This window comes from Acinetobacter calcoaceticus (assembly GCF_016508255.1).
In the GTDB taxonomy this organism is placed as follows: domain Bacteria; phylum Pseudomonadota; class Gammaproteobacteria; order Pseudomonadales; family Moraxellaceae; genus Acinetobacter; species Acinetobacter calcoaceticus_E.
On the sequence record NZ_JADVKT010000002.1, the window covers coordinates 1 to 57,671 of the forward strand.

A 57,671-nucleotide genomic window follows, 5' to 3' on the forward strand; every position below is an offset into this window, starting at 1 on the left:
GTTTGAATTTATTAATACACCTGATGTACTTAACGGCGTTAAAGAACGCCATGATTACTATAAAAAAGCTTTAAATAAATTAAATGAAAAATATGAAATCTTTGAGACGATTCGCGGTGAAGGTTTACTCATAGGCTGTGCCTTAAAAGATAAATTTGCAGGTAAAGCAAAAGATATTAATAACCTTGCAGGTGAAGAAGGTTTACTGAGTTTGATTGCTGGTCCAAATGTTCTACGTTTCACACCATCTTTGATTATTCCATTTGCTGATATTGATGAAGGTTTAAAAAGATTTGACCGTGCACTTGCTCGCTTTGTCGAAATTCAAAAGGATGAACGAGCAGCATGATGATTATTCGCTACATTCAACCTAAAGATGTTAACGACCTTTACCTCTTAGCTCAAAAAGCAGGTTTTGGCTTGACATCTTTACAGCCAAATATGGAAAAACTTGCTGCACGTATTGAACGAGCTTGTAAAACAGTGGCAGGCGAATTACCAAAGGCGGATCAGGTTTATTTATTTGTTCTAGAAGATACTGAACTCAATAAAGTGGTGGGTGTCTGCGGCATTGAAGTGGCGCTTGGTTTAAAAGAGCCTTGGTACAACTTCCATGTAGGGACACAAGTTCATGCATCGGAACCGCTAAGTGTTTATAAAGCTTTACCAACACTATATTTGAGTAATGACCACACTAACTGTAGTGAGCTTTGCACTTTATTTTTAGATCCAGACTATCGCTTAAATAAAAATGGCAAATTTTTATCTAAGGTTCGTTTCTTATTTTTGTCTGCATTTCGCCAATATTTTGAAGAAACTATTGTGGCCGAAATGCGTGGATATTCAGATGCAAATGGACAATCACCATTTTGGAATGCGGTAGGTCATAAGTTTTTTGATATCGAATTTACCAAAGCAGATTATTTAAGTGGGGTCGGGCAAAAGGCCTTTATTGCCGAGCTCATGCCAAGACATCCACTCTATGTCGATATGTTGCCAGATGATGCTAAAGCAGCGATTGGCATTGTTCACCCAAATACCAGACCAGCCTACAATCTCTTACTTGAAGAAGGACTGCGCTATAAAGGCTATGTCGATATTTTTGATGGTGGAGCGACGTTGCAGGCAGATATTGAAAATTTACGTGCCATTAAAGAAAGCCAGATTTTAACTGTACAAGTTGTAGAGCCTACTCATCTAAGTTCAGGTGACGAGGCCTATATTGTCGCGAATGATGATTATGAAAATTATCGGGCGATTGTGGTGTATAGCAAACCTCATCAAAACATATTGCAGTTAACAAAAGAGCAAGCAAAACAATTGAATGCTGAAAATGGTTGTTCAGTACGTGTGCTCAGCGTTCAAGCTAAACATGTTTCGAATCCAAAAGCAGTAAGCCAACTCAAAGAGACTAATCATTTTCGAATGGCTGTTAATTAAGCGGTAATACTACACATTTCACCAAATTTAAGAAGGAATACTATATTATCGCTATCACAAGATTTGTACATGGATAAACACAATCTTGCTTGCTGAGCTGGAATTAATTAGCTTACTTCTATTCTATAAAAGAGAAAGAATTAAAATATTTAATTAAGTTATATATTTTAATTCTCTGCTGAAATTATATTGATAGAGGTCAGATTAATATAATAATGAAGGAAAGGATTTATGATGGATTTTTATTGTTGTAGGTAATAGCTTTTGAAAAGGAATTTATAAGGTTTTAAGTGATTTAATAATATTATTAACATGATTTAATGGATTAAATTAATAATCATATAATTTATTTATTATTAAAGCATTTACGACGATTGCTATAAATTGGAGTAAATATGACATGAGTAAGAATAACGGAAAGCAGTTCCTGGAAGGAGATCTTCTTGGTAGTCAACATATGACTGAGCAAGAAGAAGAGAAATTGCAGCGCTCATTAACCAATCGTCATATTCAGATGATTGCGATTGGTGGCGCAATAGGTACTGGATTATTTATGGGTTCCGGAAAAACATTAAGTGTTTCAGGTACTTCAATTGTTTTAACCTATTTAATCATTGGTTTCTTCTTTTTCTTTGTGATGCGGGCAATGGGTGAATTGTTGCTTGCAAATACCAATTTTAAAACTTTCGCCGATTTTGCAACGGCTTATTTAGGTCCGTGGGCTGGTTTTTTCCTTGGTTGGTCCTATTGGTGTAATTGGATTATTACTGCTATTGCAGATGTGATTGTAATCGGAGGGTACATGCAGTTTTGGTATCCCGATTTACCCGTCTGGATCCCCGCATTTACTTCTTTAGCCATCTTAACCATACTCAACTTTGTAGCAGTTCGAATGTTTGGTGAGCTCGAATTTTGGTTTTCACTGATAAAAATTACAGCAATTATTCTATTTATTCTTGCTGGTATTTATCTCATTAGTACCGGATTTACTTCTCCAGATGGTGTTAAGGCATCCATGAGCCATTTGTTTGAAACAAAAGCTATGTTTCCTTATGGTGTAACAGGTTTCTTGGCTGGCTTCCAAATTGCCATATTTGCATTTGTGGGAATTGAACTTGTCGGTACAACTGCCGCAGAAACCAAAGATCCACATACTTCACTTCCAAAAGCAATTAACTCTATTCCTTTACGTATTTTATTGTTCTATGTTGGAGCATTGGTCTGTATTATCGCCGTGACTTCATGGGCAAAAGTTTCACCAGAAAAAAGCCCATTCGTGGAAATGTTTACTTTGGTTGGCTTACCCATTGCGGCGGGTTTAATCAACTTCGTTGTAGCAACTTCAGCGCTTTCTTCGGCAAATAGTGGCATTTTTGCGACCAGTCGTATGTTGTACGGCTTAGCGTTAGAAAATGATGCACCAAAAAGTTTTAGTAAGTTGTCTAAAAGAAAAGTTCCAATTCAAGGACTCGTATTTTCAATGGCTTGTGTAACGCTTGGAACCTCTATTTTATTTATTGTTCCAAATGTTATGACTGCATTTACGATTATTTCAGCACTTACTTCAATTTTATGTATTTTCACATTTATGCTGATTGTACTTTCATATATTTATTATCGTAAGAAAAGTCCTGAATTACATATCCAGTCAAAATATAAAATGCCGGGTGGTTTGTTTATGGCATGGTTAACCATGTTGTTTTTAGTTTTCACCATCGTCATTTTAGCTTTAGACCATGACACGCTGATTGCTTTAGAATTTTCACCAGTATGGTTTGTGGGTTTATTTATTGCCTATAAATATAAAAAGAAAAAGATGTTGCAACTTGATATTTTAAAAGCTCAAAAGATTGATTATATTTAAAGTGAATTTATAAATTTTTATATTAAAGCTAGGGTGACCTAGCTTTTCTATTTTAGATGGTTTTTATAAATTATCTCTAGGCTAATGATTAATTTAAATCTATATAAAAAAGCCTCATTACGAGGCTTTTTTATAATCTTTATTTAATATTTGGATCACCTTTTTTCAAGAAAAAGCGAATTGCTAATTTTTGCAGAAATGTTCCATAAGGAGGATGGAAAAGCTGAGTTGGGAAAAACCGATGGCGTGTAAATACAGTTTTTGCATGAGAAAGTTCACGGAAACCTTCTTCACCATGATATGACCCCATGCCTGAGTTACCGATACCGCCGAAAGGAGCATCATGGTTAACTACATGCCAACCCCAATCGTTGATGGTTACACCACCTGAGTGAGTTTCACGTAAAATACGGTCGCGTTCCACTGAGCTATGCGTAAAACAATAAAGTGCCAATGGTCGTTCATCTGATTTCACATAGGTAATTGCATCATCTAAAGAGTCGTATGCCACTACAGGTAAAATAGGGCCAAAGAGTTCCTCTTTCATAATGCGCATGTCTGGTGTGCAATTCAGCACAATCTGTACAGGCATTCTACGGCCTTGTTGGTCAAAGCTGTAAGTGTCGCAAGAGATAATACGTGCACCTTTTGTTTGTGCATCGGTCAAAATATCTTGAATACGTTTTAAATGACGATCATTTACAATGGATGTGTAATTCTCATTAGTTTCAATATTTTGACCAAACATTTTTATAAAGCTTGCTTTAGATGCTTCCACAAATTCATCAATACTTTCTTTTGGAACCAACGCATAGTCTGGTGCAACACAGATTTGACCACTATTTGTAGCCTTACCATGTGTAATACGTTTTGCAGCATCGGCAAGCGGGTAGTTACGGCCCACAATTGCAGGTGATTTACCACCTAGCTCGAGTGTAACAGGAGTTAAGTTTTCAGCAGCTGCTCGCATGACGACTTTGCCAATCGCAGGAGAGCCAGTAAATACAATGTGGTTAAAGGGTAAAGAAGTAAATCTTGCTGGATCTGTAATTTCCTCACCAAAAACTGCTACTTCATCTTCATTAAAGACTTCAGCCAACATGCGTCGAAGCATTGCATTCGTGTTTGGGGTAATTTCAGATAGCTTAATCATGACTCTATTGCCAGCAGCTAAAGCGGCAATCAGGGGGCCAAGCGCTAAATAAACAGGGAAATTCCAAGGCACAATGACACCAACTACGCCTTTAGGCTGATACTGTACACTTAATCGGTTTGATAAAAATAAAAGTTCAGTACGACGTTTACTTGGACGCATCCAGCGGCGTAAATGATGAATTGCGTGATCTGCCTCTAAAACTGAGCCAAGCAGATCAAGTAACTTAGATTCATCAAGTGATCTAGAACTAAAGTCAGCATTAATCGCGGCAGCTAAGGCATCTTGATAACGAATAATTTGTTTTTTAAGTTGATGCAGCTTTGTTCGGCGCTCTTCAAGACTTGGGTAGGGGTCTGCCTCAAAATTGGCACGTTGTTTGGAAAAGATAAGTTCCATATGTTCAGTGGCAGAGCCGCTATATTCTTTTAAAGTGGAGCTTTCCATTATTGTTCCTTGCATACTTTTGCTTATCATACTTTATGCTTGAAGCGCTGTATGGTCGATGTTAAATTGAGACAACAAGAGGTAGTTTAGTGCCATTATGCACGTCACTCTAGGGATGATGTGAGTTAAATGCCTAAAAATACAAATACTGTTATCGATAGAAATTATGATAATACATCTCTAGCTTCCAATACATATTTCAAAGCTTACCTTACATCGGCGATTGGCAGGTTTTAATTTAACTTATCAAGAGCTGTTAGAGGAAAATCGATGACACCTTGCTGATGAATATTTACGTGAAACAACTTTAACCATAGATGAAATTGCCGAGAGAATTGGCTTTTCAGATACTTCTAATTTTAGAAAAGCCTATCGCCACTGGACAGGCATTTCACCGAATGAATATCGTGAGAAATTAGTTTTATAAATAGTGATGAGTTGAATTGTATGTATGAAAAGAATAGTGATTTAAATTTTGAAAGTTTTAAAAATATAAATAAACCAAACTTCTTTGGGGATATTGAGTATATTTACTCAATTTTTAAAATTAAAGAACTACCCATAGATTTACTTTTTAAGATTCTAAATTGGGTTTTTCCTGATTTCCTTATAATTGAAAATCATATTTTTTTAGCGAGTGAGTTTGATCAAGACAAATTTAATGATTTGCAAAAGGTAGAAGAGACAAATAGATCTCAGTTTTGGATGAATCTCATAGAGCTGACAAGTCTACATGATGAGATGACAGCGGAGCAGGCTTTATTAATCGCGAAGAAAATCGTTGATTCTTGTAATGCAAAAATTAAATATGAGGGGTTAAATGCACACGGCAGAGCTAGAGTTTTTGAAGAGATTGAATATGGTGAGATTTTTATAACAATTGATTAATTTTCAATTGTTATAAAACTAATATTAGAATGAGTTATATCTGGACCTTAAATCGAGAGAGTAACTTTTTCTGCAAAAATGGATTACAGAGCAAAATGGCAAATAAAATAATAAATATGCCGACCATGCTGAATAGATCCGGTAATTCATGCCAAAAAATAAACCCCCAAACTCCTGCAAAAATAATGGCAATGTAGTTCATTGGGCCAATTTGTCCTGCTGGGGCTAGACTATAAGCATAAGACATAAAAAGTTGGCTTATATTTGCTAAAAGTCCTGCGGCAACGAGTAGGCTTAATTCGTGCCAAGTGAAAATGCGCCAATGCCAGAACATTGGAATAGAGGAAATTAAACTACCAAAAATACAGAAGTAAAAAACGATACGCTCAGGCGGCTCTGTACTGGTTAAAGCTCTTACAGTCACAAAGGCCATTGCTGATAAAAAGCATGCGCCCAAGCCAATAAAAGATAGAGAGTTAAATAGCCCTTGGTCGGGTTTAGCGACAAATAAAACCCCAGCGAGACCAATAACGGCGGCAAAAATCATCGATTTAGTGATTTTTTCTTTTAAGAAAAGCCATGCAATGAGTGGAATAAAAATAGGAGATGAATAACTAAAAACCATAGCATTCGAGAGTTTTAAGTTCGCAATGGCATAGAAAAAACCATACATGGCAGCAAGCCCCACTAGGCTTCGCCACGTGTGCATCCAGAGCTTATCGGTTTTAACGAAGTCTAAGCCTTGCTTTAAAAGCATCGGAATAAAAATAAATAAACCTACTGCATTTCTAAAAAATACGACGGTCGCATTGTCCACCGTTTGTGAAGCAAAACGAATGCACACTCCCATGATGGAAAATAATAATGCTGATGTCATAAGACAAAGCAATGCTTTTCCAAGTTGAGTCGAGGGGAGATTTGAAGCAGTCTGATTTTGCATAGAGAAATAAGTTTTTAGTTTTCGATGTTATCTTAACAGTGATGTAGAGTTTGAATGAAATATCATTTAATAATGATTCAATAGTGATACTTAGCAAAATTAAAAAAGAGAGCCTGTTTAGCTCTCTTTTTAATTTTATAGAGTGTTATTTACAGCTAAAGTTTTCAGCTTTTTCGCTATCACCTTGACCATTGTAACGAGCAATGAGCGGGTAAGGACAAAGTGGGCGGGTGCGGTCTGGTGCCCAGTCTTGCGGAAGTTCCGTATTAACCTGACCACCTAGGTTACCTACGCCGCGTGCAGTCGCAATGATTTTGTCTGGTGCTTGCCCATATTCGACCCAGTTGACTAAAGCGGTGAGTGCGTCAAATTGGTCGGTCGCAATGCCATCCCGCGTATGGTTCATGCCCGGAACTCTAAAGAAACGTGCAAATTCAGTTGCTGAACCTTTTGCATCATTTTTATAGTGTTGGAGTAGTTGATCGTACCAGTTTTGGGTGTCATCCACAGAGAAAACGCCGTCTGCTGTTCCTTGTACTACAATCATTTTTCCACCGTGATTACGGAGTTTATCTAGATTGAGTTCATCGGGTGGCATCATAAATGACATAGAGCTTTCGGTGTACACGTTATTGGTTGCCGAGAGTTTTGGATAATCGGTATCAAAATTAAAATTGAACGCAAATTGTCTAGAGTTCTGAGTCACAGTTGGGTCAGGCGGAACCTGAAAAAGAATACCAACAGCGACAGGGTCACGCGCTGTTCCCACCGAAGATTCGAATTTCCAGCTTGCCCAGTTGCTTCCTACTAAACCTGGGTCGAAAGGCTGAGTTGCATAGAGCGCTTGTCCAGCCGAATTTACAGGACCGCGGTAAATGTTGGCTAATACATCAATTTGTTCGGTGCTTAAACAGGTTCCATCTCTTGTGCTTGAGCAAACGGGTACATCTTTGTGAATATCAAAAGCTGTACGGCAAGCTTCGACATCTTGAACCAAGCCATCTGCAACACCGTCTAAAGCATCACATCGGTCTAAAATAGATTGGGCCAATACTTTACGTTCTGAAAGGGTGAGGGCAGTACTCAAGTCATTTTCATCTGTTGCGACACGACGAAGCTGCTGCGCTGTATAGAGTTGAGCCGCGGCTGCACGAGGTAAATGAAAACCCGGTGTGCTTGCTAAAATTCCATCATATTGGTCACCCAAACGGGTTGCGGCAATCATGGCATGGCGGCCGCCGTTCGATGTACCACCTGCGTAGGAACGGTCTGGCAATTTCCCATATGCTGTTTTAATCAGGTTTTTTGCCATAGGCGTGAGTTTGGTAATAGCGCCATATCCATAGTCGATTCTGGCTTGAGGGTCTAAACCAAACATTGGGTTTTGTGAGGCGTTATGTCCAGCATCGGAAGAAATGACCGCAAAACCGTCATGTAGGGCATTGGTGAGCGGGCCGCCGCTACCAACCTGACCTGTTGCAGGCACAAGATTACCATCTGTGCCACCGTTGCCTTGATAGAGAAAACGGCCGTTCCAGTCAACGGGTAAGCGCATTTCAAAACCAATCTGATAGGTTTGTCCATCTACAGGGCTTACACGTTGGTTCATGTAACCTTTGATTAAACAGTGAGCACCAATCGGTTTGTTGGCTACAGTCAATGTACCCGCTTCCTGAAGAGTCGCTGAGCTAATGACAGTATTGTCATAATGAAAACCTGTAAGGTCGGTACAGCTTCCATTTAGTTTTGCACCAACAGCAGGAGTAAGCTTGGGAAGTGTTTGAGGTGATGATGTTGTACTATCATTGTCATTACCACAACCCACCAATACTGCTGCAATGGCAAGCAATAAGGTTGATTGGGTCCAAAAACGTTTTTTGTTGTCATTCATTTATAAATATCCTTATTTTATAAAGGGTGATGGGTTTAATCTAAAACCAGAAAATTTGCTGTACTTCGTGCAATTATTTTGTTGTTTTGCCAAGCTTCGCTTTCGAGATTAAGTACGGTTTTTCCTTGTTTAATGAAGCGGCATTTTGTAATAACTTCGCCTACCGTACAGGGTCTTAAAAAATCCATGGTTAAATTAATAGTTGTGGCTGGTTTACGGTCATTTGCCAGAAATGCAAAAAGCCCCATTACATCATCGAGCATGGCGCAGATCATGCCGCCTTCAACTGTGCCACGCGGGTTAGTAAAGCTTTCTAGTGCTGTGTAGTGGATGATCAGTTCAGTGTGCTTTTCATTCCAATGGATATTGTGTCCACCCAAATGATGATGGATTGGAGGTAAGTGTTCTAAAGTTTTTTGATGCATATTGAAGGGTCCATCCTTAATCATTCATTTTTCGAAATAAAAAAAGAGGCTCTATTCACAGTAGAACCTCTGGTTTTGTACTATTTAAATTTCCATGTGTAATCAATGTTAATACGGGTTTCGTTTACAGGTTTGATATTGGCTGTGGAGAGCATGTTGTTGTCATAAATTGCATAGCGTGCCCGTAACCCTAGATTTTTTAACCAACCACTTTGAATGGTGTAGCCTAAATCAAAGTCAGTTTCACGTTCTTTTAGATTCGTCCCACCTAGGTTAGGTGCATAAATATTATGGCCTGTGGTGTAACGGGTCATGAAGCGTAAACCCGGTACATAATCTCTAAAGTCATATTCATAACGGAAGCTATAGGCTTTCTCTTTTGCGTTTAAAAACTCACCCGGCCATGTATCAATAAGTAGTCCAGTTTCACCTCCGGTTAAATACGGAAATGCGGTGTCGCCGTGATGTTGGAAAGTTCCAAAAATAAATTTATGGTTTTGGTGTTTGAGTTCGAAATGTGCATGATAAAGATCGTTATCGACTAAACCTGCTTTTGCTTGTCCGTCATCGCGGCTGCGATAGTAACGTAATTGCGAACTGAGATTGGTCGTGTCATTAATTTTGTATTGATGTATGGCTCCAACCATGGCTTGGTCATAAAGATCATTAACATCCATGTAAAAAGCGGTGAGCTTGAGTGCAGGATTAAACTGATAGTTTCCACCTAAATAATATAGACCGCTCGTCTCGGCACTTTTGTATCGACCATTTACGCCTGAAATTTTAATTCTTTCATAGTTAGTCGAATCTCGTTGATTCACCTTATCGATATAAGCAGCCTGTAAGTCGAAGTCTTTAATATCTTTACTGGTGAGTGAAATACCTCGATAAGTTTGAGGGAGCAAACGAGCAGGTGAAGCCACTAGAACAGGATTCATTGGCATGAGCGTACCTATGCGTAACTCGGTCTGGCTCATTTTAGCTTTTGCTGTGACACCAATTTCTCCGTAAGAGTCAGCAGGTTCATTGGTGCGTGTGTCTCGGGGTAAATTGCCTGTACCTGCGTATTTGGCGCTGGCATCTAATTTAAAGCCCGCCGTTGCCAGCACATCTAGCCCAAAACCAACTGTCCCTTCGGTATAACCTGAATTGGCTTTGAGAATAAACCCTTGTGTCCAGTCCTTAGCTGCTGGGTAAGTAGATGGCACTTGGTATTCACGATCAAAATAGAAGTTTCGAGTGGTGAGTTCTACTGAACTATTGTCAATGAAACTGCCTGCCCAGACCGAACCTGAGAGCATAAGGCTTGAGTACATCCATAATTTCGACATAGCATTTCTTCCTGAAATATCATTTTTTGTTTTAAACAAGGCATGGTTGTTGTATCTGCCTCGTTTGGTTTTTAAATCGAATTATTTTCCGAGTAGTTCTCGGGCTACGATTTCTTTCATAATTTCATTGGTTCCCCCATAAATTTTTTGTACCCGCGCATCTACAAAAAAGCGTGAAATCGGGTATTCCTGCATGTAACCGTAGCCACCAAAAAGCTGAAGTAATTGATCAATCACCTCACATTGGACATCGGTAATAAAACATTTCAATGCTGCAACTTGAGTGACACTTAAAAGGTCTTGTTGATATAACGCAGCACATTGGTCTACAAAAGCTTGTGCAGCTTTGGCTTTGATTTGTGCATTTGCGAGCACAAAACGAGTGTTTTGCATTTGACTTAAGGGTTGTCCGAAAGCTTTACGTTGCATCACATAGTCTTTGGTGATTTCGATGGCGCCTAAAATTGACCCCAAAGCCATCATGGAAATGCTTAAACGTTCGCGAGGTAGTTCTTGCATTAAATAGGCAAAGCCTTGTCCCTCTTCACCTAAACGTTGGGTAGCAGGAACACAGACATCATCAAAAAACAGTTCAGCTGTATCTTGGGCATGTAGTCCAATTTTTTGTAAGGAGCGTCCTTTTTTAACGCCCTCTAAAGCCGCATCGACTAAAAGAATCGAAATACCTTTTGCTTTGGCTTGAGGGGCGGTTTTTGCTACTAGAACGATCAAGTCGGCATGCAAACCATTTGAAATAAACGTTTTTGAACCATTCACACGATAGTGTTCATTTTCTAAAATGGCTTGAGTACGTATGGCCTGTAAGTCGGAGCCAGCATTGGCCTCTGTCATAGCAATTGCAGTGACGACTTCACCTGTGACCATTTTGGGTAACCAATAGCGTTTTTGCTTTTCGGTTCCAATATTTTGCAGGTAAGGGGAAACCAACTCATTTTGCCCACCAATCGCGACTGCCAAAGATGCAAAACCAGCTTGAGCAGTTTCTTGAACCAGCATGAGCGAGTAATGAACAGGGGCACCATAACCGCCATATTCTTCGGACACATCGACACACAAAAAGCCATTTTCCCCAAGACGAAGCCATAGATCACGTGGGATGAGGCCATCGTGTTCCCACTGTTCATAATAAGGGGCGACCTGTTCTTTTAAGAATCTGCGGTAGCTGTCCCGAAATAGTTCAAATTCTGTATCGTGTGGCATGTTGAACCTTTTTTTAGGCAAAAGTGAGGCTATGGCCCAAACCGAAGTTTGAGCTTCCTTTTCTCTTTCAATTGTTTATTGCTTTAAGGTAGGCACTCGAATAATGAGTGGATTATCGCTCTGCTTTTGATAAAGTTCATCAATTAAAGCTGCACGACGTTTAGTGATATTGCTTTGGTTGAGGTTGCCTTTATCGGTCACTTCGCCTGCATCGAGCTGAGGCGGTTCGGTCATTAAATAAAGCATTGAAACTGTATTTGAACTACCAGTCGCATCTTTATTAAAAGTCGTTAAAAATTGACGGAACCATTGCTGGACTTTAGGGTGCTGTAGTATCTCTGTTGGAGAATGTTCGCCCAGCTTAAGGCCCGCTTGTTGGGCACAAGCATCCATTTTTGGAAAAATTAGAAAGCCAACAGCATTTAGGTTTGAACCTGTAATACAAACATCTTGAACCAGTAAATTACCTTGAATAAGTACTTTGTTGCGTAATGTGCCGACATTAACAAAAGTACCCGTATTGAGTTTAAAGTCTTCTGCAATTCGTCCATCGTACATTAAGCCTTTAGTGGCATCATTTACATCGACTAAACGAACAGCATCGCCCGTGTGGAAAAAGCCTTCATCGTCAAAAACAGTGCTTTGCTGGTCGGCCTTTAAGCGCCAATAGCCTTTCATGACATGTTTGCCACGAACACAAAACTCTAGTTTGTCGCCACATGGAACCAGCTTAATTTCACATCCCGGAGCAGGGTAACCAATAAAACCTGCCATCACGCGTGGACCAGTTGTAAAAGCACAAGATGGTGCAGTTTCAGTCATGCCCAAGCCACTCATAATGCGAATTTTTTCTCCGCAATGTTGCTGAGCAATTTTATCGAGTCTGTTCCATCCTGCTTCTGAAAGCGCAGCACCTGCAAAGAATAAAATTTTAACTTTGGCAAAAAAACGGTCTCTTAATTCCTCATCTTTTTCTAAGGCTTCGGTCAGTTCTTCCCAACCTTTCGGCACATTTAAATAGACGGTTGGAGAAATTTCTTTGAGATTACGAATGGTCTCGTCAAATTTTCCTGCAACGGGTTTACCATCATCAATGTAAATCGTACCGCCGTTATAGAGCGCGATGCCGACATTGTGACTGCCACCAAACGTGTGGTGCCAAGACAGCCAGTCGAGTAGGACAGGTGGCGTTTCTTCAAACTCAGGGAAAGTCTGTAATAGCATTTGCTGATTAACACACAACATTAAATGCGTGGTCGGCACAGCTTTAGGCAATTTGGTTGAACCTGACGTAAATAGGAATTTGGCAATTTGGTTTTCATCAAGGGTTTGGTAAAACTCTTGGACATTTGAAACTGGCGTATCTAACAGTGACTGAAAAGACGTGCAGATATGGTCGCCCACAATTCCTTTATTGGTCACTACTTCAATGCCGGATGTAATACATGTCTGAATCGCTTTGGCAAAGGCCTGACCATCACTGGCATAGACCATACCAGGGGTAAGCACTTCAAACACATGTTTAAGTTTGCCAAAGTCTTGAGAAATCAGAGAGTAGGCGGGTGAAATTGCCGAAAATGGCACACCTGCTAGCATGGCAGCCATAGACAGTGTTAAATGTTCAAGATCATTACCACTTAAAATGACGAGTGGTCTTTCTTGGCTTAAGTTACGTTCATGCAAAGCCTGAGCAATATGCCATGCGCGTTGTAAAACTTCTGCATAAGTCAGTTTGACCCACTCACCTTGAGCATTACGTTTTGCTGCAAAAATATAGTCTGGTTTGGTTTGTGCAAAATGAATTAACCGATCTGTCAGTTTTTGTGGATACGGTTTTAATTGCTCTTTTGGGCTGATATAGAGCGTGTCATCTTTATGGTGATAATGAATATCATGTTGCCCTAATTTTACGAACCGTTCGCGGTCTTGTGATTGAGTGGCATTCATTTGCATTTCTTTCACTCCATGGAAAGCGCATCACTGCGCTTTATCTTTTTGCATCATGCAATTTTTATTTAATATGTTGTTGTCCGCATTAACCCTATTAAATCGGGTAATGACGTGATTGGGTTTGAATGGTAATCCAACGTAGTTCTGTAAATTCAGCAATAGAAGCTTTACTACCAAATCGTCCGTAACCACTCGATTTTGTTCCGCCAAATGGCATTTGAGCTTCGTCATGCACGGTTGCGCCGTTAATGTGACAAATGCCTGAATCAATCTGTTTAGCTACTTCCAATGCCTGCGAAATATTTTGGCTAAACACTGCTGAAGAAAGCCCGAACTCGCTGTCATTTGCCAGAGCTACACCTTCTTCAATGCTTGAAAAACGTTGAATGGTGCATACAGGCCCAAATGATTCTTCGCGGTAAAGCAGCATGTCAGGTTTAATATTGAGCACCAGCGTCGGTTGCATGGTGGTGTCTTCAATATGAATGCCTAAAGGTAAGTCTGCGCCTTTGTTTTGAGCATCTTCAAGTAAATGCTGAATACGGTTTGCAGCGCGGCGACTTTCTAAAACACCGAGTACATTGTCTTTTGAAGTTGGATTACCTGCCTGAATAGAGCGGGTTTTCTCAATGAGCTTTTCAATAAATTGGTCGGCAATATTGTCTTGAACCAAAACACGTTCGGTCGACATACAGATTTGCCCCTGATTGAAGAACGCTCCAAAAGCGACGGCATTTACGGCTTCATTAATGTCTGCTTCATTTAAAACCACGACAGGGGCTTTGCCACCAAGTTCGAGTAAAACGGGTTTTAAATATTTAGCAGCAGTCTCTGCAATAATTTTTCCGACTTTGGTTGAACCAGTAAAATTAATGCGTTTCACGGCTGGATGCGACACTAAACGTTCCACAATTTGAGGCGCATCTTCGGCTGCATGGGTAATCACATTCACCACACCTTCACCAAGACCCGCCTCGTGTAAAACTTCACCAATCAGACGATGCGTTGCCGGACAAGCTTCTGAGGCTTTTAGCACAACTGTGTTACCACAAGCCAAAGGCATGGCAAGCGCACGTGTTGCCAAAATAACAGGCGCATTCCAAGGTGCAATGCCAACAATGACACCGCAAGGAACCCGTACACCCATCGCAAGATTGCCCGGCACATCTGACGGAATCAGGCTTCCGTCAATTTGCGTGGTCATTGCTGCTGCTTCACGTAACATGTTGGCAGCAAGGTGAACGTTAAACCCATACCATGTCGCAGTTGAACCTGTTTCTTGCATTCCAGTTTCAATGAATTGCTCAGTTTTTTGGTCCATTAAATCGGCTGCTTTTAACAAGCGTAAACGGCGTTCGGTAGGCGAGAGCTTCGACCATACTTTAAAAGCTTGCTGCGCCGAATCGATTGCACGATCAATATCATCCAAGGTGGCAGCAGCAGCTTTAGTTGCCACTGATCCATCAATTGGGCTAATACGCTCAAAAGTTGCCTGATTAGATGCATCAACAGATTGACCGTGAATAAGTAACTGTACATTTTGCATGGGCTGTGTCCTTACATTGCCATTAGAGAATCAAAAGTTAACCAGTACGTTTATAGCTCTGTAAACCCGGTTTGATTGATTTTTCATCTAAAAATTGTTTCAAACCTTCTTGGCGACCATTTTCAGTATCGCGATGGATACATTGATCTAGTTTGGCATATAAGTAGTCTTCGTTTTGGTCCCATGTCAGTTCGCGGCAGCGTTTAAAGCCATTTTTAGCTGTACGAAGAACCACAGGGTTTTTCTCAAGCAAGCAATTTGCAAGTTCGGTCACTTCTGCTTTTAGATCAGCAAGTGGTACGCTCTTATTTACAAGTCCCATAGTTTCAGCTTCTTTGCCACTAAAGGTTTTACCCGTCATGATGTAGTACAAAGCTGCACGATGACCAACAGTATCTGCCATTGCTTTGCTTACAAGGTTGCCCGGTGGAATTCCCCAGTTAATTTCAGATAAACCAAAGGTTGCTTCATCTGCTGCAATGGCAAGATCACACGCTACCAATGGTGAGAAACCGCCTCCAAAACACCAGCCGTTGACCATTGCAATGGTTGGTTTTGAATACATACGAAGAAGTTGCCACTGCCAGCGGCATGAGTCACGGCGAATACGTTCTTGATAAATTTCAGGCTGAGTGTCGACTTCGCGGAAATATTCTTTCAAGTCCATGCCTGCTGTCCATGAGTCACCTGCACCAGTCAACACTAAAACACGTGCATCTTGATCAAGTTCTATGGCTTCAAGCACATCAATCATTTCACGATTGAGTGTAGGACTCATGGCATTTTTCTTTTCTGGGCGGTTTAGGGTAACCCATGCAATTCCATCTTCAACTTTAACATCTACTGTTTCCCAGCGGTTTTCATAACTCATCTTCATACTCCTTGAATGATTTTTTGCTGTTCTGGGATTTAATTTAATATCAGTTAAACTTACATTCAAGTCTTTTTTATAAAATTTTATAAATATTTTATAATTCATTGTATTTTAATTAATAATTAAATTTTTAAATAATAAAACATAAAAATATGTTGATTTTTTAGTAAGTTTAACTGATATTTTTGGTGTGTTTAAACAATAATACACAAAGGGCTAAATGGAACGACTAGTCAATAAGGGATAACACAATGGAAAAAATATTAGGACAGCCTTCAAGGGCAAAAATTACGTTGCTACTGTGCTTTGCCATAGCAATTTTTGAGGGCTTTGATCTTCAATCGATGGGGGTAGCCGCTCCACGAATGCGGGCTGAGTTTATGTTAGATAATGCCCAGATGGCATGGGCATTTAGTGCTGCAATTTTAGGAACACTACCGGGTGCCATATTAGGCGGTAGATTTGCAGATATTGTAGGACGTAAGAAAATTCTGATTTTTAGTATTCTGCTTTTTGGAATTATGTCTTTGCTAACAGCATATGCTGCTAACTTCAGTTTGCTGTTACTCATCCGTTTTTGTACCGGTTTGGGAATGGGCGGGGCACTCCCGATGATGATTACACTTGCCTCTGAAGCAGTACCTGACCAGCAAAAAGGTACAGCAGTGAGTGTCATGTATAGCGGTATTCCTTTTGGTGGATTACTCACTTCTATTGTTGCTATGTCGTTGGCTGGTGATGCGGAGTGGCGTCATATTTTCTATATTGGTGGTATAGCGCCTATTTTACTCATTCCATTAATTATGCGCTTTTTACCTGAGTCAAATGATTATCTGCAACGTAGAGGGCAGGCACAAAAAACGACACCATTCTTTGAGGTTTTATTTGCCAAAGAACGTCGTATGTCGACTATTCAGCTTTGGGTGAGTTTCTTCTGTACCTTAGTGGTGCTGTACTTCTTGTTAAACTGGTTGCCGTTACTGATGGGCGCACAAGGTTTATCGAAGTTACAAGCAAACTATGTGCAGATGGGATACAACGTTGGCGGAATTTTAGGTTCAATCTTAATGGGTGTATTGCTTGATAAAGTGCGCATGAGTTTTGTGATTAAACTCATTTATTTAGGTATTTTATTTTCGCTTTGCTGTTTAGCGATTTCTCCAACCGTTGCTTTACTTGCGCTTTCGGCAGTCGGCTGTGGTTTATTTATTGTGGGTGGACAATCGGCATTGTATGGTTTAGCTGCTATGTATTATCCAACTGAAATGCGTGGAACTGGCGTGGGTACAGCGGTTGCAATTGGACGCATCGGTTCTTTTGCAGGTCCTTTAATGGCTGGTTTTTTACTCTCGCTTGGTCAAAGCTCGACCATTGTGATTGGTTCAAGCATTCCAGTGATTTTAATTGCAGCGATCTCTGCATTACTTCTTGTCAAAAAACCTAAACAGCCTGTACATTTAGTACAAAGCTCAGGTGCTCGCTAAGTTTTAACGAAAGTATGGGGTTAGAGCCTCATACTTTCACTACAGATTTTCTTATGATGAATGAAAGGTTATGGTACGTTCGAATTTAGTTCAAAAAAAAGTAGAAGATGAGCCTAAGTTAAGTTACATGATTGCTCGTGTTGACCGAATTATTAGTAAACATTTAACAGAACATTTAAAAGAGCTTGAAATAACCTTACCGCAATTTACTGCACTTTCTGTTTTAGCTTCAAAAAGTAATGTATCCAATGCCAAACTTGCTGAGCGGTCTTTCATTAAGCCGCAATCTGCTAACAAAATCTTGCAAGATTTACTGGTGAATGGCTGGATTGAGAAAAAACCTGACCCTACGCATGGCCGCCGTATTTTAATTACACTGACCGAAAGCGGCGTGGAAAAACTTGATAAATGCAATGAAGTTGTTTTAAAGATTGAAGAGAAAATGCTGGAAGGCATTGATATCAATTTGGCTTATTTAATTCGTAATAACCTCGATATTATGGTGAATAATCTGAAAGGCTTTTAAGCGAACATTGTTGGCAAATTATTTTTTTAAAGTCTACAGTCATGCTTAAGCACTGATTCACACAGAAAATTTATTTCATTTTGCAAATGAACTTGCTAGCATCGAAGTGACGTTTTTGGTGATGTGTGGCAGCAAATGTCTTCAGGACAACAAGTTTTACTTAAACTAAGAAAAATGATTATTTCAGGGGAACTTGAAGGCGGTGCCAGAATTGCCGAAATTCCGACTGCTGAGTTACTTGGTGTTTCAAGGCAGCCTGTTCGTATTGCCTTTCGGTTGCTCGAGCAAGAAGGCCTCCTCATTAAAAAACCAACCCGTGGTTATACGGTTCGTGAAATTTCAGAACAACTGGTGCATGATGCGCTCGAAGTACGAGGTGTGCTGGAAGGTTTGGCTGCAAAAACTTTGGCAGAACAAGGTTTAAGCGAAGAGCAGAAAAAGACGCTACAACATTGCATTCAAGAAACTGAAAAACTCTTTAATGATAAAGACGAGTTTGGCGATGCTGAACTAGAGCGTTATCACCATTTTAATGTCATTTTTCATGACACGATTATTGAAGGTGCTCAAAACGTCGCACTTATACAAGCCTTAGCGAAAAACAATCAATTACCGATGGCTTCTGCTCAAGCGATTACCTATGACCAGAACCAAGCTTTGTCAGAATATCGCCGGTTGCACTATGCACATTTGCAGCATTGTTCGATTTTTGATGCATTGGTACATCGCCAGGCAGGGCGTGCAGAAACCTTAATGCGTGAACACAGTAGTGTAGTGATTTTGGGTGAAACACTAAGAAATGTTCTCAGCGTTTAATGTGAAATGAGTTCCTTTATTTATTGAATAAAGGAACTTGAGAATTAAAGCTCAATCACAAGATTTTTAGTTTTTGCACGAGAACAGCAGGGCGTAAACTGGTCGTTCAAAGCATGTTCTTCATCGGTCATAAATATATCTCGATGATCAGGCGTACCCTCTACAACACGGGTAATACACGTGCCGCAAATACCTTGTTCACATGAAACAGGAATATCAAAACCATTTGCAATTAATGCTTCAGTGGCGGTTTGTTCTGGCAATACTTCAATTCGTCGACCCGTACCTTTAACTTCAATCGTGAAAGCTTCATTGCTTGAAGTATCTGCTTTTTGCGCGACAAAATGTTCTTGATGTAACTGTTCATTGTGCCAGCTCGCTTGTTCGGCTGAGCTCATGACAAACTGCATAAATCCTGTCGGACCGCATACATATAAGTGTCTATCTGGTGAACTCTGACCTAAAACCTCTGCCATATTACATTCGGTATCTGGTTGGTCTTGAATGTGAAAATGGACTTGGTCACCAAAATGCTCGGTTAAATTGCCATAGAAAGCGATCATTTCATGACTACGAACAAAGTAGTGCAATTCGAAAGGAATATTGGCGAACTTAAGTCGATACGCCATCGATAAAATAGGGGTAATACCAATACCACCAGCAAATAAAACAGCCTGTTTGGTTTGTGGGTGAATCTCAAATAAATTACGCGGTTCACCAATCTTTAAATGGTCACCTTCACGATATTCTGTGTGGATGCAACGTGAGCCACCGCGTGAATTGGCATCATGTAAAACACCAATTACATAGCGATGCTTTTCACTGCAGCAGTTTGAAAGGGAATATTGACGGGTTAGGCCATTTTTAAGATGTACATCAATATGTGAGCCTGCTTCAAAACTCGGTAGCTCTGTACCATTTGCCGAGACCAATTCAAAAGCACGAATGGTCGGGGTAAGCTGGTGAATTTTTTGAATAATAACGTCCATGTTTACTCTCCTTTAAATAATCCGAATGTTTGGAAACTTCTGTGCGGACGTTTCAGGAGGCGTTTTATTTTCTTCGGCAAGTAGTCGCTCAATTACCTTACGGGACTGTACACCGCCTGAGTCGATGTTGAGCATTAGTAACTTGCGATGTGGATTGTTTAAAATATTTTGCTGCTGTTGTTCCAACATTTCTAAATCTTCAGTAAAGATTTTGCCTTGGCCTTCACGAATTTGATCGGTAAGTTCGGCATTATCAGGCTGGAAGTTACGCGCCATTCCCCAGAAATACCAGTGTGAGGTTTCAGTTTCTGGTGTAATAAAATCAACCACAATTGAAGAAACTTTTTTGTCATTTGGTGCGTTATAACCACCATGTCTCGCATGTGCGACACCCACTTCAATATGCACATTACTTGGCGCAAAGAAGTGACAACGTTGCCAACGATCCACAGGTACGTCATCTGCCAAGTGATTGCCGCGAAGAGCCATTTGCCAAAATGGAGGTGCGATCACATTTTCCATATAGCGTTCGGTAATGACATGGTCGCCGTCAACTTTAGTGACTGGTAATGATTCATCAATTTCTTTTTGCCCAATGCTACTTGAATGAACATAGGTCTCGTGGGTTAAATCCATCAGGTTATCGACCATCAAGCGATAATCACATTGAATATGAAACAGGCCTCCGCCATAGCTCCATTCTGGGTGATCTGCCCATTCTAAAGTTGGCAGTTTTGCCTCATCTGCTAAAGCTTTTTCGCCCGGCCATATCCAAATAAAACCGAACTTCTCAACAACTGCATATGCTTTGTTGCAAGGGAAACCGTTTACACGTTGAGCTGGCATTGAAACAGTTTTTCCATCACAGCCCATGACTAAACCATGATAACCACAGACAAGATTGCCATCTTCTACATAACCTAATGAAAGTGGTGCACCACGATGGGGACAAAAATCTTCAACGGCTGCAACTTGATTTTCTTTGCCACGATAAAAAACAATTTTTTCACCACAAATAGTGCGACCTAATGGTTTGTCTTGGATTTCTTCTGGGCGGCAGGCAACATACCAAGCATTTTTAATAAACATTGTGACGACTCCTTATCACTTATTGGATCCAATTTATAATAAATAAAAATATTGGTCAATTGATAAGCAGTATATTTTTAAAAAAATATTGTTCTTTAAAATTGGTTGTTTTGTATGTTTTTTAAGTGTTGTTGAAGGTTTTTTTATTTCTTTTATGTTTTAGGGCGAAATCCTTTCTGGTTTTTATTTGGATCTATAGAAATGTAGTTGAAAGCTGAATTGGGGTTAGGATTTGGAATTGCGTAATTGAAAATGGATAATATTTTATGGATCCATATTTTTTTATAAGATAATTTTTAATAAATTATAAATATATTTTTCATAATGTTATTTATTGAATAACTAAAATTTAAAAATATTGTTGATTTTTTGGATCCAAATATTCAGTATAGAAAAAGAGCAGGATGCTCAAAAACAAATATTCCTCTAGGTCATTATGGATACGGATATACATAACCACCCAATTGCTCTTATCAGCAATGTCGTATGTATCTCTTATCCACATTGGGAGATACACAAATGGAAAGAGACGTTCTAGGTGAGATCAATCAAAACAACATGAGCCGTTATCAATGGTTCGTCATTTTGATCTGTATTTGTCTCAATATTATTGATGGCTTTGATGTGATGGTAATGGCGTTTACTACGCCATCAGTGTCGGCAGAATGGTCGCTTTCAGGGGCGCAAATTGGTCTGCTGCTCAGTTCAGGTCTTTTTGGAATGGCTGCCGGTTCCATTTTTCTAGCGCCTTTAGCCGATAAAATTGGTCGCCGTTTACTCATCTTAGTTTGTCTTGTCATTGCAGGCCTGAGCATGTTGGGGTGTGCTTTAGTACAAAGCCAGGGCATGTTGGCTGCACTTCGGTTTATTACTGGAATTGGTGTGGGCGGGATTCTTGCCAGCAGTAATGTATTGGCGAGTGAATATGCAAATGCTCGCTGGCGAAGCCTTGCGGTTAGCTTAATGTCTACAGGCTATGGAATCGGTGCGACACTCGGTGGGGTATTGTCGTTGGCACTTATCGAGCATTTAGGTTGGCGCTCAATCTTTTTAGCAGGTGGGGTTACCACTATTACAATGCTACTGATTAGCGTCTGGTTATTACCTGAATCTTTAGATTACTTATTGGCAAAACGACCACAGCAGGCTCTAGAAAGAGTTAATAAAACTGTCACTCGTATGGGGCTTGAAGTATTACCAACTCTACCTCGTTATGAAAAAATCAACACACAAAATGGCAGTGAACTGAGCAAATTATTTGCAGGGCAATTGGGGTTTCAAACACTTTGTCTTTGGTTTGCATTCTTTTTAGTGATGTTTGGCTTTTACTTTGTCATGAGCTGGACGCCAAAAATTCTTATTTCAATGGGAATGTCACCACACCAAGGCGTAAGTACCGGCATTTTAATTAGTATTGGCGGGATTTTCGGTGCAGCCATTATTGGTCTACTCGCATCACGCATGAAAATCTTCTATGCCTTAAGCCTATTTCTAGGGCTAACATCTGCATGTGTTTTCCTATTTGTTGCAGTTTCTGCTCAAGTGAGTGTCGCACTCATGGTGGGGTTATTACTTGGTACACTCATTAATGGTTGTGTAGCAGGTTTATATTCGATTTCTCCAACAATTTACAATGCTGAAATTCGTAGTCGCGGTGTGGGCTATGCGATCGGCTTTGGTCGGATTGGGGCAATTTTATCGCCAACGGTTGCAGGTATCTTTCTTGATAAAGGCATTGGTCCCGCAACGCTTTATGCCTATTACGGTGTGGTCTTTATTTTGGCTATTTTCCTGATTTTAAGTTTGGGCAACGCTTTTTACCGAAGTAAGAAAGAACCAAGCTATTCACTTAAAACAGCACCTTAAGTTATTAAAAATTAAATAGTTGAGATAAAAAATGAAAAAGACACCATTATGGGTGGGGGTATGCTTGTGCCCATTATTTAGTCAAGTTGTGCATGCCGATTTTATTGCAGACAGTAAAGCTGAGCTGACACTGCGTAATTTTTACTTTGACCGAGACTATAAAAAAGATCCATATCCTTATACCGCTGCCAGAGATTGGGCACAGGGTCTCATTTTTAAAGGACAGTCAGGTTATACCGAAGGTACAGTTGGTTTCGGTGTTGATGTACTGGCAATGGCAGGTTTTAACCTGATGGGAAGCCGCGCCGATGACTATGCGCGTAGTAGCTTATTACCAGTGAATCCTGACAACTCGCGTGATGATTATTATGGGAAAATTGGTATTACAGGAAAGGCTAAATTTAGAAAAAATGAGCTTTTTGTGGGGGATCTGATTCCACAATTACCAACCATTTTTTCATCACCAGCGCGTTTATTTCCCCAGACTTATCGCGGTATCCGCTTTGTGTCAAATGAAATTCCAAATCTTCAATTAGAGGGATTTTATGTCGACGAAGTGCGGCAGCGTGATTCCATTCGTTATACCGACGTTGGAACAGACAATATCAATCATCGTTTTGACAAAGCGGCAACTACCGATTCTTTTTATACATTAGGTGGAAGTTATCAGTTAAAGGACTATCGTCTACGGGCTTATCATGCTGAACTCAAAGACATTTACCAGCAACAATTTTTAGGCTTTAACGGGAAACAACCTTTAAATGATCAGCTTAATTTTTTAAGTGATGTACGTTTTTTTAATAGTAAAGAAACTGGAAGTAAAAAAATAGGAGAGGTCGATAACCGCCATATTGGTGGCTTATTTGGTTTGAACTATCAAAACCATACGGTTTCTTTGGGCTACATGCAGTCGTTTGGGTCAACAGGTCTGCCATTTTTGTCGGGAACAGAAAGTCCGGTGGTGCTTGATTTTATGAGTTCGGACTATTCAAATAAAGATGAAAAAGTCTACTCGATTCGTTACGAATATGATTTCAAAAATGCGCGACTAGGGGATGTTTCATTAAATGGACTGCGCTTTATGACCCGCTATGCAAAAGGGGAAGATATTGATTTATTGCAATATGGCGATCAGCGTTTTAAAGAAGAGTCGATGGAATTTGATTTGGGCTATAAAATTCCAGAAGGTAAGTTAAAAGGTTTGGGAATGCGAGCTCGGTTTTCTCACTATCGTAATGATATGCCTACCAATATGACTTTTCACTCGGCAAATGAAACGCGGTTGAATGTTGATTACACCTTTAAATTTTAATGATCAATATTTAAGTAAATTAAAGACAAGTTAAAACATTGTGAGCAGCAATGTTTTAACTTTAGTTATCAACTTCACAAAATCCCTCTATAATACCGCCAATCTTATTAAAGCCAATTGAGTCGTTCATTAAACACATGGCTTTAATCTCTCATTTTTTTAAGTCAATTTCTTCGCTGTGATTCGGCTTATTTTTCAATATTTAGAATTTTATGTGTCTGTGCTGACACATAAAAATATTTAGGTGCCAGCATGGAAATCAAGGTTAATTATCTCGACAATCTTCGACAGGAAGCTAAGTTCGATGACTTTACGGTAATTGCCGATCAACCAATTCGCTACAAGGGTGACGGTTCGGCACCGGGCCCATTTGACTATTTTTTAGCATCGTCAGCATTGTGCGCAGCGTACTTTGTAAAAGTGTATTGTGCAGCTCGAGATATCCCAACCGATAATATTCGTTTATCACAAAATAATATTGTTGATCCTGAAAACCGCTACAAGCAAACGTTTAAAATTCAGATTGAATTACCAGCTGATATTTCAGAGAAAGATCGCCAAGGGATTTTACGTTCGATTGACCGTTGTACTGTTAAAAAAGTCATTCAAACTGGCCCTGAATTTATTATTGAAGAAGTTGAAAGTATCGATGCAGATGCGCAAGCATTGTTATTGCCAAGCTTAACTTCAGAAAGCCATACCTATATTCAGGGTAAAGATCTGCCATTAGAAGAAACCATTGCCAATATGTCTGCCATTTTGGCGAATTTGGGCATGAAGATTGAAATCGCATCTTGGCGTAATATTGTTCCGAATGTGTGGTCGTTACATATTCGTGATGCACAGTCTCCGATGTGTTTTACCAATGGTAAAGGCGCAACTAAAGAAAGTGCTTTGGCGTCTGCATTGGGCGAGTTTATTGAGCGTTTAAACTGTAACTTCTTCTATAACGACCAGTTCTGGGGTGAAGAAATTGCCAATGCTGAATTTGTGCATTATCCAGATGAAAAATGGTTTAAACCGGGTCCAAATGGTGAATTACCTAAAGAAATTTTAGATGAATATTGTCTAGAGATTTATAACCCTGATGATGAATTACTTGGCACACATTTATATGATACAAACTCAGGCAACGTAGAACGTGGCATTTGTTCACTGCCTTTCGTACGCCAGTCTGACGATGAAGTTGTATATTTCCCATCAAATTTGATTGAAAACTTGTATCTAAGTAATGGTATGAGTGCAGGCAATACTTTGGAAGAAGCCCAAGTTCAATGCTTGTCAGAAATTTTTGAACGTGCTGTGAAACGTGAAATTTTAGAAGGCGAAATTGCACTTCCTGATGTTCCTGATGACGTATTAGCAAAATATCCAAGTATTGTTGCGGGTATTAAAGGTTTAGAAGAACAAGGTTTCCCTGTATTAGTGAAAGATGCATCGTTAGGCGGCCAGTTCCCTGTGATGTGTGTGACTTTAATGAACCCGCGTACGGGTGGAGTGTTTGCATCTTTCGGTGCACACCCAAGTTTTGAAGTTGCATTGGAACGTAGTTTGACTGAATTACTTCAAGGCCGTAGTTTTGAAGGCTTAAATGATTTACCTCAACCAACTTTCCAAAGTAATGCGGTGACTGAACCGAACAACTTTGTTGAGCACTTTATTGACTCAAGTGGTTTGGTATCTTGGCGTTTCTTTAGTTCTAAATCTGACTACGACTTTGTTGAGTGGGATTTTTCTGGCGAAGGCGAAGAGTCGAATGCAGAAGAAGCTGCAACATTGTTCGGTATTCTTGAAGAGATGGGCAAAGAAGTATACATGGCAGTGTACGAACACTTAGGTGCGACTGCTTGCCGTATTTTAGTGCCTGATTATTCGGAAATTTATCTTGTTGAAGATTTGATTTGGGACAACACCAATAAAGCACTTTCATTCCGTGAAGATATTCTAAATCTGCACCGTTTGGATGATGAACAGCTTGAGGCATTGGTTGAGCGCTTAGAAGAATGCGAGTTAGATGACTATACTGAAATCACCACACTCATTGGCATCGAGTTTGATGACAATACAGTTTGGGGACAGCTCACAATTTTAGAGCTGAAATTGCTGATTTATGTGGCTTTACAACAGTTTGAAGAAGCAAAAGACTTAGTCGAAACTTACTTGCAATATAACACCAATACCGTTGAGCGTGGCTTGTTCTATCAGTGCATGAACGTGGTGCTTGAAGTTATATTGGACGATGAACTAGAGCTTGAAGACTACCTGACTAACTTCCGTCGTATGTTTGGTGATACCCGAATGGATGCGGTATTAGGTTCTGTAGAGGGTAGTGTTCGTTTCTATGGTTTAACACCAACCAGTATGAAACTAGAAGGACTTGATCGCCATTTACGTCTGATCGAGAGCTATAAAAAATTGCATGCAGCTCGTGCTAAAGCCGTGGCGATTTAATTTAAAAAGCGAAATAAAAAAAGCCTATTTTTATATAGGCTTTTTTTATAAAACAAATTACTAGATTAAGCAGAGACTTTCGTGATCTCTAAGGTTTCTGCATCAGTTGTATTATCTTGATGTTCGCCTAAAGTGTGTTTAGCTGGAATATAAGACATTGCACGTTCTGCTAGAGCAGTAATGGTTAAACTTGGGTTAACCCCCAAATTAGCACCTAACATTGAACCATCTACGACATATAAATTTTTATAGTTAAACACGCGGTTTTGTCCATCGACTACACCTTGTTCGGGGCTAGAAGCTATGGCACAGCCTCCCATACAGTGGGCGGTAAAAGGCACATTAAACAAAATTTCAGTAATGGTGGTTATGGGGTGCCCATTAAACATTTTGGCAACTTTTTCAGTAAAGGTATTGGCCTGTGGAATATAAACAGGTAGTTTTTTACCTTCGCTCGATAACACCTTGCCAAAAGGCCAGAACCAATTGCGTTTCAAACGCATGTTAATAGAAGCATCAGCGGTTTGCATCACCAAGAAAATTAAGGTTTGGCGTGCAAAACCGACAGGGTTAGTCATGCGAAGAAATATAAAAGGGCGGCTCAAAAATGCCCATAACCAAAAGAAAATACGTGTCCAACCCGGTTTGCCTTTTGCCATATAAGTACACATAAGGCCCATGGCATCTGAGCCACTTTGGTAACGTGTCGCTTCAATATGGGTATCATGGTCAATGTAAATACTTGAACCAATGGCAACACCTTTACTCATATCAACATCTTTACCAAAGAAACGCACGCCTAAAATAGACTCGGCATTGGTACGAACCCGATTACCTAAGTCATCAGAAATATTTGGCAGAGAACCAGACTGTTTTAAACGGAACAACATCTCTTGAGTTCCCAAAGAAGATGCTGAGAAAATCACATTACGAACACGCCATGTACGGCGTTGTTTATTAAACCATGAGCTTGAACATTCGGTTGTTACTTCATAGCCATCGCTGCCATCAGCTTTACCATTGAGTGGTTTAACGTCAACAACTTTGGTTTCTTCATATACCTTGGCGCCATTTTTTTCGGCAAAGTACAAATAGTTTTTATCTAAAGTATTTTTGGCATTGTGCTTACAACCTGTCATGCAGCCGCCACATGCGGTACAAGTTCCGCGGTCTGGACCTTCGCCGTTAAAATAAGGGTCAGGGTAGGTCTTTCCGCCTTGTTCACCTTCAGGTGGAAAGAACGTCGCAACGCGAGTCGGTTTAAATGTATGTCCAACTCCAACAGCATCGCCCATTTGTTTAAGCATATGGTCAGCAGGACCTAAAATTTTATTATCAGTCACCCCAAGCATACGTTCTGCTTCGGCATAGTGCTGTGGCATTTCATTTTTCCAGTCCGCAGCATCTGCCCATGTGCCTTCATCCCAAATATGTTCAGGTGGAACAAGTAGAGTATTGGCATAGGTAATTGAGCCACCGCCTACGGCATTCCCGCAAATAATAGTGACATGGCGGAAAAAACGCATATTAAAATAACCGAAAAGTTTCATGCCTGGACGCCAAATCCAGCGACGGGTATTCCAGTTGTTTTTAGCAAAATCTTCAGCTTTCCAGCGACGTCCCATTTCCATTACAGCCACAGAGTAGCCTTTTTCGGTCAGACGGCAGGCAGAAACACTACCACCAAAACCTGAACCAATAATGAGATAATCATAGTCATAATTGTTTGTTGTCATGACGAAGGCTCCTGTCTAGTGATATTTTTTATATTGACTGTGTATGTTTATTAATGAATTGCCCAATGCGCTCAATTGAGTCATCGGATTCGTTTAGTATACCTGCATGAAATTGAAAAACATGTCCGACTCGGTCATAAATCCTAAGATTTGTCGGAATACCATACTTTTCAGTTTTTTCAGCGAGGCGTTTTGCATCGTCTAATAAAACTTCTTCGGTGCCGACATGAATCAAAACAGGTGGTAATCCAGTTAAGTCAGCATAGAGTGGCGAACAGGTTGGATCGGTTGCCGATTTTTGTCCGCAATAGTTTTTTGCGCACCAAGCTAACCATTCGGGTGAGAGCATCGCATCTTGAGCAGCATGAGTTTTCATAGCGCTGCCAGAGAGACCTAAGTCAACCCAAGGTGAAAGTAAAACCAAGGCAGCTGGTAACGGCAATCCCGCATCCCGAATAGCTATTGCTGTGCTTAAACTCAGTCCACCACCAGCAGAATCCCCAGCAATTACGAGTGTTTTGGGGTCTTGTCCTTGAGCAAGTAGCACTTTATAAACTGCAATAACATCTTTAATAGCAGCAGGGCTTGTGTGCTCTGGAGCTAACCTATACTCAGGTAACCAAACTTGGGCCTGAGCTGCATGTCCGATTTGAGCGGCAAGCTTAGTGTGACTTTTTGAGCTACCCACAACATAGCCACCACCATGTAAATACAAAATACCCAATTCTGATTGAGTCATTTTTGGCTGAATATGAACTATTGGTACTTGAGCAATGGTTTGCTTTTTTGTTCTATATCCACGTGGCCCAAGCACAATAGCACTGGCTGCGTCGCTACAAAAACGTTGTAGCTTCAATGGCGTTCTAGGCGATAAAGCTGGACGTAGCGTAGTACGAATGGTCCATGCGAGAAGCTGCTTCATAATAATGACTCACACTAAGCATGTGATTAAGTCAGCATCTCTCAAAATTAAGAGCATGCTGACCGCTATTGTTATTTTGCTGATTTGTTGAGTAGGCGAGTTTGAAAAGCAGTCGCGGCTCCAAAAATCTTTTGGTAGCCTTGTGGAAGAATACGTTGAATCACATCAACGACTTTCGCATCGGCTCCAATCAGTAAGCGGCGGCGGTTTTTACGAACAGCCTCTAAAATTTGTTGAGCAGCCTCGTCAGCAGGGGTACGCAGTAATTTATCGAAAGCATCTTGGCTTTTTAGAGGGTCCATTCCTAAAGACTGGACACTATTATTCATGCGGGCAGCTTTAGCAATATTGGTACGAATACCACCCGGATGAACACAGGTCGCGCTAACCCCAGCATTTTGCATATCAAGTTCCTGGCGTAGAGACTCGGTAAAGCCACGAACAGCAAATTTACTGGCGTTATAAGCACTTTGGGTTGGTTGAGCTGTTAAACCAAACATGCTGGAAATATTAATAATATGCCCATCACCACTTTGCTTTAAAAATGGCAAGAATTCTTTAGTGCCATAAACTACTCCCCAAAAATTAATACCAATGAGCCATTCAAGATCCTCATAGCTCACACCTTCGGCTGTGCTACCTATTGCGACACCAGCATTATTAAAGATCAGGTTAACTTGGCCATGTTCATTTACAACAGCTTTCGCCCAATTTGCAACCTCATCACGCTTAGCGACATCAACTTTTTGCGTGGTTACTTTGACTGGATAAGCCGATAACTGTTCAACAGTTTTAGCTAAACCCGCTTCACTGATATCGGAAAGCGCCAGATGGCAGCCTTGTTTTGCCAGTGCAATTGCAAGTGCTTGTCCAATACCGGAACCCGCACCTGTCACAGCAGCGACTTTGTTCTTAAATGTTTTCATAAAATTCTCCGTTTATTTTTCTCATTTCCTATGGTGAAGCTTGTTTAAGAGATAGCTGAAACCTGAGTGTAGTTTTCAAGATCGAAGCGACGAGTGCGTTGACGATATTCAAGAGTAAAACCTGGCCAGTTATTGGTATTTTTGCCATCAGCAGTTTGGTACCAACTGGTGCAACCTTGTACCCATACCGTTTTTTTCATTTTTTCTTGAATGCTTTGATTAAACTCATGTTGAACTTCTGCACGAACATTGGTGAACAAAAGTTTGTTTTGTATGGTTGTTTGAATGGCATCTAAAATATAATTCACTTGGCTTTCAATCATATAAACAATTGAGTTGTGCCCAAGATTGGTGTTTGGACCATAGAGCATAAAGAAGTTTGGAAAGCTGCTCACAGTTAAACCGAGATAAGCTTCTGCACCATCTTTCCATGTGTCTTTTAAGGTGCGACCATCAAGACCTGTAATTTGCATTGGTGCCATAAATTCCGTTGCGGCAAAGCCCGTACCATAAATAATGGTATCGACTTCACGCAGATTTCCTTCCGGATCTAAAATACCATTTTCGGTAATTTCTTGAATGCCAGTATTAATCACATCGACATGAGGTTGAGTCAGTGTTTCATACCACTGGTTGGAAATCAAAATACGCTTACAACCAATTGGGTAGTCTGGCATTAAACGATGACGTAATTTGGAGTCTTTAACGACTTTACGGATGTGGCGTTGGAATAAATATTCCACCAAAGGCATTTCATTGAGTGAAGTTGTAAAAGCAAGTAGGCGAATTTCATGGTGTCCATATTGCAAGGCGCGGTCCAGACTTTGCAAAATAGGTAATTTACGGAAAGCCTTTTTCTCTAAAGGTTGGTAAACCCGATCTGGTTTTGGAATCACGTAAGGTGCTGAACGTTGATAAACGTCTAGATGTGCTACTTGTTTTGCAATTTCAGGTACAAACTGAATTGCGCTTGCACCTGTACCAATCACTGCAACACGTTTGCCAGTTAAGTCATAGTCGTGATCCCAACGCGCTGAGTGGAATGCTTTGCCTTTAAAGTTTTCAATACCTTTAAGTTTTGGATAGGCAGGGCGGTTGAGTTGACCTACAGCACCGACTAGAAATTCAGCTTCAAACTGTTCACCAGTCGTACTTTGAATGCGCCATACACCTTGCAGAGCATCAAATTCGGCACTGGCAATTTCAGTATTAAATTGAATATGCGGACGAATGTCATATTTGTCGGCACAGTGGCGTAAATATTGATAAATCTCTTGAGAGGTCCCGTAGCGATTTTTCCAGCCGAGTTCTTGCTCAAAAGAAAAAGAATAAAGATGAGAAGGCACATCACATGCAGCACCCGGATAAGTATTATCACGCCATACACCGCCGACATCGGCAGCTTTTTCAAATAGAGTAAATTGTTCAAAACCTGCTTGTTTGAGTCGAATGGCTAGGCCTAAGCCACCGAAACCAGTGCCTATAATGGCGATACGTACATTTTTATTTGAATTAGACGTCGAATTAAACATAGGCTGCTATAAAATCCTTAAAAACAGTGGGCGAAAAAATCGCAGTTTCCTGTATGCAGCATAATCGTTTATTTACTTGATTTAGAGGATGGATGAGGACAAAATATTGTGATTCGAGGACATTCTGGATAGTACAGTGACGTACGCTTGGGAATTTGAACGTAGCATACATAGTGTTCGCCTCATGGCTGATTTTGCAGTGGAATCGGGGGTTTCTTATCAGGCCATTTTAAAAGGAACTGGAATTAGTCAGCAGCAATTGCTGGACCCTCAAATGGTGGTTGCAGGTCATCAGGAATTACAGCTTATTCATAATCTGGTTGAACTTTTTGCAGATCGACCTGTACTTGGCCTTGAAGTAGGGGCGCGCTATCACTTTACAACATTTGGGCCGTTAGGCATGGCCCTCATGAGTAGTGCCAGCATTCGCGAAGCGCTTGATTTTGCACTGACTTATTTTTCATTAACCTTTGCCTTTACCCGTTTTTTAGTTTCAGATACTGATGAGGGTACTCGTATTGAGATCGAAGATGAGGGCATACCATCTTCAGTTAGGCAGTTTATTATCGAACGCGATTCAGCCGCTCTTATTACGGTACAACGCGACCTTGTACAAGATAATTTTTGCCAATATTTGGCTTTTTCTTTTCAGCCTAAAGGCGATGTACAACCGTATATAGATTTGTTTGGCATCCTACCTGAGTTTGGTACAGCTCAAAACTTTGTTCTACTTGATGCTCACAAAGTAAACCAGAAGTTGCAGATGGCCAATGATCTGGTTTTACATACGGCTGAAGAGCAATGTCGACAAATTTTAGATAAACGCCAATCCCAAAAGAAGTTTACAGTGTTGGTGCAACAACAATTGATGCGAATTCGAGGTGAAATGCCTTCTATGGAAATTGTTGCTGATCGGTTGCATTTAAATGCGCGCACTTTACGCCGCCATTTGGCGCAAGAAGAGATGACATTTATTCAGATTCGTGAAGAAGTCAGGCAAGTTTTAGCAGAGCAATATTTGGTTGTGCCTAAGGCTTCGGTTGAGCAAATTGCAGAGTGGCTGGGTTATGCAGAACCTGCCAGTTTTATTCATGCCTATAAAAGATGGCATGGTAAGACACCTCATGCCATGCGATTAATTGATAAATAATAAATAGATTTTATTTATCCAAACGCAAATGTAATAAACGCGTTGCCGAGGTGTGACGAATTTCATCTGATCGTGCATTAAAATAACGTTCAGTAATGGCTTCACCTGAAAGATCTTCTACCACTTTAAAGCCCATTTCCTCAACAGCACGGTGCAAATCAGAAGGCTTAAATTGCCCCAATAAAGGCTCTTTCAGTAAATGGGTAAACTGTGCAACCCCCATGCTACCAAGTCGCTCAATACCATGTAACTCTTGGAAATCGGTTGAGTAGTCCAGTACAACTTCACTACTGTTTGCGGCAAATTCAGCAATACTTTTTAAAGTTTGTAGGGTCGTTTGAGGGGTTAAGTAATGGGTCGTTCCTAACCAAGAAAAAAATGCAGGAGTGGATGAATCATAAACACTTCTGGTCAAAGCTTCCGAGATAGACTCTTTTTCAAAGTTAATAGCAACAAACTCAACGGTAGCAGGAATATCTCCTAGCTTTTTTAACTTGGCTTGTTTGGCAGCTTGAGTATCAGGATGGTCAACTTCAAAAATTTTTAAAGTTGGATAATGCTGCGACTCGCGTAGTACAAATGAGTCTAGACCAGCACCGACCAAAACATATTGTTGAATATTATGTTGAACTGCTAGATCAAGTAAATCTTCGGCATAACGAGAGCGTCCGACCACTTGCCCAGTAAGTAAACCTAAAGTACGGTTTAAAACTGCTGAATTCATTACTTTAACAATAAGAGAGTTAGAGAGAAGTCTTTTCCAGCTTCTACTGGTTAGCTCAAAAGCATAAGGATCTGAAAATACTGGGTTCTTTGTATTTTGAAAATGATTGGCTCGTAATGCAGCAGCAGCTTCGGCGGTACGACTTGATTGTCCTTCTTTCATCTTTATCCTGTTTTTTTATTTCTTGAAGATATTCAACGAAGAAGGCAGTGTATTTCATGAACATCTAAAATACACTGCCTGTTTCTTACAACTGATTTGATCAAAATTACAAATTAATGAGTTTTCGTCGTTTGATACGTCACTTCATAATCTTTCAAATCTACTTTTTTCAAACGTTGTTTTAGCTTTTTCAATGACCATGGCCATGCAGCAAAATTACGGCCGTTTGCATCGAGGTAGTAACTCTTACAACCGCCGCTATTAAATACAGTCGTTTGCAAGTGCTTTTGTACTAAGTCGTTATGCTTTTTAATCACATCAGGTTTAACATTGAATTTGCTAATACCTTTGTTCTTAATTTTCAACAAACCATCTACGATATAGTCGAGCTGTGCTTCTGCTAGACCAATGAAAGAGTCATACACCAGTACGTTAGGCCCTAAAACTAAAAATGCATTTGGTACATTTTCAATGTTGGTCCCCAAGTAAGCCTCTGGTGAACTACTTTTCCATATATCTTGTAGACATTGACCTTTTTCATTATGGACGCGTTTACCAATTGGTGGGTGAGATACTTCAAAGCCTGTACCCCAAATAATCACATCAACTTCGTGGCGTTCACCATTGGCAGCAACAACAGTATTGCCTTCAACTTTTACTAAGCCATGTGGAATCAGGGACGTGTTTGGTGCTTGTAACGCAGGGTAGTAATTGTTGGCAAACAAAATACGTTTACAGCCAATATCAAAGTTTGGTGTTACATTTTTACGTAACACTGGGTCATTAATTTGCAATTTAAGCAGTTGCTTGCCCAATACATTGACTGGTTTTAGTGCAAGTGGATTACGTAAACCAAAATTAATCGCATTGAGTGTTAATGCTACACTTTTACGCCAGCTCGCCTGAATAGCTGGATATTTAGCAATGACTGATTTACTAAACTCGCCCAAATCCGTATCTGGTTTTGGTAGTACCCAAGGTGCTGTACGTTGGAACACAAAAAGCTCTTTTGCTTTTGGTTGAATTTGTGGCACAAACTGAATAGCAGATGCACCAGTACCGATCACCGCAATGCGTTTACCTGTCAAATCATAATCATGGTTCCATTTAGCTGAATGGAACATCTCGCCTTTAAATGTTTCTAAGCCTTCAAGACGTGGAATTTGAGCTTCGGTAATTGGACCTGTGGCAAAAATAACGGTTTTAGATAAATATTGACCAGTACTGGTATCAAGTACCCACACATGACGTGAGTCATCCCATGCTGCGTTGAGCAGTTCGCTATTAAACTCGATTTTAGACGTAACATTAAACTCGTTACTTACATCTTCCAGATAACTTAAGATTTCTGGTTGGCGCGCAAATAAATGGCTCCATTTTGCACTTGGTGCAAATGAATAAGAGTAAAGAGCAGAAGGTACATCACAACCACAACCTGGATAGGTATTTTCACGCCATGTTCCACCAACACGGCCAGCTTTTTCAATAATCTTATAATTGGTATAACCAACTTGATCTAGGCGAATAGCAGCGGCAATACCTGAAATGCCAGCACCCACAATAAAAGTATCGAAAATATGGTTTGGTGATTTGACAGCTTTTTTTGCTGAAGCATTTGTTTTCATTTGAGCAGTCATATGTGTACTACCTATAAATTTCTTATTTAAATAATTTGTACGATGTGCCAAGGAACTTGTTATACAAGCTTGGAGATGCACGTTTCATGAGCCAGAATAACTTCGCATCAATCTGAGGAATGGTATACAACTCATCCTGATCAAGGCGATTAAGCGTTAATCTTGCGACATCATCACTTGTCGTGAAGGCATAGTTCATCAGCGCATGGTCTGCTAGCTTTGAATAGCGTCCTGGAATTCGACCATTTTTAATGATATTGGTTGGAACCAGCGTCGGGCAGAGTACATTCACTTTAATATTAAACTTATGCAGTTCAGCTGAAAGCGTTTCTGAAAGCGCACGCACGCCCGCTTTAGTCACGTTATAAGCGGTCATTTCTGGTGCAGCCGTATACGATGCTGCAGAAGCGACATTAATAATTGCGCCGTAACCTAACTTTTTAAACTTTGGAACAAATGCATGACAACCATGAATTACACCCCAAAGGTTAATATTCATGACCCAGTTCCAGTCTTCAAGGCTTAGCTCGTCAAACTTACCACCCAAGCCTACACCCGCATTATTAATGAGTAGGGTTACAGGGTGCTGCATTAAAATTTCAGCGGTTTCGGCCAAATGTGTAACTTGTTCAGCATTACCCACATCACAGCGTATAGCAAAAGCTTTTGCACCTTCTTGTTCAAGAAGTTTTACGGTTTCTTCAGCAGCTTCCAAATTAATATCTGCACAGACTACGCTGCCACCACGTTTTGCGAGCTCAATTGCAAAACTTCGACCAATCCCACTGCCTGCACCCGTCACTACGGCATAAGCTTTTTGGCTTGGTTTAACTTTCTTTTTGCCAAATAAAATCATGATTCATCCATAAATAGCTTTGAGAGATACCAGCTATCAGCGCGATAGCTGGAAATACAGGACGATTAAGACACGCGTACTGGTGGGGTAAATTCTTTAACAAAGTAAGGAGCAATTGCGCCGCCTTCGGTGAGTAATTTCTTTTTGTAATACTCAAGATATTCAGTTGTATCATGGTCATTTGGATGGAAGTCTGGACGTAAGTAGTCAAGAATTTGGCCAATGGTACTTCCGAAAACACCATCTTTAGGTCCAAAGATTAAACCCACACCACGGCGCGCATCTTTCCAGAATTTTAAGGTCAGCATTTCTTGCGGCTTTCTTAAAACAGGAACAAATAATGTAGTCGCAGGGATGAGTCCTAAAATGGTAATGAGAGCAAGGATGAAACCAGAAGCTCGTAATGGGTAGCTACCATTTAAGAGTTGATAAACATCATAGGCAATGTCTTTATGCTCAGATTCTTCAAGCATGTGCCACATCCATAAAGCACGGCTTTTTGCATCATCTGAATAATAGAAATTCTTTTCATGCTTCATCATATATTCAGCAAGTACCGCGGTAAAATGCTCAATACCCGCCATCATTGATAATTTAAGTGGCTGGGGAAATTTTAAGAAAACATATTTAAAGAAGTTCGAGCCAAGAAAGCGATATAGCGCGACAGGGTATTCGGCATCTTGAAGCGCATCGTTATATTCATTGTGCAATTTTGAGTGAATTGCCTCTTGGCCAATTAATGAAGTAACTCGCTGCTTCAATATTGGATCTTTAATAAAATCGCGATGGTGGCGAGCGGTTTCAATGACTAGATCTTCGCCATAGGTTAAAAAGACCGAAAGTGTGGCAAAAAACAAGGTAGCAAATTGATTGTCCATATAAAATCTGACATCAATTTCCTTACCATCAAAACCAATATTTAAATGACGGATTGGAATAGTACTTTTGCTAGCAAAATCTGGTAACTCAATTTCGCGGTGAAATTTAAGTTTGTTCAATGATTTTTTAACTGTGGTCGAGATCATGGCGACACCCTGAGACAAAGTAGTGGTGCATTTTGATGAAAATCAATAAACTCAATGATCAACAAAGCACTAAAAATTCCATTTTCAAAAACAGATGATTCTCTGCATTGACTACGGTGTTGTTGCTCCGTTATTTGTTTGATTATTTGGCTGAATAACGGAAAGAAGATTCGATATAGACCAGCGTCGATTAATGACTCTTCTTTAATTTTTTCATATTAATCTGACTTTATGTTCGGATTCAATTCGGGTAAATTTTTAAACATATCAATAGAGGAATTACTTGTTTTTTATAATATGGAAGTTAATTTTTAAAAAAGTATATATTTGAAAAATATTAATTTAATTTACTGTGTAAACAGAAATTTGATGACTGAGATATAGTTTAAATGTTCTTGATGAGTGCTATTTTTTAGCTTTATTTTAATGAAGTTTGACAACTATTCGGATTTTGTTTTTTTATTTCAACCTACCTTGATTACATGCTAATCTGACTTTATGTTCGGATTATTGATTAGATCGTATGACTACGCGTAAACCTCGCCAAACCCGAGCCAAAGTCACTGTCGACACGATTATTGAAGCGGGTTTTATTGCGGTGGCACTCCATGGGCCAAGTGGAACTACTACACGTCACATTGCAGAAATTGCAGGGGTGAGTGTCGGATCTTTATACGAATATTTTAAAAATAAAGAAGAAATTTATGATGCAATGAATCACTTTTTTGTTCGGGAAATTCTGGACATGATTACCGAGCTTACACCGACTATTTTACCGTTGGAGTTGGAGCCTGTGATTGAAATGATCTTTTACACCTTTAGTGATTTATTAAAGAAAAATAATGACCGCTATTTGACGGTTTTACGTTATGCAGGGGAATTGCAATACGATAAATATATTCCAAAAATTGAGCAGGCTTTAATGGAAGTCATCATGAAATATATGATGCATAATCCTAAATACCTAAAAATCAATAATTTGGCTGTAATTACATATATCTGTATTAACAGTGGTATTTTTAATGTTGCGCGGCACCTTATTTTGCCAAATCCGTATATTAGCTTTGATGAAATGGTTCAGGGGTTAACCACCATGATCATGAGTTATATCAATACAGAAATGGCACGCTCAGAAGAGCATTGAAACGCGTCAGTATGACTCCAATTTAAATATAAAAAGCCCTTACATAAACAATTATGTAAGGGCTTGATTTGATTATGGCATGGTTGGAACTTCTTCCGGACGCATATCAAAAATCAGGATTTCAGCATTATCACCATTGGTAAACGATAAGCTTCCACCTTCACGAATACGGGCAGCATCGCCAGTGTTAAAGGTTTTACCATTTACATCAACGCGACCTTTGGCAACATGTAGGTAGACATATCGACCATCAGGAATCGTAAATTCGGCAGTTTCTTCACCATCAAAAAGACCAGAATAAATATGAATGTCTTGTTTGATAGATAAAGTTTTCTCACCACCTTTTGGTGAAATGATCAAATGCAATTTACCGCGTTTGTCAGTTTCATCAACATGAATTTGTTGATAATCCGGATCTGTATTTACTTCATTCGGAACGACCCAAATTTGTAAGAAGTGCACACCTTCTTGAGCGGAATGGTTAAATTCACTATGAGCAACGCCACGGCCTGCACTCATAAGCTGAATGTCACCCGGTACAATTACAGAACCTGTACCCATAGAGTCTTTATGCTCTAATGCACCTTCAAGTACATAGGAAATAATTTCCATATTACGGTGAGGGTGTGTACCAAAGCCTTTAGATGGAGCAACGTTGTCATCATTAATCACGAGCAGGTCTGAAAAACCGACTTGTTTCGGATCCCAATAGTTAGCAAACGAAAAGCTATGTTTTGATTGTAACCAACCATGATGTGCTGCACCACGTTCGTGAGATAAACGCATATCAAACATGATCTACTCCTAATTTAATTTTTTCTCTGGGTGTAGTTTATCGTAGCGTTTATTGGAGTAAAGCCCTGAAAATAGAAAGCTTGGTACGATTTATAGAACGATCAATGATCAAGCTATTTACTTAGTGAGATGTAGGGATGAGAGGGAAGTTGAAATAGAAAATGATACTTTCTTAGATAAGGTGAAAACACTTTTAGCCGGAATTGAGAAATTTAAGTTTGAAGCTGAAGATGCAATGGAGAAATTAGTACCTACCTCAACAATTAAAAAGAAAATGCTTTAAAGAAAAATAGAACCTTTTTATTCTATTTTAAGCCTCAAAAGGACACGAATATTTCAATCCATATACTGATTTGTCTACACTGTATATTTAAATGAACTTAATAATTAAAACGTATAAAAAGCTAATATTAAAAATAACTAAATAAGTTAGGTATTAAAATAAAGTGACTTTTCAATGGAAAAGTTTGATATTTATCAATAATCACAAAGATATATTGAAAATCACCTTTTTTTTCAAATATTTGAGTGATGGTGTGTTTTTGTAAATAAATGTGAAAATATTCACAAAGCTATATTTTTTTGTTAAGATCATTAACATTAAAAACATAGAGATAATAATAATGATCAATAAAGTATTAATAATGTTGTGTGTGGGTATCGTCTTTGTATTGGGTTACTGGGCCTATTTAGACAATCAAAATAAAAAACATGAAGAATTGATGAGAATCATTCATGAGGCAGAAAGAAATTTACAAAGTATCGAACGCAATCCTAATCATGCTCACCACAGCAATTTGGCTTCTTATAATATGCAAGAATATATAGGAGAGAAAAAAATTATTTTCTAGCAATATTACCTAATAAATTTCTGACTTTTTACACTGTCATTGATCATATCTTTTCATAAATTATGATCATGTTTCTGTTGAATCTGTTAAACTTATTGAACGTATAGTAAAAAAGCTGCATAGGGGTTATGCAGCTTTTTTGTGTTTAAAGAGGGCTGAGGTTACTGGCTATGTACGGAACTTGAAATCAAATGAATGGCATATTTGTTGCTTCTTTTATTTGAGATTCTTGTCTAGAACCCTGAACAGAAAAACAATATTGTTCAGCTATCTACATAGAAGTAAATATTCCACAGCTCAGATTTTGTATAGAGGCTACTTATGGCGGCGCCCAATTCTTCGGTAGGCTGGTTAGAGCGTTTATTTAAGTTAAGCGACAACAAAACCACGTTCCGAACAGAAGTTCTTGCTGGTGTAACTACATTCCTAACGATGTGTTACATCATTATTGTTAATCCACTCATTTTATCTGAAACCGGCATGGATCATGGCGCCGTATTCGTTGCGACCTGTTTGGCTGCAGCAATCGGTTGTTTAGTAATGGGGATCATTGCTAACTATCCAATCGCACTGGCCCCTGGTATGGGTTTAAACGCTTATTTCACCTATTCAGTTTGTATGGGTATGGGCGTGCCATGGCAAACAGCTTTAGCTGCTGTTTTTGTTTCAGGTCTTGTCTTTCTTGCAATTAGTTTCTTTAAAATTCGAGAGGCTATTGTAAATGCGATTCCAATGTCGCTTAAATTTGCAATAGGTGGTGGTATTGGCTTATTCCTTGCCCTTGTCGCGCTAAAGAACTCCGGAATTATTGTGGCTAACCAAGCCACTTTAGTGGGTTTAGGCAATATTAAGCAACCTACAGTATTGCTTGCTTTATTTGGTTTTCTACTCATTGTAGTTTTGCATCATTTGAAAGTTCGCGGCGCAATCATTATTAGTATTTTGGTGGTTACAGCAATCGCTACTGCTTTGGGTTTAAATGAATTTAAGGGTGTTGTTGGTGAAATTCCTTCAATTGCACCAACTTTCATGCAAATGGACTTTAAAGGTCTATTTACCGCAAGTATGGTCGGCGTCATCTTTGTCTTCTTTATTGTTGATTTGTTTGATAGTACCGGGACTTTAGTAGGCGTTTCACACCGTGCGGGTCTTTTAAAGGATGGTAAATTACCACGTCTGAAAAAAGCACTATTTGCTGACTCTACTGCAATTGTAGCAGGTGCTGCATTAGGTACTTCATCAACTACGCCTTATATTGAATCAGCTTCAGGTGTAGCAGCAGGTGGGCGTACAGGTTTAACTGCGGTTGTTGTTGCCTTCTTATTTGTTTGTTGTTTATTTTTAGCGCCTCTTGCTCAATCTGTGCCAGGTTTTGCAACTGCACCAGCTTTATTATTCATTGGTGTATTGATGATCCAAGGGATCACACACATTGATTGGGATGACATTACAGAAGCTGTGCCATCCTTTTTAACGATTGTATTTATGCCATTTGCTTATTCAATTGCAGATGGGATTGCAATGGGCTTTATCAGCTATGCATTAGTGAAATTATTCACAGGTAAGGCAAAAACTGTTCCATACATGGTATGGATTATTGCTGCTCTTTGGGTATTTAAATTTATCGCGTTTGGCGGTTAATACGATTTTAAAAATTTTCTTCTAGAACTGTTTAAATGATAGTTATATAAGAAGGAAAGTATAGAAGGGTGTGCTTACCACGCCCTTTTTTCTTTAGATGTGGAGTTAATATGAATCAAGTCGAGCTGATTAAGGTTTTGCCAAAAGCCGAATTGCATGTACATATTGAAGGAACATTTGAACCTGAATTAATGTTTGCAATTGCACAGCGTAATCAGATTCAGATTCCTTACAAATCTGTTGAAGAAGTAAAGCAAGCTTATAACTTTCACAATCTTCAATCTTTTTTAGATATTTACTATGCTGGCGCAAATGTTCTTGTACATGAGCAAGACTTTTATGACTTGGCATGGGCATATTTTGAAAAGTGTGCAGAAGATCGTGTGGTTCATACAGAAATATTCTTCGACCCGCAAACTCATACTGACCGTGGAATTGCTTTTGCAACGGTTATTAATGGTCTAAAACGTGCGTGTGGCGATGCGAAAACTAAATTGGGTATTAGTTCTCAACTTATTATGTGTTTCTTGCGCCATTTAAGCGAAGAAGCTGCATTTGAAACGCTTGAGCAGGCTTTACCATTTAAAGATGACATCATTGCAGTAGGGCTTGATTCGAGTGAAGTAGGCCATCCACCAGCGAAGTTTGAACGTGTTTTTGCTAAAGCGCGCGAAGAAGGTTTCTTGATCGTTGCGCATGCTGGGGAAGAAGGTCCGCCGGAATATATATGGGAAGCTTTAGATTTACTTCGTGTGAACCGTATTGACCATGGTGTTCGTTCTGAAGAAGATGAACAATTAATGGCGCGTTTAATTAACGAAAAAATGCCATTAACTGTTTGTCCTTTAAGTAACTTGAAGCTTTGTGTAGTAAAGGATATGAAAGAACACAATATCCGTCGTTTACTACAAAAAGGCGTACATGTGACTGTTAACTCAGATGATCCATCATATTTTGGTGGATATATGAATGATAACTTCTTTGCAATTCAGCAAGCTTTAAATTTAACAAATGATGAGTTAAAGCAACTCGCGATCAACTCTTTTGAAGCTTCTTTTATTCCAAATGAAGAGAAACAAAAGTGGATTGCAGAAATCCAGAAAATCTAAATAAAAAAACCGCCTGATATAGGCGGTTTTTTTATACATATAGTTTATTTGGGTTGTTTGGTCATACTATTTAAAATATTGTCTTTATCAATAAAGTGATGTTTTAAAGCTGCAAGTACATGCCCGACAATGAGTAAACCTGCAAACCAAGAAATATAGATATGGAGCGGTTTAACAATAGCCAAAAGCTCTGGGTTATCTTGCACTAAACGCGGAATTTCAAATAAATATAAAACAGGTGCAGCGTGGCCAGCACTCCAGCTAAATAAACAACCAGTCACAGGTAATGCAACCAAAATCACATACAGGAATAGATGTCCAACATGTGCTAGTGTTTTCATGGTTGGGGACATTGAATCTGGTAGTTTTGGAGCTGGATGTGTATAGCGCCATAAAAGACGGATTATTACTAGAAAGATAATAGTTGTAGCAATATTTTTGTGCAGAGTAATGACATCGCCTTTAAAGCTGCCATTAACATCATAACTTAAAAAATTTCCACTATAGAAGCCAATCGCCCATGCTGCGATGAAAATGATGGCCATCACCCAATGCAGGATTTGTGCGGTACGGGTGTAATACGAAGAGGAAGCAGCAGGCATAAAAGACTCTTTTTTTGTCGTTTTGACTTCTAATTTTAGGGCAAAGCGCTGATTTTGAGAAATGTTTTAAATGTAACGGAGCGTGCTAAAAACAGAACGTATTAAATAAAAACAGTTCTGGTGAAATGGATTTTGTTATAAAAATAGATTGCATAAATGCATCAAATTATTTGTTTCTTCTAAAGTCGAGTTTAGGCACAATACGCGCTGCCAAGATTCAATCAAAGGAAAAAATGATGAAAAAATTGATGCTTGCTCTAGCACCAGTTGTTTTAGCTTTAACAGCGTGTGCAACGACTACAGGTATGGGTACAGGGGCTAATTCTGCACAAACTACAACTCAACAGTTGGGTGTTGCGGCATTAAAAGTTGCTGTAAATGCGAAATGTATTACAGAAATTAATAATGTTTCGGCTTGGAAAACAGCAACAAAGCTTATGACTGCTGAGCAACGTGACAGCATTCAAACTAATGTTTGTGGTTGTGTGAGCGAAAAGGCGCCAAACAGTGTTACTGCGGTTGAGTTGGCTGCGGCTGCATTTGATGTAAATGCGCGTGCTACAATTGTAAATCAAGTGGTTTCTAATACTGTAAATGCGTGCGTAGCAGAAGCTTTACAAAAGTAATTAATGATTTTTGTATTAAAGAAGGCTGATTAGTATTGATCAGCCTCTTTTTTTTAAAGGTGGAGAGTCAATGTTTATTGCTGGTGTGGATGAGGCGGGGCGAGGGCCTTTAGTAGGTTCAGTTGTTGCAGCGGCTGTTATTTTAGATCCAAATAATCCAATTTTAGGATTAAATGATTCTAAAAAATTAACTGAAAAGAAACGTGAAAAGTTGTTTATTGAAATACAAGAAAAAGCCTTAGCATGGTCAATTGCTGAAGCAACACATAGTGAAATCGACGAATTAAATATTTTACAAGCGACATTTTTGGCAATGCGTCGCGCAGTTGAGGGCTTAAAAACTCAGCCTCAAAAAGTGATTGTCGATGGTAATCAAATTCCAAAAGGAATCATTATTCCTTGCGAAGCTATTGTAGGGGGAGATGCAACTCATGCTGAAATCAGTGCTGCTAGTATCTTAGCGAAAGTCACGCGTGACCAACAAATGGTGGAATTAGATCAACAATATCCATTATTTGGTTTTGCCAAACATAAGGGATATCCAACCAAAGCGCATTTTGAAGCAATTGCTGTACATGGTGTAATTGATCAACATCGTAGAAGCTACGCACCTGTAAAACGTGCTCTAGGTTTATAAATAGAGTAATCAAAAAAATTTAAAGCGACTATAAAGTCGCTTTAATTAGGGAGAGAATAACTTCATATTAACGATTGAAGTTTTTCTGTGCATAATTATCGTCTTCAAAAGAAACTTGATAATCTTGATCAAGGTGCTGAAGGTGTTCATGCATTGCACGTTCATGTTGAATACGTTGATAAATTTCTTCTCGATGAACAGAAACCTCTTTTGGTGCATTCACACCAATACGAACCTGGTTTCCTTTGACGCCAAGCACAGTAACACTGACTTGATCCCCAATCATTAATGTTTCCCCGACACGGCGGGTCAGAATCAGCATGTTTATCTCCTTGCTAAACGCTTAAAACTGCAATATTGGTACCCAAATAAAAGCTCAACCTCAGTTTTCAGTCAGATTCTAACAGAAATATGAGAACAAAGTCATATTTTGATAATCACTGCCAAAAAACTTTCCGTTTAATATAACAGAGCCGCTATAAAAAAAACTATAGCGGCTCTGTGTTTTCTTTGATTATTGTCGGACAAGTAAACATTTTTTAATGCTTTTTTGACCGTTTGGTAAAATTAAGCGCGGGCGCTGCTTTCACCATGTTCACGATCTAAACCAAAAGCGGTATGTAGACAACGAACAGCAAGTTCAAGATATTTCTCGTCAATAATAACAGAAACTTTAATTTCAGATGTTGAAATCATAAGAATATTGATGCCTTCATCCGCAAGGGCAGTGAACATTCTGCTCGCTACACCTGCATGTGAACGCATACCTACACCCACGATAGACACTTTAACGATGTCATCACGTGTTGAAACTTCACGTGCGCCAATATTTTTAGCAGTTTCGTTTAAGATTTTTTCAGCTTTAGCTAAATCAACACGGTTTACAGTAAAAGTGAAATCTGTTGTGCCGTCTTCTTCAACATTTTGCACTATCATATCGACTTCGATATTGGCATCACTTACTGGTGATAAGATTTTAGAAGCAATACCTGGTTCATCAGGCACACCTAAGATCGTTAATTTTGCTTCGTCACGGTTAAAAGCAATACCTGCAATAATTGGCTGTTCCATAGTCTCTTCCGCCTCAGTAGTAATGAGTGTACCTACATTTTCTTTAAATTCGTCGTCAAACACGCCGTCGTTATCATTATCAAAACTTGATAATACACGCAAAGGAACTTGATATTTTCCGGCAAATTCTACTGAGCGAATTTGTAAAACTTTTGAACCTAATGAAGCCATTTCTAGCATTTCTTCAAAAGAAATACGATCAATTTTTTTAGCTTTAGGAGCAACACGAGGGTCTGTGGTGTAAACGCCATCTACATCAGTATAAATTTGGCATTCATCTGCTTTTAGAGCAGCAGCAAGAGCAACACCAGAGGTATCTGAACCGCCACGGCCTAAAGTTGTGATATTTCCATTAGCATCAAAGCCTTGGAAACCCGCAACGACAATAACACGGCCTGCATCTAGGTCATTGGTCATGACATCTGTATCAATAGACTCAATACGCGCCTTGGTAAATGCACTGTCAGTTTTAATACCGACTTGACGTCCGGTATAGGATTTAGCTTCCACACCAATCGAATTAAGTGCCATAGCTAACATGGAAATCGTCACCTGTTCACCAGTTGAAACCATTTGGTCTAACTCGCGTGGGTCAGGTGTTTCGGTAATGGCTTTAGCGAGAGCTAGTAAGCGGTTTGTTTCACCACTCATTGCAGATACGACCACAACAACCTTGTGACCGTGATCATGCCAACGCTTCACACGACGAGCAACATTTAAAATGCGCTCGGGGGTACCCATAGAAGTACCGCCATATTTTTGAACGATTAATGCCATAGTTGTTCCATATAAGCCATGACCCTGAGAGGCTTTTCAGGGTCAGTTACACAAAAAGTGAAGTCTTATTTTTGTTCAAGCCATGCAGGTAATGCAGCAATAACTTGTCCAAACTTCTCGTTAAGTGGCGCGCCACCTTGTGCTAAGTCAGGTTTACCACCACCTTTACCACCTAGCTCTGTAGCTAAATGTTTGATGATGTCACCTGCTTTTAGATTTGCAGTGTATTGTGATGCGACTGATGCAAGTAAGCTAACTTTGTCACCCTCTACACCAGCTAACACAATAACTGCATTCTCTAATTTCGATTTAACACTGTCATGTAAGTTGCGAAGGGATTTCGCATCTACACCTTGAACAGTGGTAATAAGCGTTTGACGACCAGAAATCGTTTGTACCTGATCAATCAATTCTGACGCTTGGAAGTTTGCCAATTTCTGATTAAGCTGTTCAATTTGCTTTTGTAATGTAGAAACAAGCTCTACATTGGCTTGTACACGCTCAACAGTTTGGTCTTTCTGTGCTTTTAATAAACTATTAATGTGCTGGATATCTGAATCAGTTTTTTGTACTACATCTAAAGCTTTAGTGCCTGTAACTGCTTCAATACGGCGTACACCAGCAGCTACACCACCTTCAGAAGTGATTTTAAATAAACCAATATCACCTGTACGCTTAACGTGAATACCACCACAAAGTTCAATCGAGAAGTTTTTCTCATCAATTACTGAACCCATAGCGAGAACACGAACCTCGTTGCCATACTTTTCACCGAACAACATCATGGCACCTTTTGCTTTTGCAGCTTCGATGTCAAGTAGTTCAGTTGTTACAGCAGTATTTGCAATAATTTCTGCATTTACCAAACGCTCAACCTGTTGTAATTGTTCAAAAGTTACTGGTTGATCATTCGCAAAGTCAAAACGTAAGATATCACTGGCAACTAAAGAACCTTTTTGTTGTACGTGTGATCCTAGAATTTGACGTAGGGCAGCATGTAATAGGTGAGTTGCCGAGTGGTTACGAGCTGTTGCATCACGGATATCCGCTTTAACAATTGCTTCAACATTTTGATCGGCTTTAAGACTACCAACAGTCACAATACCTTGATGAACAAAGGCACCGCCTGACTTTTTCGTATCTTGAACTTCAAAAATACCAGTTTCATTTTTGAAGATACCTGTATCGCCAATCTGACCTCCACTTTCTGCATAGAAAGGAGTTTGGTTTAAAACGATAAGTGCTTCATCACCTTCAGAAACTTCATCAACTTGTACGCCATCTTTGTAGATCGCTACAATTTGGCCTTGACCCGTTGTGTTGATGTAACCATCAAATTGGGTTTCACCTTCAACTTTTACAATATTGTTGTAGTCAACTGCGAACTTACCAGCATCACGCGCACGTTGACGCTGTGCAGCCATTTCCACTTCAAAGCCGGCTTCATCAATAATAAAGTCACGTTCGCGTGCAATATCAGCAGTTAAATCTGTTGGGAAGCCATAAGTGTCGTAAAGCTTAAATACAGTCGCACCAGGAATAGTTTTATCTTTTAATTGGGCAAGTTCACCTTCGAGTAGTTTTAAACCTTGCTCAAGTGTTTTAGCAAATTGTTCTTCTTCACGAACTAAAGTCGCTTCAATTACGTCTTTGCGCGCCACAAGTTCTGGATAAGCATCAGCCATAACTTCGATTAAAGGTTGCAACATTTTGTAGAAGAACGTACCAGTTGCACCAAGCTTGTTACCGTGACGAACAGCACGACGGATAATACGGCGAAGTACATAGCCACGGCCTTCATTGCTTGGGTTTACACCGTCAGCAATCAAGAAACAGCAAGAGCGAGCATGGTCTGCAACAACGCGTAAAGAAGGCTGACCTTCGTCTTCAATACCAATAATATTTGCAGCAGCTTTTAATAAGTGTTGGAACAAGTCAATGTCATAGTTTGAGTTGACATGTTGCAATACAGCAGAAATACGTTCTAAGCCCATACCTGTATCAACAGATGGAGCAGGGAGTGGGTGAAGCACGCCATCAGCAGTACGATTAAACTGCATGAAAACGTTATTCCAGATTTCAATGAAACGGTCGCCATCCTCTTCTGGAGAGCCTGGTAAACCACCCCAGATGTGATCACCATGGTCAAAGAAAATCTCAGAACATGGACCACATGGACCAGTATCGCCCATTGCCCAGAAGTTATCAGATGCGTATTTTTCGCCTTTATTGTCACCAATGCGAATAATACGTTCTGCTGCTAAGCCGATTTCTTTGTTCCAGATGTCGTAAGCTTCGTCATCGGTATGGTAAACCGTGACATAAAGTTTATCTTTTGGTAAAGCAAGCCATTGTTCGCTTGTTAAAAATTCCCACGCGAATTTAAGTGCATCACGTTTGAAATAATCACCAAATGAGAAATTACCCAACATTTCAAAGAATGTGTGGTGACGTGCAGTGTAGCCGACATTGTCTAAGTCATTATGTTTACCACCCGCACGTACACATTTTTGTGAAGTGGTTGCGCGTACATAGTCACGTTTCTCAAGACCTAAAAAGCAGTCTTTAAACTGGTTCATCCCAGCATTTGTAAATAATAAAGTTGGGTCGTTGGCAGGAACAAGAGAACTCGACGCGACACGTGTATGCCCTTGCGTTTCAAAGTAGCGCAAAAATGCTTCACGAATTTCAGCAGATGTCATTAAACGAGTACTCACAACCAAGTCACTCCATATTTTCGAATTTGGCTAAAAGTATCAATGCCTGTTTGTTTTATGCCAAACCTTAGCATGTGATACGGGGCTTATTTTTTAAAAACGCTAAATTGTAGCGGAAAAACCCCACCGAACCAACGATTTTAAAAGGAATATCTTACAAAACTGTGATTTGGCTAAAAATCTATATTCAATTGGTCGCCACGTGCTTTACTATATGCCTTCTTTAGCCTCTAGTTTTGTTGATAAGGATAAGTCATGCAACGTATCGCCATTAATGGGTTTGGTCGGATTGGACGTAATGTTTTACGTGCGTGGTTCGAAAGCCCAAAACAATTTCATTTTGAAATCGTGGCGATTAACGATATAGCAGATGTGCAAACATTGGTGCATTTATTTAAATATGATTCCACGCATGGCCGTTTTAATGGGAATGTGGAAATATTTATTGAAAATGAAAAAGTTTTTTTGAACATTCAGTCAAATCAAAGAGCTCTGAAAGTTGAAGTTTTAAAGCAGAAACAACCCGAACTGTTGCCATGGTCAAACTTGCACGTTGATGTGGTGCTTGAGTGTACTGGATTGTTCCGTTCTCATGCTGATGCAACACGACATATACAAGCAGGGGCGCAGCGGGTCATTATTGGTGCAGCACCTTTTGACCATGTCGATGCAGCCATTGTTTATGGTGTGAATCATAATGAAGTTAAAGTAACAGATCAGATCATATCAAGCGTTTCATGTACTACGCAGGCTTTAGTTCCATTGGTAAAAATCATTGATGATGCTTTTGGTATTGAAACTGCGCTTATGACCGAAATTCATGCAGTAACGGCAGACCAATCTGTACTTGATCATGCACATCGTGATTTACGTCGTGCAAGAGCATCGGGACAGAATATTATTCCCACTACCTCTAGTGCACTGGGTGCATTAAAACGTGTTATGCCTAAAATGGAAGATCGTATCGATGGTTATTCAATTCGAGTACCGACGATTAATGTGGCAGCAATTGATTTAACGTTTATCGCTCAATCGCCAATTACTGTTCATCATATTAATGAGTTGCTCATTAAAGCAGCTAAAACCGATTATGCAGAAATTATGGCAGTTACAGACGAGCCATTAGTGTCAAGTGATTTTAACCATTCTCCTTATTCACTCATTGTTGATTTAACTCAGACTATGGTTGTCGGGCATCAAGCTAAAGTATTTGCTTGGTATGATAATGAATGGGGATATGCAAATCGATTATTAGATTTGTGTGATTCTTTCTAAAAATGAATTTAAATAATTTAAGGGTATTAAATTAATACCCTTAAATTATTAATTTTAAATATGAACAGTTAAAAATAATTTAAAATTCTAAATATTTGTGTTGTGCAAAATTGTCGCTATTTGTATGATTCGCAAACATTAAAATTTTAATTATAGAGTTCGTATGAAATTTTATTCAAAAAAAATAAGTGGTTTTTTAATTTTTACATCTACTATTATTTTAACTGCTTGTGGTGGTGAAGGCTCAGATCAAAATACCAATGATCAAGCTGAAAGTAATTTAGAAAAAGAAGACAAAATTTACCAAGTTTATTATCAGCCTTCGAATATTTCTTCAGGTGTCTATAGTGATTTTTTTGAAATTACTCAATATCCAATTAAAAATAATGAAATCTTCTTTGCAAAGTCACATAACCAGCCGTTAGAAACTGAACTTTTAACTGAAAAGAAAATTTTAAATAAAGGGACGTTACAAACAAATATTGTAAAAAGATTAACATCTAGCAGTTGGACTTATGAACTAACTCCTGAATTGAAAAAAACTTTAAATTTTGAAATTGTGAAGTTAGATGGTGAAAATATCTTTGACCGTGTATTACCAGGCTATAAGGAAAATAAAAATTTAGAAACAAGTCTTCATAATCAACTTGATAAAAATTTAATTGAATTCTACCAAAACTATAAGAATGTTACGTTTCCAAAAAATAGTTATTGTTATCGCTTAAAAGAGACTCAATGGAGCCAATCTTATATTTCAGATATATCTAGTTTTAGTTCAAACCCTTTATTTAGTGAGAAAAAGCAGGCAATTATCGGAAGATATAATAACTTAGGTCAAGATAAAAAGTATTTTAGACTTATAAGCTCGCAATGGTATGGCTATAACTTGGTTGCTTTAGAAAACTTAGAAACTGGTGATATTCAAAGCGCACTGGGAGATAATAATAACCAGTCTGCTTTTTTTATTAATTTTGTCTCAAGTAGTTCGTGGGATGCTGATAGAGAGTTAGCTTATGACAAGTCTCACCTTTATTCTACCGATGATAACCCACTTAATAATGTGCAGTCATTAATCGCTTTCAGACAGAAGTTAAAAATTGCAAATCTTGAAAAAGGTTGCTTTGCTTTTAATACTCAAGCAGCTCAAGCTATTCAGAGATTAAATCTAGTTAACTGGAAACAAGGTGATAGTTCAGATATTGGCCCTTTCTTTGGTCGAAGAACTTTTACTGATAACTCAAGTGAATAGTAATAACAGTTTGAATATTATTGTTAATTTATAAAATCTTCCTTTTGACTTCGGAGTTTATTAAGGAAGATTTATGCAAATTGTCAGGTGCATGGCACAAAGTATCATGCTACACTAAGAGAAATCGGGTGTGTTCCCGATTTTTTTATGTGGGGTCGTTCCACGTTGATCAGATTTTAGGCTTGAAATATGACCATTTCAGAGACATGGTTGCTGCCTGACGGGGTAGCAGATGTATTGCCGGAACAGGCGCAAGTCATTGAAAAACTTCGCCGTGAAGCTTTAGATTTCCTCGCAGTACGAGGTTATCAGCTGGTATATACACCATTTATCGAATACATCGAATCGTTGTCTTCATTATCAGAATCAAATCAAGACCTGGATTTAGTAACTTTTAAGGTAATTGACCAGCTTTCGGGCCGTTTACTCGGTATCCGTGCTGACATGACGCCTCAAGTTGCACGTATTGATGCACATGTAAGACCAGTTGAAGGCGTTGCTCGTTACTGTTATGCAGGCACTGTACTACATACAAAACCACAAAATTTTAATGCTACGCGTGCACCTTTGCAATTAGGTGCAGAGTTATATGGACACGATAGCATTGAAGCTGACGTCGAAATGGTTGATGTAATGCTAGGGCTCATTGAAAATGCCTATACATTACAAGGTGCACATTTGGACTTAGGGCATGTAGGTCTGTTTCGTAGTTTGGTTAAATATGCTGGGCTTTCTAAAAATGAAGAGCATGAGCTATCTGATCTTTATCAAAGAAAAGCATTACCTGAATTAGCTGAATTTACTCAAAACTTAAATATGGGTTCAGACTTTTACGCGCTTGGACGTTATTCAAGTGACTTAGAAGCATTACAAGCAAATTTAAGTGCAAATATCTTACAAGACACTGAGTTTAAGTCAGCATTAGATGCGCTTAAAACTACTCTTACACAAATTAAAGACCTTTGGCCAAATCTGAATGTCGGAATTGATGTTGTAGAGTTACGTAGTTATCACTATCACACTGGTTTAATGTATGCAGTATATGGACCGAACCGTGCTGCACCTTTAGCACAGGGTGGTCGTTATGACGGGATTGGTGAGCATTTTGGTCGCGCACGTCCTGCTACTGGCTTTAGTTGTGATTTATATGCTTTAGGTGCAAATCAGTTCGCTGAAATAGAAACTGTGGTTGCTCCAAAAGGCACAGAGCAAGATTTACTCCAAGCAATTTCAAGTGCGCGTACCCAAGGTGTACGTGTGGTGCAATTGCTAGGTAATGATGATTTAACTTCTATTCCTTATGCCACACATCAACTTGTGTCGCAAAACGGACAATGGAATATTGAAAAGATTTAAACGCCAACGGTAATTTTACTGATGGTTTCCAATTTTAACAGCATGATGTAATGAGGCTATTATGGGCAAGAATGTTGTGGTACTTGGTACCCAATGGGGCGACGAAGGTAAAGGTAAAATCGTCGACCTGCTCACAGATCAGGCGGCTGCGGTAGTACGTTATCAAGGCGGACATAACGCAGGTCATACTCTTGTCGTAGGTGGTAAAAAGACTGTATTGCACCTCATTCCATCAGGCATTTTACGTGAAAACGTATTGTGCTTAATTGGTAATGGCGTGGTGCTTTCACCAGCAGCATTAATTGAAGAAATGGGAATTTTGGAAGCTGAGGGTGTTCCAGTTAAGGAACGCTTACGTATTTCTCCAAACTGTCCACTTATTTTGCCTAACCACATTGCACTTGATCAGGCACGTGAGAAGAAACGTGGTAACGCTAAAATCGGTACTACAGGTCGTGGTATTGGTCCTGCTTACGAAGATAAAGTAGCTCGCCGTGCAGTGCGTGTTGCTGACCTTGTTCGTGGTGGTGCAGCATTAGAAGAAAAACTGCAAGAAATGCTTGAGTTACATAACTTCCAGTTAACTCAGTTCTACGGTGTAGAAGCAGTTAAATTTGAAGATGTATTGGCTCTTTGCAACCAATGGCGTGAAGTTCTTGCTCCATTAATAGTTGATGTGACTAAAGTGTTGCATGACTATCGCAAAGAAGGTAAGGCTGTAATGTTTGAAGGAGCTCAAGGCTCACTTCTAGATATTGACCACGGTACTTATCCATATGTTACAAGTTCAAATACAACTGCTGGTGGCGTAAGCTCTGGTTCAGGTATGGGACCTTTACATCTTGATTATGTATTAGGTATTACTAAGGCTTATACAACACGTGTAGGTGCTGGCCCATTCCCAACTGAATTGGTTTACGATGCAGCAGCTGATGCTGGTGATCCAGTGGGTAAACACCTTGGTACAGTAGGCCATGAGTTTGGTGCTTCTACTGGTCGTCAACGTCGTTGTGGTTGGTTTGATGCTGAAATCCTTCGCCGTTCTGTAGATGTAAACTCACTTTCTGGTATTTGCTTAACTAAACTAGACGTTTTAGATGGTTTAGAAGAAGTGAAAATCTGTGTGGGTTATGAAAATACAGATTCAGGTTGTGTAGGTTCTTCTGATGCGGTTTCTTTTGAATGCTTGAAACCAATCTATGAAACTATGCCAGGTTGGAGCGAGTCGACTGTTGGTTTAACCAGTATTGATCAATTACCAGCAAATGCTTTGGCTTATGTGAAGCGTATTGAGCAATTAATTGAATGTCCGATTGATATTGTTTCAACTGGTCCAGACCGTGCAGAAACAATTGTTTTACGTCATCCATTCTCTGCTTAATTTGCAAAGATGAAAAAAGCCTCCTGAAGAAAGGGGGCTTTTTTATACCCGACTAAAGTGCAGTTTTGGTTTTATTCGATTCGGATTAAAACGTTATATATAGATCAGGAATGATGGGCTCAGGATGAAGCTACAACCAACGATTTCAAAAACTATTTTTTATTCTTTTTTGTTTGCTATAGGCGGTTCACCTACATTAGCTATGTTGGTCATTTATGGCCAAAATTATAATCCTGACTTCTTTATGACAGCATTCATGAGTCTTTCTGTGCTGATTGCTTGTGTCTTAATTCCAGTTGTTTTTATACAAAACAGCTATTTATTATGGAAAAGGGAAAGTCCTCACCTTGAAGCGAAAGTTAAGCCTTTAAGTTATATCTATCTTGGCTTAAATATAATATGTTTAATATTCTGGATTTATTTGATGACTTTATCTACTTGATCGTTACATAAATACTATGATCATAGAGAAATGAATGATTCAAAGCTTGGTTGGTATTTCTTATAATAAGTTCAAAAGAATAAACAGCTTTTTAACGATTTAGGTGATTCATGTTGATGAATAAAAAACTCTTTTTAAGCTTGTGCGCTGCGGGCGTCGTAACAATTTCTGGTTGCGCAACGATGGCGGACATGGCAGGTGCAGATACAGCAACATTGAATGCTCAATCTGCACAAGGCTTTACTAAAATGGTGCAGGAAGCGCGCGGTAAAGGGACTTTAGATACAAGCTCAAGTACCTATAGCCGTATTAATGCTGTTTTTAACCGTTTAAGACCTTATGCGGACCAAGTAAATCAGACAGGGCAGCCATTTAGTTGGCAGTTAGCTGTACTGAAATCAGATACGGTTAACGCTTATGTTGCACCAGGTGGCAAGGTAGTGTTCTATACAGGTATCGTCAATAAATTGAACCTGACTGATGCTGAAATTGCAGCTGTTATGGGCCATGAAATGACGCATGCCTTGGAAGAGCATGCGAAAAGTAAAATTGGTGCTCAGGCTTTAACTGATTTAGCATTAAATATTGGCTTAAGCCAGATTGGTGGCGGTAATGTCAATCAACTAGGAGCGGCAGCTGCACAACTGGGTTCGCAAGTAGGGGTGGGTCTACCTTATTCGCGTAGCTTAGAGAGTCGTGCTGACCAAGGCGGTTTAATGTTAATGGCACGTGCGGGTTATAACCCAAATGCTGCGATTACTCTCTGGGAAAAAATGAACAAGTTTGATGGTGCTGGCGGTTCATCTTTCTTGTCGACTCACCCATCGAATTCTCAGCGTATTAATGATATGCGTAAAAACTTGCCTGCAGCAATGGCAGTTTATAATAGCCGTAAATAAGATATAAACTTTTATAGATAAAGAAAACGGATGCTTAAGCATCCGTTTTTTTGTTTATGGTGCAGGGTTAGGTTGTTGGGTGTGAATGGCTTCAATACCTTGTAAAACTTCACTAGATAATTCAATTTCAAATGCTTGAATATTTTCTTTCAGTTGATCTAGGTTGGTTGCTCCAATAATGGTACTCGTCACAAAGAATTGTTGTTTGATAAATGCTAATGCCATTTGAGTTAAGCTTAGTCCATGTTTCTCTGCTAGCTGTGCATATTGCTCAGTTGCCCACTCGCTTTGAGGGTTACTATAGCGGCTAAAGCGTGGAAATAGGGTAACACGGGCATTCGCGGGACGAGCGCCATTTCTAAACTTGCCAGAGAGATATCCAAAAGCAAGAGGAGAGTAAGCGAGTAAGCCAACATTTTCATATTTAGCAATTTCAGACATACCTATTTCATAGGTACGGTTGAGTAGACTATATGGATTTTGAACGCTGACGAACTTACTTACACCTAACTTTTCTGCTAAATGTAAAAACTTCATGGTGCCCCATGGCGTTTCATTTGATAAACCAATATAGCGAATACGTCCACGATTAATTTCTTCTTGTAGAGCCAGTAATGTTTCTTCTAGAGGTGTCGTGTCGTAATCATTTTCAGCTTGTGGGTTACCATAAGCGAGCGTACCAAAAAAGTTGGTATGACGTTCAGGCCAATGCAGTTGATAAAGATCGATATAGTCAGTTTGGAGGCGTTTCAGTGAGCCATCTAGGGCTTTAGTAATATGATCGCTGTTGAAGCGTGTGTGGCCTTCTCTGATGTGTGTTCCACCAAAGCCGGGTCCGGCAATTTTAGAGGCGAGGAAGACTTTATCACGTTGACCATTTTGAGCAAACCAATTGCCAATAATGGTTTCTGTTGCACCATAAGTTTCAGGTTTTGGCGGAACAGAATACATCTCTGCCGTATCCCAAAAATATAAACCGTGTGCCAAAGCATAATTGAGTTGTTCAAATGCTTCTTGCTGGGAGTTTTGCTCACCAAAAGTCATGGTGCCTAAACAAATTTCTGGAAGCTTAAGGCCTGTGCGACTAAGTGGGTTAAATTGCATACAGCGGAATCCTTGGAAATTTTGAGTTAGCCTAACGGAGAATATGTATTCAACTTAAATCATAAAATTAGAATAGTTTGTAAGTTTTGTGTATTAACTCATTGTTGCATATAAAAAAAGCAAACCGAAGTCTGCTTTTATTAAAAATTTAATAAATATTATTCTTCATCATCGTAGTCTTCATCAGAAACTGGTGCCTCTTCTAATGAAACATCAAAAATAAGAATAGCTTTACCATCAGTTTGGATCATACCTTGATCTTCTAAGGTTTTGAGTACACGCCCAACCATCTCACGTGAACATCCCACAATACGGCCAATTTCTTGACGCGTAATACGAATTTGGCGACCATTTGGCAAAATCATTGCTTCTGGTTGTGAAGATAGGTCGATTAGACAACGTGCAATACGTCCAGACACATCAATAAATGCAAGATCTGTCATTTTACGGGTTGTATTTTTTAGACGGCGAACGAGTTGTGCAAAAACAGCATAACTCAAGTCTGGATATTGTTTGCTAAGTTCGTGGAAGTTGTCATAAGAAATTTCTGCAATTTCACAAACATCACGAGTACGAACTTCAGCTGTACGTTGAGGGTTCGGTTCGAAAAGCCCCATTTCCCCAAAGAAGTCGCCCGGATTCAAATATGCAACAACAATTTCACGTTCATCATCTTCACGTAAAATAATTGAAACTGAGCCTTTTAAAATTAAATATAAAGATTTTGACTCTGTCCCGGCATCAACAATTGTGGTTCGTTTTGGATATCTGTTGATATGAGCACGTTTTAACAATGCTTTAACGGATTCAGGTAGTTGCCCC

49 protein-coding genes and 1 pseudogene (1 of these 50 running past the window's edge) are annotated in these 57,671 nt (G+C 39.4%); 24 read left to right on the plus strand and 26 right to left on the minus strand.

Translation table 11 applies throughout. From position 1 onward, the window contains the following. The 3 genes from I5515_RS03965 to I5515_RS03975 all read left to right on the plus strand — a co-directional run. Window positions 1-349, plus strand: a 349-nt coding sequence (locus I5515_RS03965; protein WP_199964864.1) for an aminotransferase class III-fold pyridoxal phosphate-dependent enzyme, incomplete at its 5' end; no start/stop codon positions are given. Continuing rightward, entirely contained in the window at window positions 346-1,440 is a 1,095-nt protein-coding gene (astA, locus tag I5515_RS03970) for an arginine N-succinyltransferase (RefSeq protein WP_199964865.1), read from the plus strand. The genes I5515_RS03965 and astA, both read left to right, overlap by 4 nt. Window positions 1,441-1,840: 400 nt before the next feature. Then, complete coding sequence (locus I5515_RS03975) at window positions 1,841-3,304, plus strand: amino acid permease (protein WP_199964866.1); 1,464 nt, start codon at window positions 1,841-1,843, stop codon at window positions 3,302-3,304. Between the two features lie 139 nt (window positions 3,305-3,443). Here the strand turns inward: I5515_RS03975 and I5515_RS03980 are convergent, their stop codons facing one another. After that, window positions 3,444-4,904, minus strand: a complete 1,461-nt coding sequence (locus tag I5515_RS03980; protein WP_199964867.1) for a coniferyl aldehyde dehydrogenase — start codon at window positions 4,902-4,904, stop codon at window positions 3,444-3,446. Window positions 4,905-5,094: 190 nt separating this feature from the next. Between I5515_RS03980 and I5515_RS03985 the strand changes: the two are divergent. Further along, window positions 5,095-5,331: pseudogene (locus I5515_RS03985) on the plus strand (helix-turn-helix transcriptional regulator); the annotation flags it as partial. A gap of 20 nt (window positions 5,332-5,351) precedes the next feature. Continuing rightward, entirely contained in the window at window positions 5,352-5,792 is a 441-nt protein-coding gene (locus tag I5515_RS03990) for a hypothetical protein (protein ID WP_199964868.1), read from the plus strand. A 34-nt stretch (window positions 5,793-5,826) separates the two neighbouring features. Here the strand turns inward: I5515_RS03990 and I5515_RS03995 are convergent, their stop codons facing one another. From I5515_RS03995 to I5515_RS04030, 8 genes are all read right to left on the minus strand, one after another. Beyond that, window positions 5,827-6,732, minus strand: coding sequence for a DMT family transporter (locus I5515_RS03995; protein WP_199964869.1), 906 nt, complete (start codon window positions 6,730-6,732; stop codon window positions 5,827-5,829). Window positions 6,733-6,877: 145 nt separating this feature from the next. Then, window positions 6,878-8,623, minus strand: a complete 1,746-nt coding sequence (locus I5515_RS04000; RefSeq protein WP_199964870.1) for a tannase/feruloyl esterase family alpha/beta hydrolase — start codon at window positions 8,621-8,623, stop codon at window positions 6,878-6,880. A 35-nt stretch (window positions 8,624-8,658) separates the two neighbouring features. Continuing rightward, window positions 8,659-9,048 (minus strand): PaaI family thioesterase, encoded by a 390-nt coding sequence (locus I5515_RS04005; RefSeq protein WP_199964871.1) that lies wholly within the window; start codon window positions 9,046-9,048, stop codon window positions 8,659-8,661. 80 nt (window positions 9,049-9,128) lie between these two features. Next, complete coding sequence (locus tag I5515_RS04010; RefSeq protein ID WP_199964872.1) at window positions 9,129-10,379, minus strand: OprD family porin; 1,251 nt, start codon at window positions 10,377-10,379, stop codon at window positions 9,129-9,131. Between the two features lie 81 nt (window positions 10,380-10,460). After that, complete coding sequence (locus I5515_RS04015; RefSeq protein ID WP_199964873.1) at window positions 10,461-11,600, minus strand: acyl-CoA dehydrogenase family protein; 1,140 nt, start codon at window positions 11,598-11,600, stop codon at window positions 10,461-10,463. Window positions 11,601-11,675: 75 nt separating this feature from the next. Continuing rightward, window positions 11,676-13,562, minus strand: coding sequence for a feruloyl-CoA synthase (locus tag I5515_RS04020; RefSeq protein WP_199964874.1), 1,887 nt, complete (start codon window positions 13,560-13,562; stop codon window positions 11,676-11,678). 82 nt (window positions 13,563-13,644) lie between these two features. Next, the gene (locus tag I5515_RS04025) at window positions 13,645-15,096 is read right to left on the minus strand and encodes an aldehyde dehydrogenase (RefSeq protein ID WP_199964875.1); all 1,452 of its coding nucleotides are present in this window, start codon (window positions 15,094-15,096) and stop codon (window positions 13,645-13,647) included. 37 nt (window positions 15,097-15,133) lie between these two features. Next, entirely contained in the window at window positions 15,134-15,973 is an 840-nt protein-coding gene (locus I5515_RS04030; protein ID WP_199964876.1) for a p-hydroxycinnamoyl CoA hydratase/lyase, read from the minus strand. A 248-nt stretch (window positions 15,974-16,221) separates the two neighbouring features. Here I5515_RS04030 and mhpT point away from each other — a divergent pair, with 248 nt between their 5' ends. The 3 genes from mhpT (at window position 16,222) to I5515_RS04045 (ending at window position 18,796) form a co-directional block, all read left to right on the plus strand. Then, window positions 16,222-17,454 carry a 3-(3-hydroxy-phenyl)propionate transporter MhpT gene (gene mhpT / locus I5515_RS04035; protein WP_199964877.1) on the plus strand — a complete coding sequence of 411 codons (1,233 nt, stop codon included), beginning with the start codon at window positions 16,222-16,224 and terminating at the stop codon, window positions 17,452-17,454. Window positions 17,455-17,524: 70 nt separating this feature from the next. Next, the gene (locus I5515_RS04040; protein ID WP_199964878.1) at window positions 17,525-17,980 is read left to right on the plus strand and encodes a MarR family winged helix-turn-helix transcriptional regulator; all 456 of its coding nucleotides are present in this window, start codon (window positions 17,525-17,527) and stop codon (window positions 17,978-17,980) included. A gap of 123 nt (window positions 17,981-18,103) precedes the next feature. After that, entirely contained in the window at window positions 18,104-18,796 is a 693-nt protein-coding gene (locus tag I5515_RS04045) for a GntR family transcriptional regulator (protein ID WP_199964879.1), read from the plus strand. Window positions 18,797-18,840: 44 nt separating this feature from the next. On the opposite strand, the gene I5515_RS04050 is transcribed toward I5515_RS04045, so the two are convergent. Next, window positions 18,841-19,785 carry a PDR/VanB family oxidoreductase gene (locus tag I5515_RS04050; RefSeq protein ID WP_199964880.1) on the minus strand — a complete coding sequence of 315 codons (945 nt, stop codon included), beginning with the start codon at window positions 19,783-19,785 and terminating at the stop codon, window positions 18,841-18,843. 12 nt (window positions 19,786-19,797) lie between these two features. Then, window positions 19,798-20,874, minus strand: coding sequence for an aromatic ring-hydroxylating oxygenase subunit alpha (locus I5515_RS04055; protein WP_199964881.1), 1,077 nt, complete (start codon window positions 20,872-20,874; stop codon window positions 19,798-19,800). A gap of 519 nt (window positions 20,875-21,393) precedes the next feature. Between I5515_RS04055 and I5515_RS04060 the strand changes: the two genes are divergently transcribed. The 3 genes from I5515_RS04060 (at window position 21,394) to I5515_RS04070 (ending at window position 26,503) form a co-directional block, all read left to right on the plus strand. After that, on the plus strand, window positions 21,394-22,740 hold the full coding sequence (locus I5515_RS04060) for an MFS transporter (RefSeq protein WP_199964882.1): 1,347 nt from the start codon (window positions 21,394-21,396) through the stop codon (window positions 22,738-22,740). A 31-nt stretch (window positions 22,741-22,771) separates the two neighbouring features. Then, window positions 22,772-24,052: an OprD family outer membrane porin gene (locus I5515_RS04065; RefSeq protein WP_199964883.1), complete on the plus strand. Its 1,281-nt coding sequence runs from the start codon at window positions 22,772-22,774 to the stop codon at window positions 24,050-24,052. Window positions 24,053-24,304: 252 nt separating this feature from the next. Continuing rightward, complete coding sequence (locus I5515_RS04070; RefSeq protein ID WP_199964884.1) at window positions 24,305-26,503, plus strand: OsmC domain/YcaO domain-containing protein; 2,199 nt, start codon at window positions 24,305-24,307, stop codon at window positions 26,501-26,503. Window positions 26,504-26,568: 65 nt separating this feature from the next. On the opposite strand, the gene I5515_RS04075 is transcribed toward I5515_RS04070, so the two are convergent. From I5515_RS04075 to I5515_RS04090, 4 genes are all read right to left on the minus strand, one after another. Next, a complete protein-coding gene (locus tag I5515_RS04075) occupies window positions 26,569-28,239 on the minus strand; it encodes a GMC family oxidoreductase (protein WP_199964885.1) in 1,671 nt (556 codons plus the stop codon). 28 nt (window positions 28,240-28,267) lie between these two features. Further along, a complete protein-coding gene (locus I5515_RS04080) occupies window positions 28,268-29,161 on the minus strand; it encodes an alpha/beta hydrolase (RefSeq protein WP_199964886.1) in 894 nt (297 codons plus the stop codon). A gap of 71 nt (window positions 29,162-29,232) precedes the next feature. After that, window positions 29,233-30,087 carry an SDR family NAD(P)-dependent oxidoreductase gene (locus I5515_RS04085; protein WP_199964887.1) on the minus strand — a complete coding sequence of 285 codons (855 nt, stop codon included), beginning with the start codon at window positions 30,085-30,087 and terminating at the stop codon, window positions 29,233-29,235. Window positions 30,088-30,131: 44 nt separating this feature from the next. After that, window positions 30,132-31,619, minus strand: coding sequence for a flavin-containing monooxygenase (locus I5515_RS04090; RefSeq protein ID WP_199964888.1), 1,488 nt, complete (start codon window positions 31,617-31,619; stop codon window positions 30,132-30,134). 136 nt (window positions 31,620-31,755) lie between these two features. On the opposite strand from I5515_RS04090, the gene I5515_RS04095 reads away from it, so the two are divergent. Next, on the plus strand, window positions 31,756-32,769 hold the full coding sequence (locus tag I5515_RS04095; RefSeq protein ID WP_199964889.1) for an AraC family transcriptional regulator: 1,014 nt from the start codon (window positions 31,756-31,758) through the stop codon (window positions 32,767-32,769). A 10-nt stretch (window positions 32,770-32,779) separates the two neighbouring features. Here the strand turns inward: I5515_RS04095 and I5515_RS04100 are convergent, their stop codons facing one another. From I5515_RS04100 to I5515_RS04115, 4 genes are all read right to left on the minus strand, one after another. Continuing rightward, window positions 32,780-33,655 (minus strand): class I SAM-dependent methyltransferase, encoded by an 876-nt coding sequence (locus I5515_RS04100; protein WP_199964890.1) that lies wholly within the window; start codon window positions 33,653-33,655, stop codon window positions 32,780-32,782. Between the two features lie 113 nt (window positions 33,656-33,768). Further along, the gene (locus I5515_RS04105) at window positions 33,769-35,292 is read right to left on the minus strand and encodes a flavin-containing monooxygenase (RefSeq protein WP_199964891.1); all 1,524 of its coding nucleotides are present in this window, start codon (window positions 35,290-35,292) and stop codon (window positions 33,769-33,771) included. A 22-nt stretch (window positions 35,293-35,314) separates the two neighbouring features. Beyond that, entirely contained in the window at window positions 35,315-36,148 is an 834-nt protein-coding gene (locus tag I5515_RS04110) for an SDR family NAD(P)-dependent oxidoreductase (RefSeq protein WP_199964892.1), read from the minus strand. Between the two features lie 65 nt (window positions 36,149-36,213). Then, window positions 36,214-37,173, minus strand: coding sequence for a metal-dependent hydrolase (locus I5515_RS04115; protein ID WP_199964893.1), 960 nt, complete (start codon window positions 37,171-37,173; stop codon window positions 36,214-36,216). Between the two features lie 523 nt (window positions 37,174-37,696). On the opposite strand from I5515_RS04115, the gene I5515_RS04120 reads away from it, so the two are divergent. Next, complete coding sequence (locus I5515_RS04120; RefSeq protein ID WP_199964894.1) at window positions 37,697-38,317, plus strand: TetR/AcrR family transcriptional regulator; 621 nt, start codon at window positions 37,697-37,699, stop codon at window positions 38,315-38,317. Between the two features lie 72 nt (window positions 38,318-38,389). Here I5515_RS04120 and I5515_RS04125 read toward each other — a convergent pair whose 3' ends face one another. After that, window positions 38,390-39,112, minus strand: coding sequence for a pirin family protein (locus I5515_RS04125; RefSeq protein ID WP_199964895.1), 723 nt, complete (start codon window positions 39,110-39,112; stop codon window positions 38,390-38,392). A 623-nt stretch (window positions 39,113-39,735) separates the two neighbouring features. On the opposite strand from I5515_RS04125, the gene I5515_RS04130 reads away from it, so the two are divergent. The 3 genes from I5515_RS04130 (at window position 39,736) to I5515_RS04140 (ending at window position 42,713) form a co-directional block, all read left to right on the plus strand. After that, window positions 39,736-39,963 carry a hypothetical protein gene (locus I5515_RS04130; RefSeq protein ID WP_199964896.1) on the plus strand — a complete coding sequence of 76 codons (228 nt, stop codon included), beginning with the start codon at window positions 39,736-39,738 and terminating at the stop codon, window positions 39,961-39,963. 321 nt (window positions 39,964-40,284) lie between these two features. Further along, window positions 40,285-41,604 carry an NCS2 family permease gene (locus I5515_RS04135; RefSeq protein ID WP_199964897.1) on the plus strand — a complete coding sequence of 440 codons (1,320 nt, stop codon included), beginning with the start codon at window positions 40,285-40,287 and terminating at the stop codon, window positions 41,602-41,604. Window positions 41,605-41,714: 110 nt separating this feature from the next. Further along, window positions 41,715-42,713 carry an adenosine deaminase gene (locus I5515_RS04140; protein WP_199964898.1) on the plus strand — a complete coding sequence of 333 codons (999 nt, stop codon included), beginning with the start codon at window positions 41,715-41,717 and terminating at the stop codon, window positions 42,711-42,713. 44 nt (window positions 42,714-42,757) lie between these two features. On the opposite strand, the gene I5515_RS04145 is transcribed toward I5515_RS04140, so the two are convergent. Continuing rightward, window positions 42,758-43,315, minus strand: coding sequence for a cytochrome b (locus tag I5515_RS04145; RefSeq protein WP_199964899.1), 558 nt, complete (start codon window positions 43,313-43,315; stop codon window positions 42,758-42,760). A 236-nt stretch (window positions 43,316-43,551) separates the two neighbouring features. Here I5515_RS04145 and I5515_RS04150 point away from each other — a divergent pair, with 236 nt between their 5' ends. Then, entirely contained in the window at window positions 43,552-43,941 is a 390-nt protein-coding gene (locus I5515_RS04150) for a hypothetical protein (protein ID WP_199964900.1), read from the plus strand. Between the two features lie 70 nt (window positions 43,942-44,011). Then, a complete protein-coding gene (gene rnhB / locus I5515_RS04155; RefSeq protein ID WP_199964901.1) occupies window positions 44,012-44,578 on the plus strand; it encodes a ribonuclease HII in 567 nt (188 codons plus the stop codon). A gap of 67 nt (window positions 44,579-44,645) precedes the next feature. Here rnhB and csrA read toward each other — a convergent pair whose 3' ends face one another. The 3 genes from csrA to alaS all read right to left on the minus strand — a co-directional run bounded on the left by csrA (window position 44,646) and on the right by alaS (window position 49,128). Further along, window positions 44,646-44,900 carry a carbon storage regulator CsrA gene (csrA, locus tag I5515_RS04160; RefSeq protein WP_004793773.1) on the minus strand — a complete coding sequence of 85 codons (255 nt, stop codon included), beginning with the start codon at window positions 44,898-44,900 and terminating at the stop codon, window positions 44,646-44,648. A 245-nt stretch (window positions 44,901-45,145) separates the two neighbouring features. After that, window positions 45,146-46,426: an aspartate kinase gene (locus I5515_RS04165; protein ID WP_199964902.1), complete on the minus strand. Its 1,281-nt coding sequence runs from the start codon at window positions 46,424-46,426 to the stop codon at window positions 45,146-45,148. Between the two features lie 65 nt (window positions 46,427-46,491). Beyond that, a complete protein-coding gene (gene alaS, locus I5515_RS04170; protein ID WP_199965507.1) occupies window positions 46,492-49,128 on the minus strand; it encodes an alanine--tRNA ligase in 2,637 nt (878 codons plus the stop codon). Between the two features lie 270 nt (window positions 49,129-49,398). On the opposite strand from alaS, the gene I5515_RS04175 reads away from it, so the two are divergent. The 6 genes from I5515_RS04175 (at window position 49,399) to I5515_RS04200 (ending at window position 55,745) form a co-directional block, all read left to right on the plus strand. After that, the gene (locus I5515_RS04175; protein ID WP_199964903.1) at window positions 49,399-50,418 is read left to right on the plus strand and encodes a type I glyceraldehyde-3-phosphate dehydrogenase; all 1,020 of its coding nucleotides are present in this window, start codon (window positions 49,399-49,401) and stop codon (window positions 50,416-50,418) included. A 163-nt stretch (window positions 50,419-50,581) separates the two neighbouring features. Next, window positions 50,582-51,667 (plus strand): hypothetical protein, encoded by a 1,086-nt coding sequence (locus tag I5515_RS04180; protein ID WP_199964904.1) that lies wholly within the window; start codon window positions 50,582-50,584, stop codon window positions 51,665-51,667. A 189-nt stretch (window positions 51,668-51,856) separates the two neighbouring features. Then, entirely contained in the window at window positions 51,857-53,023 is a 1,167-nt protein-coding gene (locus tag I5515_RS04185; RefSeq protein ID WP_199964905.1) for an ATP phosphoribosyltransferase regulatory subunit, read from the plus strand. A 61-nt stretch (window positions 53,024-53,084) separates the two neighbouring features. After that, window positions 53,085-54,404, plus strand: a complete 1,320-nt coding sequence (locus I5515_RS04190; protein ID WP_199964906.1) for an adenylosuccinate synthase — start codon at window positions 53,085-53,087, stop codon at window positions 54,402-54,404. Window positions 54,405-54,528: 124 nt separating this feature from the next. Next, the gene (locus tag I5515_RS04195) at window positions 54,529-54,846 is read left to right on the plus strand and encodes a hypothetical protein (protein WP_199964907.1); all 318 of its coding nucleotides are present in this window, start codon (window positions 54,529-54,531) and stop codon (window positions 54,844-54,846) included. A 116-nt stretch (window positions 54,847-54,962) separates the two neighbouring features. Further along, entirely contained in the window at window positions 54,963-55,745 is a 783-nt protein-coding gene (locus tag I5515_RS04200) for a M48 family metallopeptidase (protein WP_199964908.1), read from the plus strand. A gap of 54 nt (window positions 55,746-55,799) precedes the next feature. On the opposite strand, the gene I5515_RS04205 is transcribed toward I5515_RS04200, so the two are convergent. Together I5515_RS04205 and crp are read right to left on the minus strand one after the other, a co-directional pair. Continuing rightward, complete coding sequence (locus I5515_RS04205; RefSeq protein ID WP_199964909.1) at window positions 55,800-56,849, minus strand: NADP(H)-dependent aldo-keto reductase; 1,050 nt, start codon at window positions 56,847-56,849, stop codon at window positions 55,800-55,802. Between the two features lie 158 nt (window positions 56,850-57,007). Further along, window positions 57,008-57,671, minus strand: partial view of a cAMP-activated global transcriptional regulator CRP gene (crp, locus tag I5515_RS04210; RefSeq protein WP_004793675.1) — the 3' portion only. 44 nt of this gene lie beyond the right edge of the window; only the last 664 of its 708 coding nucleotides appear in the window; its start codon lies beyond the right edge, outside the window — the gene reads right to left on this strand; the stop codon is at window positions 57,008-57,010.

Bases quoted from the DNA above. Each gene is read 5' to 3' on its own strand.
- I5515_RS04100 (WP_199964890.1), bottom strand. From the start codon at position 33,655: ATGAAAGAAGGACAATCAAGTCGTACCGCCGAAGCTGCTGCTGCATTA.
- I5515_RS04065 (WP_199964883.1), top strand. From the start codon at position 22,772: ATGAAAAAGACACCATTATGGGTGGGGGTATGCTTGTGCCCATTATTT.
- I5515_RS04000 (WP_199964870.1), bottom strand. From the start codon at position 8,623: ATGAATGACAACAAAAAACGTTTTTGGACCCAATCAACCTTATTGCTT.
- I5515_RS04090 (WP_199964888.1), bottom strand. From the start codon at position 31,619: ATGTTTAATTCGACGTCTAATTCAAATAAAAATGTACGTATCGCCATT.
- alaS (WP_199965507.1), bottom strand. From the start codon at position 49,128: ATGACATCTGCTGAAATTCGTGAAGCATTTTTGCGCTACTTTGAAACG.
- I5515_RS04115 (WP_199964893.1), bottom strand. From the start codon at position 37,173: ATGATCTCGACCACAGTTAAAAAATCATTGAACAAACTTAAATTTCAC.
- I5515_RS04180 (WP_199964904.1), top strand. From the start codon at position 50,582: ATGAAATTTTATTCAAAAAAAATAAGTGGTTTTTTAATTTTTACATCT.
- I5515_RS03990 (WP_199964868.1), top strand. From the start codon at position 5,352: ATGTATGAAAAGAATAGTGATTTAAATTTTGAAAGTTTTAAAAATATA.
- astA (WP_199964865.1), top strand. From the start codon at position 346: ATGATGATTATTCGCTACATTCAACCTAAAGATGTTAACGACCTTTAC.
- I5515_RS04200 (WP_199964908.1), top strand. From the start codon at position 54,963: ATGAATAAAAAACTCTTTTTAAGCTTGTGCGCTGCGGGCGTCGTAACA.
- I5515_RS03995 (WP_199964869.1), bottom strand. From the start codon at position 6,732: ATGCAAAATCAGACTGCTTCAAATCTCCCCTCGACTCAACTTGGAAAA.
- I5515_RS04190 (WP_199964906.1), top strand. From the start codon at position 53,085: ATGGGCAAGAATGTTGTGGTACTTGGTACCCAATGGGGCGACGAAGGT.
- I5515_RS04105 (WP_199964891.1), bottom strand. From the start codon at position 35,292: ATGACTGCTCAAATGAAAACAAATGCTTCAGCAAAAAAAGCTGTCAAA.
- I5515_RS04025 (WP_199964875.1), bottom strand. From the start codon at position 15,096: ATGCAAAATGTACAGTTACTTATTCACGGTCAATCTGTTGATGCATCT.
- I5515_RS04110 (WP_199964892.1), bottom strand. From the start codon at position 36,148: ATGATTTTATTTGGCAAAAAGAAAGTTAAACCAAGCCAAAAAGCTTAT.
- I5515_RS04005 (WP_199964871.1), bottom strand. From the start codon at position 9,048: ATGCATCAAAAAACTTTAGAACACTTACCTCCAATCCATCATCATTTG.
- csrA (WP_004793773.1), bottom strand. From the start codon at position 44,900: ATGCTGATTCTGACCCGCCGTGTCGGGGAAACATTAATGATTGGGGAT.
- I5515_RS04185 (WP_199964905.1), top strand. From the start codon at position 51,857: ATGACCATTTCAGAGACATGGTTGCTGCCTGACGGGGTAGCAGATGTA.
- I5515_RS04050 (WP_199964880.1), bottom strand. From the start codon at position 19,785: ATGGACGTTATTATTCAAAAAATTCACCAGCTTACCCCGACCATTCGT.
- I5515_RS04080 (WP_199964886.1), bottom strand. From the start codon at position 29,161: ATGAAGCAGCTTCTCGCATGGACCATTCGTACTACGCTACGTCCAGCT.
- I5515_RS04150 (WP_199964900.1), top strand. From the start codon at position 43,552: ATGAAAAAATTGATGCTTGCTCTAGCACCAGTTGTTTTAGCTTTAACA.
- rnhB (WP_199964901.1), top strand. From the start codon at position 44,012: ATGTTTATTGCTGGTGTGGATGAGGCGGGGCGAGGGCCTTTAGTAGGT.
- I5515_RS04075 (WP_199964885.1), bottom strand. From the start codon at position 28,239: ATGACAACAAACAATTATGACTATGATTATCTCATTATTGGTTCAGGT.
- I5515_RS04120 (WP_199964894.1), top strand. From the start codon at position 37,697: ATGACTACGCGTAAACCTCGCCAAACCCGAGCCAAAGTCACTGTCGAC.
- I5515_RS04130 (WP_199964896.1), top strand. From the start codon at position 39,736: ATGATCAATAAAGTATTAATAATGTTGTGTGTGGGTATCGTCTTTGTA.
- I5515_RS04070 (WP_199964884.1), top strand. From the start codon at position 24,305: ATGGAAATCAAGGTTAATTATCTCGACAATCTTCGACAGGAAGCTAAG.
- I5515_RS04010 (WP_199964872.1), bottom strand. From the start codon at position 10,379: ATGTCGAAATTATGGATGTACTCAAGCCTTATGCTCTCAGGTTCGGTC.
- I5515_RS04140 (WP_199964898.1), top strand. From the start codon at position 41,715: ATGAATCAAGTCGAGCTGATTAAGGTTTTGCCAAAAGCCGAATTGCAT.
- I5515_RS04040 (WP_199964878.1), top strand. From the start codon at position 17,525: ATGGTACGTTCGAATTTAGTTCAAAAAAAAGTAGAAGATGAGCCTAAG.
- mhpT (WP_199964877.1), top strand. From the start codon at position 16,222: ATGGAAAAAATATTAGGACAGCCTTCAAGGGCAAAAATTACGTTGCTA.
- I5515_RS04085 (WP_199964887.1), bottom strand. From the start codon at position 30,087: ATGAAAACATTTAAGAACAAAGTCGCTGCTGTGACAGGTGCGGGTTCC.
- I5515_RS04060 (WP_199964882.1), top strand. From the start codon at position 21,394: ATGGAAAGAGACGTTCTAGGTGAGATCAATCAAAACAACATGAGCCGT.
- I5515_RS03975 (WP_199964866.1), top strand. From the start codon at position 1,841: ATGAGTAAGAATAACGGAAAGCAGTTCCTGGAAGGAGATCTTCTTGGT.
- I5515_RS04015 (WP_199964873.1), bottom strand. From the start codon at position 11,600: ATGCCACACGATACAGAATTTGAACTATTTCGGGACAGCTACCGCAGA.
- I5515_RS04125 (WP_199964895.1), bottom strand. From the start codon at position 39,112: ATGTTTGATATGCGTTTATCTCACGAACGTGGTGCAGCACATCATGGT.
- I5515_RS03980 (WP_199964867.1), bottom strand. From the start codon at position 4,904: ATGGAAAGCTCCACTTTAAAAGAATATAGCGGCTCTGCCACTGAACAT.
- I5515_RS04145 (WP_199964899.1), bottom strand. From the start codon at position 43,315: ATGCCTGCTGCTTCCTCTTCGTATTACACCCGTACCGCACAAATCCTG.
- I5515_RS04165 (WP_199964902.1), bottom strand. From the start codon at position 46,426: ATGGCATTAATCGTTCAAAAATATGGCGGTACTTCTATGGGTACCCCC.
- I5515_RS04135 (WP_199964897.1), top strand. From the start codon at position 40,285: ATGGCGGCGCCCAATTCTTCGGTAGGCTGGTTAGAGCGTTTATTTAAG.
- I5515_RS04030 (WP_199964876.1), bottom strand. From the start codon at position 15,973: ATGAAGATGAGTTATGAAAACCGCTGGGAAACAGTAGATGTTAAAGTT.
- I5515_RS04195 (WP_199964907.1), top strand. From the start codon at position 54,529: ATGAAGCTACAACCAACGATTTCAAAAACTATTTTTTATTCTTTTTTG.
- I5515_RS04175 (WP_199964903.1), top strand. From the start codon at position 49,399: ATGCAACGTATCGCCATTAATGGGTTTGGTCGGATTGGACGTAATGTT.
- I5515_RS04205 (WP_199964909.1), bottom strand. From the start codon at position 56,849: ATGCAATTTAACCCACTTAGTCGCACAGGCCTTAAGCTTCCAGAAATT.
- I5515_RS04055 (WP_199964881.1), bottom strand. From the start codon at position 20,874: ATGTTTATTAAAAATGCTTGGTATGTTGCCTGCCGCCCAGAAGAAATC.